Source organism: Achromobacter ruhlandii (assembly GCF_002082135.1).
Taxonomy (GTDB): domain Bacteria; phylum Pseudomonadota; class Gammaproteobacteria; order Burkholderiales; family Burkholderiaceae_B; genus Achromobacter; species Achromobacter ruhlandii.
This window is the reverse complement of record NZ_CP017433.1, coordinates 2,141,676-2,188,651: the sequence shown is the minus strand read 5'-3', so window position 1 is coordinate 2,188,651 and position 46,976 is coordinate 2,141,676. Positions and strand designations below refer to the sequence as shown.

General features: G+C 69.2%; 46 protein-coding genes (1 of these 46 only partly in view). 24 read left to right on the top strand and 22 right to left on the bottom strand.

Annotation, left to right across the window (positions count from 1 at the left end; genetic code table 11):
- Positions 1 to 99: 99 nt before the first annotated feature.
- Positions 100 to 1,464 (bottom strand): exodeoxyribonuclease VII large subunit, encoded by a 1,365-nt coding sequence (xseA, locus tag AruCF_RS09975; protein ID WP_049073099.1) that lies wholly within the window; start codon positions 1,462 to 1,464, stop codon positions 100 to 102.
- Between the two features lie 355 nt (positions 1,465 to 1,819).
- Between xseA and AruCF_RS09970 the strand changes: the two genes are divergently transcribed.
- Genes AruCF_RS09970 through lpxK form a run of 3 tightly spaced genes read left to right on the top strand, consistent with a single transcriptional unit; the run spans position 1,820 to position 3,896 of the window.
- Positions 1,820 to 2,437 carry a MotA/TolQ/ExbB proton channel family protein gene (locus AruCF_RS09970; RefSeq protein ID WP_049073098.1) on the top strand — a complete coding sequence of 206 codons (618 nt, stop codon included), beginning with the start codon at positions 1,820 to 1,822 and terminating at the stop codon, positions 2,435 to 2,437.
- The gene (locus tag AruCF_RS09965) at positions 2,434 to 2,847 is read left to right on the top strand and encodes an ExbD/TolR family protein (protein WP_049073097.1); all 414 of its coding nucleotides are present in this window, start codon (positions 2,434 to 2,436) and stop codon (positions 2,845 to 2,847) included. The genes AruCF_RS09970 and AruCF_RS09965 overlap by 4 nt, the downstream gene beginning before the upstream one ends.
- Entirely contained in the window at positions 2,844 to 3,896 is a 1,053-nt protein-coding gene (gene lpxK, locus AruCF_RS09960; RefSeq protein ID WP_049073096.1) for a tetraacyldisaccharide 4'-kinase, read from the top strand. Before AruCF_RS09965 ends, lpxK begins: the two co-directional genes overlap by 4 nt.
- Here the strand turns inward: lpxK and AruCF_RS09955 are convergent.
- Entirely contained in the window at positions 3,893 to 6,130 is a 2,238-nt protein-coding gene (locus AruCF_RS09955) for an IgaA/UmoB family intracellular growth attenuator (protein ID WP_083036689.1), read from the bottom strand. The two genes, lpxK and AruCF_RS09955, sit on opposite strands and share 4 nt — an antisense overlap.
- 193 nt (positions 6,131 to 6,323) lie before the next feature.
- Here AruCF_RS09955 and AruCF_RS09950 point away from each other — a divergent pair, with 193 nt between their 5' ends.
- The 7 genes from AruCF_RS09950 to rpsT all read left to right on the top strand — a co-directional run bounded on the left by AruCF_RS09950 (position 6,324) and on the right by rpsT (position 12,406).
- Positions 6,324 to 6,509 carry a Trm112 family protein gene (locus tag AruCF_RS09950; RefSeq protein ID WP_049073094.1) on the top strand — a complete coding sequence of 62 codons (186 nt, stop codon included), beginning with the start codon at positions 6,324 to 6,326 and terminating at the stop codon, positions 6,507 to 6,509.
- A gap of 11 nt (positions 6,510 to 6,520) precedes the next feature.
- On the top strand, positions 6,521 to 7,285 hold the full coding sequence (kdsB, locus tag AruCF_RS09945) for a 3-deoxy-manno-octulosonate cytidylyltransferase (RefSeq protein WP_049073093.1): 765 nt from the start codon (positions 6,521 to 6,523) through the stop codon (positions 7,283 to 7,285).
- 92 nt (positions 7,286 to 7,377) lie between these two features.
- A complete protein-coding gene (gene adk / locus AruCF_RS09940) occupies positions 7,378 to 8,034 on the top strand; it encodes an adenylate kinase (RefSeq protein WP_049073092.1) in 657 nt (218 codons plus the stop codon).
- A 131-nt stretch (positions 8,035 to 8,165) separates the two neighbouring features.
- Positions 8,166 to 8,924, top strand: a complete 759-nt coding sequence (locus AruCF_RS09935) for a 3-hydroxyacyl-CoA dehydrogenase (protein WP_006384004.1) — start codon at positions 8,166 to 8,168, stop codon at positions 8,922 to 8,924.
- A gap of 178 nt (positions 8,925 to 9,102) precedes the next feature.
- Positions 9,103 to 10,662 (top strand): murein biosynthesis integral membrane protein MurJ, encoded by a 1,560-nt coding sequence (gene murJ, locus AruCF_RS09930; RefSeq protein ID WP_049073091.1) that lies wholly within the window; start codon positions 9,103 to 9,105, stop codon positions 10,660 to 10,662.
- A gap of 198 nt (positions 10,663 to 10,860) precedes the next feature.
- Positions 10,861 to 11,832, top strand: coding sequence for a FecR domain-containing protein (locus tag AruCF_RS09925; protein ID WP_059271500.1), 972 nt, complete (start codon positions 10,861 to 10,863; stop codon positions 11,830 to 11,832).
- 310 nt (positions 11,833 to 12,142) lie between these two features.
- The gene (rpsT, locus tag AruCF_RS09920) at positions 12,143 to 12,406 is read left to right on the top strand and encodes a 30S ribosomal protein S20 (RefSeq protein ID WP_006396042.1); all 264 of its coding nucleotides are present in this window, start codon (positions 12,143 to 12,145) and stop codon (positions 12,404 to 12,406) included.
- A gap of 221 nt (positions 12,407 to 12,627) precedes the next feature.
- Here rpsT and AruCF_RS09915 read toward each other — a convergent pair whose 3' ends face one another.
- The gene (locus AruCF_RS09915; protein ID WP_049073089.1) at positions 12,628 to 13,542 is read right to left on the bottom strand and encodes a LysR family transcriptional regulator; all 915 of its coding nucleotides are present in this window, start codon (positions 13,540 to 13,542) and stop codon (positions 12,628 to 12,630) included.
- A gap of 115 nt (positions 13,543 to 13,657) precedes the next feature.
- On the opposite strand from AruCF_RS09915, the gene lysA reads away from it, so the two are divergent.
- Positions 13,658 to 14,887: a diaminopimelate decarboxylase gene (gene lysA / locus AruCF_RS09910; RefSeq protein ID WP_049073088.1), complete on the top strand. Its 1,230-nt coding sequence runs from the start codon at positions 13,658 to 13,660 to the stop codon at positions 14,885 to 14,887.
- Positions 14,888 to 14,935: 48 nt separating this feature from the next.
- On the opposite strand, the gene garL is transcribed toward lysA, so the two are convergent.
- The 5 genes from garL to AruCF_RS09885 all read right to left on the bottom strand — a co-directional run bounded on the left by garL (position 14,936) and on the right by AruCF_RS09885 (position 19,807).
- Positions 14,936 to 15,703 carry a 2-dehydro-3-deoxyglucarate aldolase gene (gene garL / locus AruCF_RS09905; RefSeq protein ID WP_049073087.1) on the bottom strand — a complete coding sequence of 256 codons (768 nt, stop codon included), beginning with the start codon at positions 15,701 to 15,703 and terminating at the stop codon, positions 14,936 to 14,938.
- Positions 15,704 to 15,772: 69 nt separating this feature from the next.
- Positions 15,773 to 16,768, bottom strand: coding sequence for a Bug family tripartite tricarboxylate transporter substrate binding protein (locus AruCF_RS09900; RefSeq protein WP_049073086.1), 996 nt, complete (start codon positions 16,766 to 16,768; stop codon positions 15,773 to 15,775).
- 114 nt (positions 16,769 to 16,882) lie between these two features.
- Complete coding sequence (locus AruCF_RS09895) at positions 16,883 to 17,989, bottom strand: Ldh family oxidoreductase (RefSeq protein ID WP_049073085.1); 1,107 nt, start codon at positions 17,987 to 17,989, stop codon at positions 16,883 to 16,885.
- Between the two features lie 54 nt (positions 17,990 to 18,043).
- Complete coding sequence (locus AruCF_RS09890; RefSeq protein ID WP_049073084.1) at positions 18,044 to 18,757, bottom strand: FadR/GntR family transcriptional regulator; 714 nt, start codon at positions 18,755 to 18,757, stop codon at positions 18,044 to 18,046.
- Positions 18,758 to 18,877: 120 nt separating this feature from the next.
- Positions 18,878 to 19,807, bottom strand: a complete 930-nt coding sequence (locus AruCF_RS09885; RefSeq protein ID WP_049073083.1) for a dihydrodipicolinate synthase family protein — start codon at positions 19,805 to 19,807, stop codon at positions 18,878 to 18,880.
- A gap of 231 nt (positions 19,808 to 20,038) precedes the next feature.
- On the opposite strand from AruCF_RS09885, the gene AruCF_RS09880 reads away from it, so the two are divergent.
- The 3 genes from AruCF_RS09880 (at position 20,039) to AruCF_RS09870 (ending at position 23,202) form a co-directional block, all read left to right on the top strand.
- Entirely contained in the window at positions 20,039 to 21,037 is a 999-nt protein-coding gene (locus AruCF_RS09880) for a tripartite tricarboxylate transporter substrate binding protein (protein WP_049073082.1), read from the top strand.
- A gap of 73 nt (positions 21,038 to 21,110) precedes the next feature.
- Positions 21,111 to 22,079, top strand: coding sequence for a Bug family tripartite tricarboxylate transporter substrate binding protein (locus AruCF_RS09875; protein ID WP_049073081.1), 969 nt, complete (start codon positions 21,111 to 21,113; stop codon positions 22,077 to 22,079).
- Positions 22,080 to 22,245: 166 nt separating this feature from the next.
- Positions 22,246 to 23,202 (top strand): 2-hydroxyacid dehydrogenase, encoded by a 957-nt coding sequence (locus AruCF_RS09870; RefSeq protein ID WP_049073080.1) that lies wholly within the window; start codon positions 22,246 to 22,248, stop codon positions 23,200 to 23,202.
- Positions 23,203 to 23,402: 200 nt separating this feature from the next.
- On the opposite strand, the gene AruCF_RS09865 is transcribed toward AruCF_RS09870, so the two are convergent.
- From AruCF_RS09865 to radA, 3 genes are all read right to left on the bottom strand, one after another.
- On the bottom strand, positions 23,403 to 23,642 hold the full coding sequence (locus AruCF_RS09865; protein ID WP_049073079.1) for a hypothetical protein: 240 nt from the start codon (positions 23,640 to 23,642) through the stop codon (positions 23,403 to 23,405).
- A gap of 202 nt (positions 23,643 to 23,844) precedes the next feature.
- Positions 23,845 to 24,618 (bottom strand): sulfite exporter TauE/SafE family protein, encoded by a 774-nt coding sequence (locus AruCF_RS09860; RefSeq protein WP_049073078.1) that lies wholly within the window; start codon positions 24,616 to 24,618, stop codon positions 23,845 to 23,847.
- Positions 24,619 to 24,630: 12 nt separating this feature from the next.
- Complete coding sequence (gene radA / locus AruCF_RS09855; RefSeq protein ID WP_049073077.1) at positions 24,631 to 25,995, bottom strand: DNA repair protein RadA; 1,365 nt, start codon at positions 25,993 to 25,995, stop codon at positions 24,631 to 24,633.
- 1,192 nt (positions 25,996 to 27,187) lie between these two features.
- On the opposite strand from radA, the gene hpaR reads away from it, so the two are divergent.
- Positions 27,188 to 27,634, top strand: a complete 447-nt coding sequence (gene hpaR, locus AruCF_RS09845; RefSeq protein ID WP_049073075.1) for a homoprotocatechuate degradation operon regulator HpaR — start codon at positions 27,188 to 27,190, stop codon at positions 27,632 to 27,634.
- 1 nt (position 27,635) lies between these two features.
- On the opposite strand, the gene hpaD is transcribed toward hpaR, so the two are convergent.
- Positions 27,636 to 28,487 (bottom strand): 3,4-dihydroxyphenylacetate 2,3-dioxygenase, encoded by an 852-nt coding sequence (hpaD, locus tag AruCF_RS09840; protein ID WP_049073074.1) that lies wholly within the window; start codon positions 28,485 to 28,487, stop codon positions 27,636 to 27,638.
- 39 nt (positions 28,488 to 28,526) lie between these two features.
- Positions 28,527 to 29,993 carry a 5-carboxymethyl-2-hydroxymuconate semialdehyde dehydrogenase gene (gene hpaE / locus AruCF_RS09835; protein ID WP_049073073.1) on the bottom strand — a complete coding sequence of 489 codons (1,467 nt, stop codon included), beginning with the start codon at positions 29,991 to 29,993 and terminating at the stop codon, positions 28,527 to 28,529.
- Between the two features lie 219 nt (positions 29,994 to 30,212).
- Between hpaE and AruCF_RS09830 the strand changes: the two genes are divergently transcribed.
- From AruCF_RS09830 to hpaI, 4 genes are read left to right on the top strand one after another with little or no spacing between them, the layout of a single operon-like run.
- Positions 30,213 to 31,241, top strand: coding sequence for a fumarylacetoacetate hydrolase family protein (locus tag AruCF_RS09830; protein ID WP_049073072.1), 1,029 nt, complete (start codon positions 30,213 to 30,215; stop codon positions 31,239 to 31,241).
- A gap of 22 nt (positions 31,242 to 31,263) precedes the next feature.
- On the top strand, positions 31,264 to 32,013 hold the full coding sequence (locus AruCF_RS09825; RefSeq protein ID WP_049073071.1) for a fumarylacetoacetate hydrolase family protein: 750 nt from the start codon (positions 31,264 to 31,266) through the stop codon (positions 32,011 to 32,013).
- Positions 32,014 to 32,036: 23 nt separating this feature from the next.
- Positions 32,037 to 32,840 carry a 2-oxo-hept-4-ene-1,7-dioate hydratase gene (hpaH, locus tag AruCF_RS09820; RefSeq protein ID WP_049073070.1) on the top strand — a complete coding sequence of 268 codons (804 nt, stop codon included), beginning with the start codon at positions 32,037 to 32,039 and terminating at the stop codon, positions 32,838 to 32,840.
- A gap of 14 nt (positions 32,841 to 32,854) precedes the next feature.
- Positions 32,855 to 33,655: a 4-hydroxy-2-oxoheptanedioate aldolase gene (gene hpaI, locus AruCF_RS09815; RefSeq protein WP_049073069.1), complete on the top strand. Its 801-nt coding sequence runs from the start codon at positions 32,855 to 32,857 to the stop codon at positions 33,653 to 33,655.
- A 199-nt stretch (positions 33,656 to 33,854) separates the two neighbouring features.
- Here hpaI and AruCF_RS09810 read toward each other — a convergent pair whose 3' ends face one another.
- Positions 33,855 to 34,574 carry an SDR family oxidoreductase gene (locus tag AruCF_RS09810; RefSeq protein WP_020928472.1) on the bottom strand — a complete coding sequence of 240 codons (720 nt, stop codon included), beginning with the start codon at positions 34,572 to 34,574 and terminating at the stop codon, positions 33,855 to 33,857.
- Between the two features lie 226 nt (positions 34,575 to 34,800).
- Positions 34,801 to 35,931: an alanine racemase gene (gene alr, locus AruCF_RS09805; RefSeq protein ID WP_049073068.1), complete on the bottom strand. Its 1,131-nt coding sequence runs from the start codon at positions 35,929 to 35,931 to the stop codon at positions 34,801 to 34,803.
- A 139-nt stretch (positions 35,932 to 36,070) separates the two neighbouring features.
- On the opposite strand from alr, the gene hpnC reads away from it, so the two are divergent.
- From hpnC to hpnE, 3 genes are read left to right on the top strand one after another with little or no spacing between them, the layout of a single operon-like run.
- Positions 36,071 to 36,901, top strand: a complete 831-nt coding sequence (gene hpnC, locus AruCF_RS09800; protein ID WP_049073067.1) for a squalene synthase HpnC — start codon at positions 36,071 to 36,073, stop codon at positions 36,899 to 36,901.
- A 19-nt stretch (positions 36,902 to 36,920) separates the two neighbouring features.
- A complete protein-coding gene (hpnD, locus tag AruCF_RS09795) occupies positions 36,921 to 37,784 on the top strand; it encodes a presqualene diphosphate synthase HpnD (protein WP_006384298.1) in 864 nt (287 codons plus the stop codon).
- On the top strand, positions 37,781 to 39,106 hold the full coding sequence (hpnE, locus tag AruCF_RS09790) for a hydroxysqualene dehydroxylase HpnE (protein ID WP_049073066.1): 1,326 nt from the start codon (positions 37,781 to 37,783) through the stop codon (positions 39,104 to 39,106). The genes hpnD and hpnE overlap by 4 nt, the downstream gene beginning before the upstream one ends.
- A gap of 67 nt (positions 39,107 to 39,173) precedes the next feature.
- Here hpnE and AruCF_RS09785 read toward each other — a convergent pair whose 3' ends face one another.
- The 4 genes from AruCF_RS09785 to AruCF_RS09770 all read right to left on the bottom strand — a co-directional run bounded on the left by AruCF_RS09785 (position 39,174) and on the right by AruCF_RS09770 (position 42,713).
- A complete protein-coding gene (locus tag AruCF_RS09785; RefSeq protein ID WP_049073065.1) occupies positions 39,174 to 39,566 on the bottom strand; it encodes a CrcB family protein in 393 nt (130 codons plus the stop codon).
- 4 nt (positions 39,567 to 39,570) lie between these two features.
- Entirely contained in the window at positions 39,571 to 40,125 is a 555-nt protein-coding gene (locus AruCF_RS09780) for an HdeD family acid-resistance protein (RefSeq protein ID WP_049073064.1), read from the bottom strand.
- A gap of 127 nt (positions 40,126 to 40,252) precedes the next feature.
- The gene (locus AruCF_RS09775) at positions 40,253 to 41,212 is read right to left on the bottom strand and encodes a tripartite tricarboxylate transporter substrate binding protein BugE (protein ID WP_049073063.1); all 960 of its coding nucleotides are present in this window, start codon (positions 41,210 to 41,212) and stop codon (positions 40,253 to 40,255) included.
- A 34-nt stretch (positions 41,213 to 41,246) separates the two neighbouring features.
- Positions 41,247 to 42,713, bottom strand: coding sequence for an N-acyl-D-glutamate deacylase (locus AruCF_RS09770; RefSeq protein ID WP_049073062.1), 1,467 nt, complete (start codon positions 42,711 to 42,713; stop codon positions 41,247 to 41,249).
- 148 nt (positions 42,714 to 42,861) lie between these two features.
- Here AruCF_RS09770 and AruCF_RS09765 point away from each other — a divergent pair, with 148 nt between their 5' ends.
- Positions 42,862 to 43,830, top strand: a complete 969-nt coding sequence (locus tag AruCF_RS09765; protein WP_049073061.1) for a LysR family transcriptional regulator — start codon at positions 42,862 to 42,864, stop codon at positions 43,828 to 43,830.
- Between the two features lie 68 nt (positions 43,831 to 43,898).
- On the opposite strand, the gene AruCF_RS09760 is transcribed toward AruCF_RS09765, so the two are convergent.
- The 3 genes from AruCF_RS09760 to AruCF_RS09750 are packed head-to-tail and all read right to left on the bottom strand — an operon-like array spanning position 43,899 to position 46,450.
- Positions 43,899 to 44,342: an SRPBCC family protein gene (locus AruCF_RS09760; RefSeq protein WP_049073060.1), complete on the bottom strand. Its 444-nt coding sequence runs from the start codon at positions 44,340 to 44,342 to the stop codon at positions 43,899 to 43,901.
- A 54-nt stretch (positions 44,343 to 44,396) separates the two neighbouring features.
- Positions 44,397 to 45,227 (bottom strand): phosphoenolpyruvate hydrolase family protein, encoded by an 831-nt coding sequence (locus AruCF_RS09755; RefSeq protein WP_026384442.1) that lies wholly within the window; start codon positions 45,225 to 45,227, stop codon positions 44,397 to 44,399.
- 11 nt (positions 45,228 to 45,238) lie between these two features.
- Positions 45,239 to 46,450, bottom strand: coding sequence for a Tm-1-like ATP-binding domain-containing protein (locus tag AruCF_RS09750; RefSeq protein ID WP_049073059.1), 1,212 nt, complete (start codon positions 46,448 to 46,450; stop codon positions 45,239 to 45,241).
- Between the two features lie 159 nt (positions 46,451 to 46,609).
- Between AruCF_RS09750 and AruCF_RS09745 the strand changes: the two genes are divergently transcribed.
- A protein-coding gene (locus AruCF_RS09745; RefSeq protein ID WP_254431203.1) for a TetR/AcrR family transcriptional regulator crosses the window boundary here: on the top strand, positions 46,610 to 46,976 show its 5' portion. It continues 299 nt past the right edge of the window; 367 of the gene's 666 nt are visible here — the first part of the coding sequence; the start codon lies at positions 46,610 to 46,612; its stop codon lies off the right edge, out of view.

Genomic DNA, 46,976 nt, shown 5'->3' with positions numbered 1-46,976 from the left:
GCGCGCATGCTTGCGTGTGTTCAACCGCATCCTTGCACCCTTGCCGGCCGACATCCGCACGGCCCGTGTTGACCTTTCACCGACCTCTGCCCGCGCGCGTCAGAGATCGCGCGTCTCGCGCACTTGCCTGACTTCGACGCGGGCGCCGCCCTGCGCGAAGCTCAGGTCCAGGCCCTGCCCCGCCGCCAGGCTGGCGGCATCGCGCACGATGCGGCCGTCGGCGTCCCGGGCGATAGCATAGCCGCGCGCCAGCGTGTTGCCTGGATCGAGCGCGCGCAGTTGCGCCCCGGCCGCGGCCAGTTGGTCGCGGCGCCGCGCCAGCAGGCGCGCATGCGCCTGGCCCAGTTGACGCGTCACGGCGGCCAGGCGTTCAGCGCCGCGGCGGGTATCGGGCACGCGATGCGCCAGGCGCTGCGCCAGCAAGTTGACGCGGGCGCCGCGGCGCGCCTGCGGACCGGCCCAGGCCGAGGCCAGGCGGTAACTCAGGCCGTTCAGGCGTTCCCGCTGGTGTTCCAGGCGCTGGGCCGGCGACACCAGTTGCGCGGTGGCGCGGTCCAGCCGCTGCGCCGCGCGTTCCAGGCGGCGCTGCTGCCCGCGCACCAGCGTCTCGGCCGCGTACATGACGCGGCCCAGCAGTTCCGAACGCGGCACGCAGGCCAGTTCGGCCGCCGCGGTCGGCGTGGGCGCGCGCACGTCGGCAACGAAATCGGCGATGGTGAAATCGGTCTCGTGACCGACGCCGCTGATGGTGGTGATGGCGCTGGCATCGATCGCGCGCGCCAGGTCCTCGTCGTTGAAGCTCCAGAGGTCCTCGATACTGCCGCCGCCGCGCACCAGCAGCAGCGTATCGACTTCGCCGCGGGCGTTCGCCAGGCGGATCTGCGCGGCCAGCCGGCCGGCCGCGTCGGCGCCCTGCACCGGCGCCGGGTAGATGATGACAGGCACCTGGGGGGCGCGCCGGGCCAGCGCCGACAGGACGTCGCGCAATGCGGCGGCGTGCAGCGAGGTGATCACGCCAATGGCGCGCGGCAGCGGCGCCGGCTCGCGCTTGCGCGCCGGGTCGAACAGGCCCTCGGCGTCGAGCTGTTCCTTCAGGCGCAGAAAGGCCTCGTACAGATTGCCCAGGCCGGCGCGGCGCATGGCATCGACCTGCAACTGGTAGTCGCCGCGCGGCTCGTACAGCGACACCCTGGCCCTGATTTCGACCTGGTCGCCAGCGCGCGGCACGAAACCCACCGCGCTGGCGCGGCCTCGGAACATGACGGCGCGCACCGCGGCGCGGCTGTCCTTGAGCGTGAAGTACCAATGCCCGGAAGCCGCCTGTGTGAAGTTGGAAATCTCGCCGCGCACCCACAGCGCCGGGATGCTGCGCTCCAACAACTGCCCCACTGCTTGGTTCAGCTGGGCAACCGTCAGGATATCCCGCGCAAATACGTTGTTTGTGACCGCAAGTTCAATTGTCATAAGGCTTTCCGATGCGTACCTGTCCACAGGGCATACGTAGCGGGCCGCAATGATACCGCGTCCGGGCATTTTTGCCGCGACTGGCCCGAAAGCCAGCAAATTCGACCTAAAGATATGATTTTTATGGAAATTCCAGCCACGCAGCGCTGCTCGAAATGGGAGCAAACAAGCGCAAGCCCTGTGCCGACAAGCGTTCCGGGGAAGTTTTGCACAGAATTATCCACAAATTCTGTGGATAGTTTCGGCGGTCGGCCGCCCTTGCCACTTCCCCGCCGCGCCGTTACAGTTCCGGCTTGATCAGATGCCGGCGCGTGGCCCCGACCGCCCCCGGCCCTCTCCCCTGGAGTCGACCGTTTTGCTTTCCATCTTGCGCGAGGCCGGCTGGCCCATCTGGCCCCTGCTGGCGACTTCCGTGCTGGGCCTGGCGCTGATCTTCGAGCGCTTCCTGTCGCTGCGCCGCAGCCAGGTCATGCCGCGCGGCCTGAACGAGCAGGTCGCCGAGATGCTGCGCAACCGCCAGGACAGCCCCGAGGCCCTGAACCGCCTGGAACGCAATTCCCCGCTGGGCCGGGTGCTGGCCGAGGTCATGCGCCATCGCCACCTGCCGCGCGAGGAACTGCGCAACGTGGTCGAGGACACCGGCCGCGCCGTGGCCCACGACCTCAGCCGCTACATTCCGGCCATCGGCACCATTGCCGTGGTGGCGCCGCTGATGGGCCTGTTCGGCACGGTCGTCGGCATGATCGAAATCTTCGGCTCATATACGCCGGGCGGCGGCGATCCGGCCCAGCTGGCGCGCGGCATTTCCATCGCGCTGTACAACACCGGCTTCGGCATCCTCATCGCCATTCCCGCCATGATCGCCCACCGCTACCTGCGCGGTCGGGTCGACGGCTACCTGAACGCCATGGAAATCTCGGCCGCGCGCCTGGCGCGCGCCGTCTCGCCCGCGCCGCGCGAGGATCGCCCATGAATTTCCGGGGCTCCCGGGGCGACCGCGACGAGCTGGACATCAACCTGATCCCGCTCATTGACGTCCTGCTGGTCATCCTCATCTTCCTGGCCGCCACCACGTCCTTTGCCCGCTTCACGCAACTGAAGGTCACGCTGCCGCAGGCCTCGTCCGAGCAGGAAACCCCGCCGGCGCTGGAAGTGGCCATCAGCCAGGACGGGCGCTACGCGCTCAACGGCACCCTCATCGACGTGTCCACGCCGCCCGAGATCGCCGAGGTGCTGCGCCAGGCGGCGGCCGGCAAGACGGAACCGCTGGTGGTCATCAACGCCGACGCCCAGGCCACCCACCAGTCCGTGATCAACGTGATGGAGGCGGCCCGTCTGGCGGGCATCGGCCGCGTCAACTTCGCCGCCCAGACCGCCCGGTGAGCGCGCCGTCCTCCAAGGCCTCGCTGCTTGCGCGCCAATGGCAGCACGGCGGCTGGCTTTCCACCCTGCTGCGGCCGCTGGCCGCCCTCACCGCCCGCGTGGTGGCGCGCAAGCGCGCCGATTACCGCGACGGCCGCAAGACGGCCTATCGGGCGCCTGTGCCCGTGGTGGTGATCGGCAACATCTACGTGGGCGGCACCGGCAAGACGCCCATGGTCATTGCCACCGTCGACGCGCTGCGCGCCCGCGGCTATACGCCCGGCGTGGTCAGCCGCGGCTACGGCGTGAAACTCGGACCGCAGGCACGCGTCGGCCAGGGCGAACTGGCCGCGGCGCAATTCGGCGATGAGCCGGCTTTGATCGCGCGCGCCACCGGCGCGCCCGTGGCGGTGCATCCGCGCCGCGCGCTGGCGGCCCAGGCGCTGCTGCGCGCCCATCCCCAGGTGGACGTGATCGTTTCCGACGACGGCCTGCAACACCTGGCACTGGCCCGGGACGTGGAAATCGTGGTGCAGGACCAGCGCGGCGTCGGCAACGGCCGCCTGCTGCCCGCGGGCCCCTTGCGCGAACCCGCCAACCGGCTGCGCGAGGTGGATGCGGTGATCACCAATATCGGCGGGCCCGACGGCCACGCAACGGCGCCCTCCGGCCCGGGGCCGCGCCAGGTCTCCATGTGGCTGGACCCCGATGACGCCCGCCAGATCGAGGGCGGCACGCGCCGCCCGCTGACCGCCTTCGCCGGCCAGCCGGACGTGGCCGCGGCCGCCGGCATCGGCAACCCGGAACGTTTCTTCACCACGCTGCGGACCCAGGGCATCACGCTGGCGGCCACGCTGCCCCTGCCTGACCACCACGACTACGCCACTTCGCCCTTCCAGGCGCTGGCCGCGCGGACCATCCTGGTCACGTCCAAGGACGCCATCAAGTGCGCCGCGTTGCATGACGCGCGCCTGTGGGAAGTGCCGGTGCGGGCCGGCTTTTCCGACCCGCGATTGTTCGACTGGCTGGCGCAGGCGCTGCGCCAGCGCGCCCCGCGACAGCCTTCCTAGAAGAAGGCCGAACGCGCCGCGGCCGGACGCCGCGCGTACTCCGCCAGACCGCGCTTGCGGGCAGCCGCCGCGCGCAGCCGCAGCACCGCCAGGGGCGCATGCACCGCCAACAGCAGCAACGCCAGCGCCAGCCAGATGACGCGCGCCAGCGATGGCCACGGATCGTCCAGCGAACGCCGCGCATCGACGTCGACGACCGTCGCGCCGGACGCCTCGCGCCCGACCGCGGTGACCACGCCGCCGGCCTGGAACGGCCGGGCCCCATCGGCCGCCAGCATCGCGGTCTGGTGGCCCCACGACTGCAGCAGATCAGGCATGTTGTCGCGCGGCGGCAGTTGGGGCAGATCGGCGTAGCGGCCCGGCCACACCTGCAGGACCACGCCGCCGCGCTGGCGCGCCATCAGATCATTGCCCGCGCGCGCCAAGGCCTCGCGCACCTGCGGCTCCATGCTGCTCCTGGCCAGGTCGCGCAGCAGATCGGCGGCGCGCGTGATGATGACGCCATCATCGGCATTGCGCTGCTGCTTCAAGGCCCCGCCCTGTGCCAGCCGCAACAGTGCCAGCCAACTGTCCGGCTCGTCGCGCGCCAGCATCAGGCTGTCGACTGTCTCGGCCTTGAGGCGGTCGCACTCGGCGATGGCCTGGCCGGTGGCGGCCTCGCAGGCCAGCTCGATCGTCAGCACCAGATCGGTCACGCGGTTCACGGTCACTGCCGACACATTGCGGGCGTTGTAGGCGGCCAGCGGATTGCCGGCCATGCTGCCGTAGATCTGGTTGCGGACCAGCATGTCCATCATCGGATTGGGCCGGGTCTTCAGGAAAGCGCCCGAATACAACGCCAGCGCGGCCGGCGCCAGCCGCAGCTCGTCGGCCTGGATCGCATCGCCCTGCCAACGGATCCGCTCGCAGTCGAAGCGCACCTCGTCCTGACGATACGCATCGGGCTGGAACTGGCAGCGGCCCATCCCCTTCAAGGCCACCACGTCGCCAGGCGCGGGCGGGTCCTGCGCCAACGCCGTGGCCGAGTCGTAGACGCGCGGCTGGAAGCCGCGCGCCCAGGCCGACGTCAGCGCGACATCGCCGCGCAGATCGTCGCCGCCGACCAGGCCGAACGCCGCGCCGGCGATCAGCCCCGCGAGCGCCAGTGTCACATGGCGGCCCCAGGCCACCGGCGGGAACAGGCGCTGCTCCTCATCCACGGAAAAGCGATTGCCCAGGCGCAACACGGCGTAGTCCTCCACCCGCAGGTCCACGTCGACGCGACCATCCTCCGGCAGTTCCAGGTTGGCGCGCCAATGATCGGGCAGCGTCACCGGCAGCTTGTCGCCCAGGAACAACTGGGTCGACACGGCCTGCGCATTGGCCGGGTTGGTCAGCACGATTGCGTTCAGTTCGCCACGCACCCGGTTTACTTTCTGCGCCGCGCCCAACGGCCGGCGGCGCCAGGTCAGCCAGACGGCCAGCAGCGCGGGCGCGGCGGCCGATACAAGCCACGCCAGGCCGCCGCCCGCCGCGGCCACGCCCAGGCAGACGAACGCCGCCAGCCACAGCATGGCGGGCCAGAAGGCGATGCCGGCCGGACGGCGCCAGGCGATCTCGGCGGGCGTTTCCTCGCGCTGGCTAAGGATCTCGACCCGCATGGCCTCGGCGAACTCGTGCTCGGCCTGGACGTCCGGCGTCTGGCCCGCGCCATCCGCGGTGACCGCGTCGGCATCGACCACGTTCTGCATCTCGCCCAGCTTGCCGCTGGACCATTGCTGGTTCTGCTTCTGCCGGCGCGCCTCGCGCTCGCGGCCGCCGACCAGGTCGAATTCGCCGTTCAGCGCCACCACGATGGCGAATTTCTCCGTCAGCACCACTTCGGCCTGATTGTCCTCGCGCAGATAATCGCGCGCGTCGTAAGGCAGCACCACGTCGACGCCGCCCAGCGTGTCGTGCAGCGTGGCGGCGCCGTGGCTCGATTCCAGCCCGTGCCGCACGAAGGCGCCGCGCAGCGGGAACACGCCGTCATTGAGCAGCGCGACGCTTTGCGTGGGCTTGGCGGGCCGCACCAGGAATGGCTGCACCAGCGCCTGCTCCTCGGCGCCAAGGCGGCGCAACGGCTGGCCTTCGCGCTTGAGCTGGCGCAGTGCGTCCTTGTTGCCGCTGCGGCGCGCCATGTAGGTGATGGCGCTGATGACCGTCCAGGCCAGGATGATGAGCATCAGCCCGATGCGGATGGTGTTGAAATCCATTGTCGTGTTTCCTCTTTCCTCACGTCGCGGCGGATCATAGCCATCATCCGTCCCGAAATTTCGGGCACGGGGCATCAAAACATGACAACAATTAACAAAACACGTAATTCGATCCTCCTGCAGCCGTCATTTCCGACGCACCAGGCGGCCCGGCGCGGGCTGCGCCCGCCCAAACTGTTTTAGAATCCCGGTCATGGAATCCCGCCTTCTCGACATCCTCGTCTGCCCCCTGTGCAAGGGCCGCCTCGAACACGACCGGACCCGGGCCGAACTGGTCTGCCGCGCCGACCGCCTGGCGTTCCCGTTGCGCGACGGCATTCCCGTCATGCTTGAATCCGAGGCGCGTTCGCTGGACGACGCCGCCGCCGCGTCCTCCTGACCCGCCCCGCCGTGAGCTTCATCGCCCTGATCCCGGCGCGCACCGCCTCGACCCGCCTGCCCGACAAACCGCTTGCCGACATCGCCGGCAAGCCGATGGTGGTGCGCACGGCCGAGCGCGCGGCGCAATCCGGCGCCTCGCAGGTCTACATCGCCACGGATGACGCGCGCGTCCAGCATGCCGCCCAGGCCCACGGCTTGCGCGCCCTGATGACGCGCGGCGACCATCCCACCGGCACCGACCGCCTGGCCGAGGCCGTGGAACAGCTGGGCCTGCCGGACGACGCGATCGTCGTCAACGTGCAGGGCGACGAGCCGCTGATCGAACCCGAACTCATCGACGCCGTGGCCGCCCGCCTGGCCGACAGCCCGGAGGCGGACATCGCCACCTGCGCCTGTCCGCTGGCCGACGCCCAGGCGCTGTTCAACCCCAATGTGGTCAAGCTGGTCTGCGCCGTCGACGGCCGCGCGCTGTATTTCTCGCGCGCGCCGATCCCGTGGGCGCGCGACGCGCTGGCCGGCGGCGAACGCGTGCTGGCCGAGGGCCTGCCCGCCTGGCACCACATCGGCCTGTACGCCTACCGCGTGTCATTCCTGCGCCGCTACCCGACCCTGCCGCAAGGCGCGCTGGAACGGTTCGAGTCGCTGGAGCAACTGCGCGCGATGGAGCACGGCCACGTCATCGTCGTCCATCGGGCGTCGCATCCTCCGGCCGCCGGCGTAGACACCCCGGCCGACCTGGAACGCGTTCGCTTGATCTACAGCAATCGTCTATAAGGGTTATTTCGCATGGCGCGGCCCCGCAGAGGCTGTTGCGTTGCGGCATAATCGCTCGGATCACAAAAATTAAACCCCATTCAGGAGCACTCATGCGTCTCATCTTGCTCGGACCTCCCGGCGCCGGCAAAGGCACTCAGGCCGCGTTTCTCACCCAGCATTTCGGCATTCCCCAGATCTCCACCGGCGACATGCTGCGCGCGGCGGTCAAGGCCGGCACGCCCCTGGGCATCGAAGCCAAGAAGGTCATGGATGCCGGCGGCCTGGTCTCGGATGAGATCATCATCGGCCTGGTCCAGGATCGCCTGAAGCAGCCCGACTGCGCCAACGGCTACCTGTTCGACGGGTTCCCGCGCACCATTCCGCAAGCCGATGCGCTCAAGAGCGCCGGCGTCAAGCTGGACTACGTAGTCGAGATCGAAGTCCCCGAAGAAGACATCATCGAACGCATGAGCGGCCGCCGCGTGCACCAGCCCAGCGGCCGCAGCTACCACGTGCGCTTCAACCCGCCCAAGGTCGAAGGCAAGGACGACGTCACCGGCGAAGACCTGATCCAGCGCGACGACGATCGCGAGGAAACGGTGCGCAACCGCCTGAACGTGTACCGCCAGCAGACCCGTCCGCTGGTCGACTACTACTCGTCCTGGGCCCAGCAGAACCCGGCCGACGCGCCGAAGTACCGCAAGATCTCCGGCGTCGGCGCGGTCGAGGAAATCAAGTCGCGCCTGTTCGACGCCGTCAAGAGCTGATCGGCGCTTCGCAGGCCCAGGCCTTCGGCGCCGGCCGGACGCGACGCGTTCCGCCCCCGGCCCGAAGGCCTTTTCGCATCCGGCGCCCGGCGCGCCGTTTTCATCCCTTGAATTGATCTGGTGGTAGAAACATGGAAATCGCGAACAAGGTATTCATCGTGACCGGCGGCGCATCCGGCCTGGGCGCCGGCACCGTGCGCATGCTGGTGGCCAACGGCGCCAAGGTCGTTATCGCCGACCTGCAGGACGGCCCTGGCGAGGAACTGGCCAAGGAACTGGGCCAGCGCTACGTGCACTGCGACGTGACGCAAGAGGCCGACGGCCAGCGCGCCGTTGCCGCCGCCAAGGAACTCGGCACCCTGTTCGGCCTGGTCAACTGCGCCGGCGTGGCGCCGGCCGCCAAGATCGTCGGCAAGAACGGCGCGCACCCGCTGGACCTGTTCCAGAAGGTCGTGTCGATCAACCTGATCGGCAGCTTCAACATGATGCGCCTGGCCGCCGAGGCCATGAGCGGCAACACGCCCGAGCCCACCGGCGAGCGCGGCGTGATGATCAACACGGCCTCGGTCGCCGCGTTCGACGGCCAGATCGGCCAGGCGGCCTACGCCGCCTCCAAGGCCGGCGTGGCCGGCATGACCCTGCCGATCGCCCGCGACCTGGCCAAGACCGGCATCCGCTGCATGACGATCGCTCCCGGCATCTTCGGCACGCCGATGATCTTCGGCATGCCGCAGGAAGTGCAGGACTCGCTGGCCGCCAGCATCCCCTTCCCCGCCCGCCTGGGCCGCCCGGAGGACTACGCCAAGCTGGTGCACGCCATCATCACCAACGACATGCTGAACGGCGAGACGATCCGCCTGGATGGCGCCATCCGGATGCCGCCGAAGTAAAAATGCCCCCACGCTTCGCCCCCTGCGGGGGCTCTCTGCCCCCCGAGGGGGCTTTTTCCCCTTGGGGCGGCCCGGCGGGGAAAAGCCATCCTTTGAAGTGCCCAGGCCTGCAACGGTCCTTCCCTTCGAGGAAGGCTATTTTCCATTGACGGCCGTCCGCCTCCATCCAGTCACCCCCATGAGCCTGTTCCGTTCCGCGGCCACCGTCAGCAGCTTCACCCTGCTGTCCCGTATTTCCGGGCTGGTGCGCGACATCCTGGTGGCGCGCGCCTTCGGCGCCGGCCCCATCACCGACGCCTTCTGGGTCGCCTTCCGCATTCCCAACCTGTTGCGCAGGCTGTTCGCCGAGGGCGCCTTCGCCCAGGCCTTCGTGCCGATCCTGGGCCATGCCCGCAACAACCGCTCCGAAGCCGAGGTCCGCACCCTGCTGGACCGGGTGGCGCTGCTGCTCACCGCGGCCCTGATGGCGATCACGCTGATCGGCATCATTGCCGCGCCCTGGGTGGTGTCGGCCATGGCCAGCGGCCTGCGCGGCGCCGCGCGCGACACCGAATTTGGCGCCGCGGTGTGGATGACGCGGGTGATGTTTCCCTACATCTTCTGCATGTCGCTGATTGCGTTCGCCTCGGGCGTGCTCAACACCTGGCGGCGCTTTGCCGTGCCGGCCTTCACGCCAGTGCTGCTGAACCTGTCCATGATCGCCGCCTGCCTCTGGCTGGCCCCGTGCATGGACGTGCCGGTCTATGCCCTGGCCATCGGCGTGATGATCGGCGGCGTGGCGCAACTGGCCGTGCAATGGGTGGCGCTGGCGCGGCTGGGCCTGACGCCGCGCTTCTCGCTGCGCTTTCGCGAAACCTGGGCCGACCCGACGGTGCAGCGCATCCTCAAGCAGATGGCGCCCGCCACGCTGGGCGTGTCGGTGGCGCAGATTTCGCTGCTGATCAACACCAACATCGCCACCTGGCTCACGCCCGGCAGCGTTACCTGGCTGTCGTTCGCCGATCGCCTGATGGAATTCCCGACCGCCCTGCTGGGGGTGGCGCTGGGCACGGTGCTGCTGCCGAGCCTGTCGGCCGCCCACGCCCGCGACGACCATGGCGGCTACAGCGCGCTGCTCGACTGGGGCCTGCGGCTGGTGCTGCTGCTGGGACTGCCAGCGGCGGTGGGCATGGCGCTGCTGTCGGACGGCCTGGTGGCAACGCTGTTCCACTATGGCGCGTTTTCGGCGCAGGATGTGCTGCAGACCCGGCTGGCCGTGATTTCCTATTCGGCCGGCCTGATCGGCCTGCTGGCGGTGAAGATCCTGGCGCCCGGCTTCTATGCCAAGCAGGACATCCGCACGCCGGTGAAGATCGCCATCGGCGTACTGATCCTGACCCAGTTGATGAACCTGGCGCTGGTGCCGCTGCTGGCCCACGCCGGCCTGGCGCTCGCCATCGGTCTGGGCGCCTGCCTGAACGCGCTGGCGCTGCTGATCGGCCTGCGCCGCCGTGGCGTCTACCAACCCGGCAGCGGCTGGGGCCGCTTCACGCTGCGGCTGATCCCGGCGCTGGCGGCGCTGGCCGCCTTGCTCGTCTACGCTGATGGCCGTATTGACTGGATCGGCCTGCAAGCCCATTCCGGCCACCGCGCGCTGTGGCTGGGCGGCGTGCTGGCGGCGAGCGGGGCGGTCTACTTCGGCATGTTGTTACTGTTTGGGTTCCGTCCCCGAGACTTCGGACGCCGGGCCGCTCGATGATTTTCGGCGTTTTCCCCGCCATCTCCGCAAAAAGCCGGCCAGCCGCCGGCTTTTTTTGCATTTGATTCGTCAAGAATTGACAAGCACCCGGTAATCTTTGGTAAAAAACCTTTATTATTTACAAATTGCCATCGAAAGGATTCCCGTCCGGCCTCCGCCGGGCGGCGTGATGAAGTGAAGTACGCCCAAGGACACCCCATGGCGGACCAAGTAATCAATTGGTTGCTGCTGCTGCGCTCCGGTAAAGCGACGGCGCAGGACTACAACGATTTCCTGGCGTGGCGCGCAGCAGATCCTCTCCATGAGAATGCCTGGCAACAATTGACGGGCACATTGACAGGATCGAACTTCGGCCGGTTGGGCGACGCCTACCCGGCCGGCTATGCCACGGCAGCCCCGCCACCGCTGATTTCCGCTCCGCCGGCCCCCACGGCCGTCGGCGTGCCGCCGCGTCGCCGCTTCCTGGCCGGCTCGCTCGCGCTCGCCAGCGCCGGGGCCTGCGCCGCCTACGTGGGCAATGCCTTCTATCCGCTGAGCAATGTCGCGGCCGATGCCGCCACGGCCACCGGCGAGCGCCGCCGCTACATCCTGTCCGACGGCAGTCAGCTGCTGCTGGACGCCCGCAGCCGCGTCAACCTGGATTTCTCCCCCGCCTACCGCCAGGTGCGCCTGCTGGACGGCGCCGTCACGGTCTCGGTGGCGCCCGACGCCCGCCGGCCGTTCCTGGTCCAGACCGCCGAGGGCACCGTGCGCGCGCTGGGCACCCGCTACATGGTGCGCCAGCAGGCCCAGCGCACCGTGGTGGTGGTGCATGAACACGAAGTCGTGGTGGAAACCATGGCCGGTGCCCACGGCATCGTCCGCGCCGGCACTGGCGCGCGTTTCGACGCCTCGCGCATCGATACCCCGCGCGCCGAACTGATGGCCGAGGCCGCCTGGGAAGCCGGCTGGGTCGATGCCCGAGGCCGCCCCCTGGCCGAAGTCATTGCCGCCCTGCGCCCCTACCGCAGCGGCACCCTGCGGGTCTCCATGGCCGCCGGCGGCCTGCCGGTGTCCGGACATTTCCCGCTGGACGATACCGACGCCGCGCTCGATGCGCTGCAGGACCAGATGCCGATCCAAGTGCGGCGCTATACCCCCTGGTTCGTGTCGATCAACGTCGCGACCTGACCACGGTCGCCGACGCGCGGCTGTAACGAAAAGCCGCTTCGTTGTATACTCAGTACCGTATTTTTATCCAGTAGGCGCGGCAGGGCCACCATCAGGCGTTGATCACGGGTCGATCCCACGGCTCCCATCGATGCCCATCAGGTCTCCAGCCCGGGTGCCCAACCCGGGACCTGCGGCCCGAGGGGTTTTCCTCGCAGCGCCCCCGCCCGGTTGACGGGCGCCTCATCGGCAGACACGGCATTTAAAGCTTGCAATCCCCCGGGGACTTGCTAAAATGTTCGACTTTGCCGAATTCAACTTACATAGCAACATGGCCAATACCGCCCAAGCCCGCAAGCGCGCTCGCCAATCCGTTGAGCGCAACAAGCACAATTCCAGCCTGCGCTCGATGCTGCGCACCGCCATCAAGCGCGTTCGCCAATCCATCGCCGCCGGCGACAAGGCTGCGGCTGGCGAAGTGTTCCAAAAGGCCTCCAGCGTGATCGATCGCGTGGCCGACAAGAACATCATCCACAAGAACAAGGCCGCTCGCCACAAGAGCCGCCTGGCTGCCGCCATCAAGGCGCTGGCCTAAGCCATTCTGCCGCTCCGCCAAGCGGAGCGTCATGAATACGGCAAATGAAGAAGGATGCCCACGGGCATCCTTTTTTGTTGCCCGCTTTTGTTGCCTGCTTTTGTTGCCCTTTTTTTTGCCGGGCGCTTTTGCGTGGTACGTTAGTCCGCGCTTTTGCCTGATACCTTAGCCCGGCGCTTTTGCCTGTCGTTGTTGCCCACCCGTGTTTTTTGAGCGGCCCGTCACTGCGGCCGAGCCGCCAGCCGGGCGCGCATCTGCGCGGCTTCGTCCCGCAGCATGGCGGTGAAGGGATCAACCAGCGGATTCTTGGGACGATGCTCCGGAAACACCAGGTTGACCCGGAACGGAAACGACCGCCGCAGCGGCCGCAGGTGCAGGCCACGGCCGACGAAATCGAGCGCGGTCAGCGGATTGACGATGGCCAGGCCGAGCCCCTGGCGCACGAACGCGCACACCGACACCGCCGTCGGCGTCTCGATGATGGCGCGCCGCAGGACGCCCTGGGCCGCGAAGGCCTCGTCGATCTGGATGCGATAGGGATCGCTGGACGACAGGCTGACGAACGGTTCGCCGGAGAAATCGGCCAGATCCAGGGCGGCCCGCGCCAATAGCGGATGGCCATCGGGCAACACCGCGACCTCATCGACCTCCACCAGCAGCTCCAGGCGCGTGCCGGCCGGCTCCAGCTCATGTTCGGTCAAGCCCAGGTCGTAACGCTGGGCCGTGAGCCATTCTTCCAGGAACGGCGACTCCTGCGCCTCCAGCGCCAGGCTGACGCCCGGATGGGCCTGGCTGAAGCGGCGGAACGCCCCCGGCAGCAGCGAATGCGAAAACGCCGGCAGCGCGATCACGGCCAACTGCCCATCCTGGAACGCGCGCAGGCGCGCGGCGGTCGAGGCGACACGCTCCAGCCCCGCATACGACTGCCGCACCTCGTCATACAGCGCCAGCGCCGGCATGGTGGGCCGCAGGCGGCCACGCACACGCTCGAACAACGCGAAGCCGATGGCCTGTTCCATGCGTGCCAGCTCGCGGCTCACGGTGGGTTGCGACGTGAACAGCAGATCGGCGGCCTTGGTGACGCTGCCGGCGATCATCAGGGCGCGGAACACTTCGACATGGCGATGGGTCAGCATGCTGAGTCCATATCAAGAATGAATCGATGTGGAAAATATAAGCATTTTACTGGATGACCCACGTCGGGCATCATGCCCGCCTCCCCCTTCTTTCCCGCTACAAGGTTCATCCGCGATGGCTTTCGATCCGCGCCAGCTCACCCAACTCGCCGCCGAGCACGGCACCCCGCTGTGGGTCTACGATGCCGCCGTCATCCGCGAGCGCATCGCCCAGCTGCGCCGCTTCGACGTCATCCGCTACGCGCAGAAGGCCTGCTCCAACCTGCACATCCTGCGCCTGATGCGCGCCGAGGGCGTGATGGTGGACGCGGTGTCGCTGGGCGAGATCGAACGCAGCCTGGCCGCCGGCTTCGAGCCCGCGGGCGAGCCGGCCGGCGTGGTGTTCACGGCCGACCTGATCGACCACGCCACCCTGGCCACCGTCATCAAGCACGGCATCACCGTGAACGCCGGCTCGCTCGACATGCTCGAACGCGTCGGCCAGCACGCGCCGGGGCACCGCGTGTGGCTGCGCATCAACCCGGGCTTCGGCCACGGCCACAGCAACAAGACCAACACCGGCGGCCCGCAAAGCAAGCACGGCATCTGGATCGACGACGTCGCGGCGGCCATCGGCATCGTGCGCCGCTACGGCCTGAAGCTGGTCGGCATCCACATGCACATCGGCTCGGGCGTGGACTATGGCCACCTGTCCAGCGTGTGCGACGCGATGGTCGACGTGGTCGCCTCGCTGGACCACGACATCGAGGCCATCTCGGCCGGCGGCGGTCTGTCGATTCCGTATCGCGAGGGCGAGCCGCGCATCGACTGCGACCACTACTTCGCCCAATGGGACGCAGCCCGCAAGCGCATCGAACAGCGCCTGGGCCACCAGGTGCGCCTGGAGATCGAACCGGGCCGCTTCCTGGTGGCCGAGGCCGGCGCGCTGGTGGCTGAAGTGCACGCGATCAACCGCCGCCCCGAGCGCGATTTCGCGCTGGTGGACGCCGGCTTCAACGACCTGATGCGCCCGGCCATGTACGGCAGCTACCACCGCATCTCGGTGCACGCGCCGGACGGCGCCACGCCGCCGACGGCCGAGACCCGCGTCGCCGTGGCCGGTCCGCTGTGCGAATCGGGCGACGTGTTCACGCAGGACGCCGGCGGCGTGGTCTCGGATCAGTCGCTGCCGCGGCCGCGCATCGGCGACTTCCTGGTATTCCACAATGCCGGCGCCTATGGCGCGTCGATGTCCTCGAACTACAACACCCGGCCGCTGGCGGCCGAAGTGCTGCTGGACCGCAACGAGGCGCGCCTGATCCGCCGCCGCCAGACGGTCGCCGACCTGCTGGCGCTGGAGCAGTAAGGCAAGGCGCGGCCGTGGCGAACGCGACGGCCGCGAGATCAGGCAGGATCAGGTGGGGAAGGCCTCGCGCAACGCGAAGGTGGCCTGCTTGAACACACCCAGGTCGGTGCCGACCGCGACGAAGTGCATGCCCATGTCCAGGTAGCGGCGCGCATCGGCCTGCACCGGCGCCAGGATGCCCACCGCCTTGCCCTGCGCGCTGACGCGCTGGTACAGGTGGCGAATCGCTTCCTGCACTTCCGGGTGGCCCGGGTTGCCCAGATGGCCCAGGGCCGCGGCCAGGTCCGACGGGCCGATGAAGACGCCATCCACGCCCTCGACCGCGGCGATCGCATCGACCGCCTCGATGCCCGGCCGGCTCTCGATCTGCAGCAGCACGCAGATGTTGTCGTTGATGGTCTTCAAGTAATCCGGCACGGTGCCGTAGCGGTTGCTGCGTTGCATGCCGGCCACGCCGCGGATACCCTGCGGCGGATAGCGTGTGGCGGCCACGGCGCGGCGCGCGTCGTCCTCGGATTCGATGAAGGGGATCAGCAGGTTGTAGAAGCCGATGTCGAGCAGGCGCTTGATCTCGACCGGATCATTCCAGGTCGGCCGGCCGATGGCGGCGCTGGCGCTGCCCTGCAGGGCCTGCAGCTGCTGCAGGAACATCGGCACGGTGTTGGGCGAGTGCTCGCCGTCCAGCAGCAGCCAGTCGAAGTCGGCCAGGCCCGCGACTTCCGCGGTGATGTGGCTGGACATGCACATCCAGAAACCGATCAGGCGCTCGCGCGCCAGGATGCGTTGGCGAAAGCGGTTGGGCAAGGGTGAAGTCATCGCTGCGTGTTTCCCATCGTATTGAACCCCCGGCGCCGCCCGGCGCGCGGGGGGAGTTGATACAGAACGCTAGTCCATGCGGGCGCCGGAGGCCTTGGCCGCCGCGCCCCATTTGGTGATTTCGGATTGGACGAAGGCCGAGAACGCCTTGGGGTCGTCGCCCACCACCACGAAGCCTACGCTTTCCAGCTTCTGCCGGATATCCGGTGAAGCCAGGGCTTTGACGGTCGCCTGGTTCAGCCGCTGAATGACGGCCGGCGGCGTCTTGGCCGGCGCCGACAGGCCGAACCATGATTCGGCGGCGAAGCCCGGATAGCCGGACTCCGCGACCGTGGGCGTATCCGGATAGGCGGGATTGCGCTTGGCGCTGGCCACCGCCAACGCGCGCAGCTTGCCGGACTTGACCTGCGGCAGCAGCGTGTCCTGGTTCAGGAACATCACCGAGACACGGCCGCCGATCATGTCGGTGATGGCGGCGGCGCCGCCCTTGTAGGGCACGTGCACCAGGTCGATCTTGGCGGCCTGCTTGAGCATCTCCATGGCCAGGTGGCCCGACGACCCATTGCCCGAGCTGGCGTGGGTGTACTTGCCCGGATTGGCGCGCACCAGCTTGATGAAGTCGGCGAAGTTGGTGGCCGGGAAATCCATGTTGGCCACCAGCACGTTGGGCCCGGTGGCCAGCAGCGAGATATGGGCGAAGTCGCTGTCGCGGTACGGCATGCTCTGGTAGAGCGAATAGCTGATGGCGTTCGAGCCCACCCCCGACAGCAGCAGCGTGTAGCCGTCGGGCTCGGCCTTGGCGACCACATCGGAACCGATGTTGCCGTTGGCGCCGCCCTTGTTCTCGACCACCACGCTCTGCCCCAGTTCCTTGGACAGCTCGGCGGCCAGCAGGCGTCCGACCGCGTCGGTGCTGCCGCCCGCGGGGAATGGCACGATCAGCTTGACCGGCCGTGTCGGCCAGTCCTGCGCCAGCAGCAGCCCCGGCGCGATCGCCGTGGCCGCGCCCAATGCCAGCGCGGCCAGTCCCAGCCGGCGGCGCGCCGGCGATGTCTTGTGTTGCATGGTTGTCTCCTTGTCGTGTTTTTCTAATGCTTGCCGCCCGATGGCCGGGTCGGTGAATCAACGCGCGGACAGGCCCGCGCGGCGGGGAAAACGTCATGCGACCGGGCGGAGGGCTCAGTCCAGCAAATACGGCACCGCGGCCCGCTGGCAGATCTCGCGCAGGCGCGTGGCGAGGGCGGGCGGGATCGGGATGCCCTGCTCGCGGCGGCGCGCGCGCTCGGCGGCCTCGGGTTCGCCGGCCACCAGCACCGGTTCGTCGGGCCGCGCCGGCGGGGTGTCGTGCAGCGTGTCGATCAGGTCGTCCATGTCCGACTCGAACGAGCCGCTGGCGCGGAAGGCGTCGGGATTGAGCGCCAGGAAGAAGTGGCCGACGTCGTCCGGTTCGCCGGGACGGCGCGTGACGTTGCGGCGCGCCGCCAGCGCGCTGCCGCTGAGCGTGCCGCCCAGGATCTGCGCCATCATCGCCAGGCCATAGCCCTTGTGGCTGCTCATGGCCGGCGTGCCGCCCAGCGGCGTCAGCCCGCCCTCGGGATGCTTGAAGATGAACTGCATGGCGGTGTCGGCGGCGGTGACGGGCTCGCCCCGCCCGTCCACCGCCCAGCCCGGCGGCAGCGGCTTGCCGAGGAAGTCGTAGACCTTGACCTTGTTGGCCGCCACGGTGGTGGTGGCCATGTCGAGCACGAACGGCTCGTTGTGCGCGGCCGGCGCGCCGAAGGCGATGGGGTTGGTGCCCAGCATCGGCATGGCGCCGCGCGTGGGCACCATGATGACGCCATTGGCGCTGCTGGTGACCAGCCCGACCACGCCGCGCTCGACCGCGATGCGCGCATAGACGCCAGCCGCGCCGAAGTGATGCGAATTGCACACTGACACCGCGCCCACGCCATGCTCCAGCGCCTTGTCGACGGCCAGGTTCATGGCCTGCGCCGATACCGGATAGCCCAGCCCGCCCATGCCGTCGAGCAGCGCGCTGGCGCCGCCGTCGCGCACCACGCGCGGGCGCGCGTCGAGCTTGAGCGTGCCGGCGCGCAGCTTTTCCTCGTATGACGGCAGCATCGAGATGCCGTGCGAATCGATGCCCAGCAGATCCGTCTCGGCCATCAGGCCGGCGGTGATGGCGGCCAGGTCGGGCGCCATGCCCCAGGCCTGCAACACGATCAGAATCTGTTCACGCACCTGCCCCGCCGATGCCGCTGTTCCTGCCGAACCATTGCCTTGCACGCGATGTCTCCTGCTGTTGTCAGTGTGAAGCTCCCGGACGGCGCGAGCGGCCGGTCAATCGCGTTCGCGGTCGACCAGCCGATGGCGGGCCTGGCCCAGGTGGAATTGCATGGCGACCCGGGCGCGCTCGCCGTCCTGGGCGCGGATCGCGTCGAGGATGGTGGCGTGCTCGTCGAGGACGCGCTGGGCGCGCTGGCGCGACCCGGTGCGGGTCAGGTTGAGCGTCAGGCGCATGAAGCCGTTGATGGACTCGTGGATGCTTTCCAGCACCCCGAGATAGAAGTCGTTGCCGGTGGCCTCGGTGATGCTGGCGTGGAACGCCAGGTCGGCCTCGGCCGACATCTGGCCGCGCGCCAGGCTGTCGGCGAAGGCGGCGTGCGCGGCCTCGATCTTGTGCAGTTGCTCGTCGGTGCGGCGCAGCGCCGCGAGCCGCGCGGCGTCGCCCTCGAGCGCCACGCGCAATTCCTGCGCGCGCAGGTAGGCGCCGACATTGCCGACATCGCTGAAGGCCGTCAGGCGCGGCGCCGGCTGGTGGCTGACGAAGGTGCCCAGGCCCTGGTGCGCGGTGATGAGGCCGTCGGCGCGCAGCCGCAGCAGCGCTTCGCGCACCACCGGCCGCGACACGCCGAAGCGCTCGGAAATCTCGTTCTCGGAAGGCAGCTTGTCGCCGACGTTGAGATTGCCGGCGACGATCTGCTCGAAGATCTGGCCGTACAGTTGGTCGGCCAGCCGCACGCGATGGCCGCGTTCCAGCACCAGCGCGCCCATGGCGTCCGGCTCGGCGGACGCGGACGGCGCGGAGGGAGGCGATGCTTTGGGTCGGGCCACGAAATCTCCTGGGGCGTATCGACAGCGCTCATCGTACCGCCGATGCGGCGGGCGCGGTCGTCAGGCCGCGACGGCTTCGCGGTCCCACTCGGCCAGCGCGCGCGCCACCGGCGCGACCCGCTCGCGCTCGGCGCTGGAAATACCGGTCAGCAGCGGCAGCATCGGACCCATGTCGGCCACGCCCGACAGGGTCACGGCGTCGTGCAGCACACGGATCGGGCTGATCGCGTCGCGGCAGTCCTCCAGGCCCAGGTAGTGGGCCCGCACCGACTCGGCCTCGTCGTGGCGGCCTTCCTTGAGCAGGCGCAGCAGGCGCATCGAGCCGCGCGGCGCCACGCAGACCGAGCCGGAGGTGAAGCTCTTCAGGCCGAAGTCGCGGTAGTGGACGATGGCCGGGCGCTCGCCGATGCCGCTGACCACGCGATTGGCGTCCACGCTTTGCAGCAGCGCCGACAGGTAGGCGTCGCGCGCCGGGTCCTCGCGCACCACGGCGTACTTGAACGCGACGATGCGGTCTTCCTCGACCAGGCGCGCCGCCGTGGCCGGCGCCAGGTAATCGGCGGACTTGATGTAGACCACCGCGGGCTTGCCCAGCGCGTCGGTGAAGCGGCGCACGCCGTCGGCCAGGCCGGCGTCGGTGTAGGGAAACGACATCGGCAGCAGCATGGCCGTGGGAAACGCGCGGCCGCGCAGGATCGCCGCCTGGTCCATCATCTTGCCGAAATCGGGGCCGACCGACGGCAGGATCCAGGTGTCCGGCCCGGCCAGCGCGGCCAGCATATCGACGATGCGCGCGTATTCGCCCACGCCGACGTTGTAGAAGTTGGCATTGCCGCCGTACATCACGTTGCGCACCCCGCCCGCCTCCAGGTGCCGCAGCAGGGCCTGGTTGGCGGCTTCGTTCAGCGACAGGTCGGCATGGCGCGCCAGCGGCGGGACCGCGATGACGGAACGCTGCAGGTCCTGCACGGTGACCGGGGAGGTTTTCATGGCGGGTCTCCTGGCGAATTCCGAGGGGGAATCCAGTTGTTAGATGAGTGGCTTGGAAAAAGTATACTTGGTTGACAAGTAGACCCTCAATACCTATATTCGTTTTACAAGTCATCGGCATTACGACGGCAAGGCGCGACAGACGCCGGCAGCATTCAGACCCGGGCCCCGGCCTGGCAGGAACACCCCACAAACGATGCGCGGCCACGCGCACACGAGGAGACGACTTCCATGCTTGCAGCCCCCTTGCGCGGCCGCCTGGCCCTTGCCGCCTGTCTGGCGGCGGCAGCCCTGTTGCCCGCCGCCGCGCGCGCCGCCGACTATCCGGCGCGCGACGTCAGGATCATCGTGCCCTTCCCCGCCGGCGGCACCGCCGACATCGCCGCGCGCGTGGTCGCGGCCGAACTGGGCAAGGCCTGGGGCAAGGCGGTGGTGGTGGACAACAAGGCGGGCGCGGGCGGCAACGTCGGCACCGCCGAAGCCGCCCGCGCCACGCCCGATGGCTACACGCTGCTGATGGGCACCGTCAGCACCCATGCCATCAACCAGTCCGTTTACGCCAAGCTGCCCTACGACCCGGTCAAGGACTTCACGCCGGTCACGCTGGTGATCCCGGTGCCCAACGTGCTGGAACTGAATCCGGCTTTTGCCGACAAGCACGGCATCCGCAGCGTGGCGGACCTGATCAAATACCTGAAGGCCAATCCCGGCAGCGTCAACATGGCCTCGACCGGCAACGGCACCTCGACCCATCTGTCGGGGGAACTATTCCAGACCATGACAGGCACCCGCATGACGCACGTGCCCTACAAGGGCAGCAGTCCGGCCCTGACGGATGTGATGGCGGGGTCGGCCGACCTGATCTTCGACAACCTGCCGTCGTCGATGGGCTTCATCAAGGGCGGCAAGCTGCGGCCGCTGGCGGTCACCACCGCCACGCGCTCGCCGGCGCTGCCGGACGTGCCGACGCTGGCCGAGGCCGGCGTGCAAGGCTACGAGGCGTCCAGCTGGTTCGGCCTGCTGGCCCCGGCGGGCACGCCACAACAGATCGTCGACAAGGTCCAGCGCGATGTCGCCGCGGCGCTGCGGCAGGCGCCGGTGCGCGAACAATTGCAGGCCCAGGGCGCGACGCCGTCGGGCAACACGCCGGCGCAGTTCACCCAGTTCATGGCGCGGGAAACCGTCAAATGGGCCGCGGTCGTGAAGCAATCGGGCGCCAAGGTCGACTGACCCGCGCCGATCCGGGCCCGGCCGCCACGCGTGGGCGCCGGGTTCTTCATCATCACGCGAACCAGGAGACACCATGAACAGATCGATCAGCGCGGTCGCGCTGTCCGCCGCCCTGCTTGCCGGGCCGGCGGTCCACGCCGCCGGCTATCCCACCAAGCCCGTCACGATGATCGTACCGTTCGTGCCGGGCGGCTCGTCCGACATCACGGCGCGCAGCGTCACGCCGGGGCTGACGAAAGCGCTGGGCCAGACCTTCGTGGTCGAGAACAAGCCGGGCGCCAACAGCGCCATCGGCGCGCAGGCGCTGGCCCGCGCCACGTCCGACGGCTACACCATGATGGTCGGCTCGATCGGCACCTTCGCCATCAACGAGGCGCTGTACAAGAACCTCTCGTACAACCCGAGCAAGGACTTCGAGTACCTGACCCAGGCGGTGCGCAATCCCAACGTGCTGGTGGCCTCGCCGTCGTTCCCGGCCAGCACGGTGGCCGAACTGGTCGACTACGCCAACAAGAATCCGGGCAAGGTGTCGTACGCCTCGTCCGGCACGGGCTCGTCCGACCACCTGTCGGCGGTGATGTTCCGCCAGCGCACCCAGACCTCGGGCGTGGACGTGCCGTACCGTGGCGGCGGCGCCGCCATCGCCGACCTGATCGGCGGCCAGGTCAACGTGTCGTTCCAGAACCTGGGCGCGGTGCAGACGCACATCAAGGCCGGCAAGCTCAAGGCGCTGGCCATCACCGGCGACGCGCGCGCGGTGGACCTGCCGGACGTGCCGACGCTGGCCGAGGCCGGCATCAAGGACATGGTGGTGTATTCGTGGCAGGGCTTCGCGGTGCCCAAGGGCACCCCGCCGGCCGTGGTGCAGCAGCTGACCAAGGCCCTGCAGACCGCCCTGCGCGATCCGCAAACCGAGAAGACGCTGCAGGGCCTGGGCTTCGAGGTCGTGGCGAACACGCCGCAGCAGTTCAGCGCGTTCCAGCAGGCCGAGGTCAAGCGCTGGAAGGACGTGATCCAGAAGGCCAATATCCAGCTGGAGTAAGGCTGCTTGAGATGGGCTGCTTGGGGCGGGCTGCCTTGGGCAGCCCGATTCTAGCCCGCCGCTCAAGGGCGCGGCGCGGGAGGGCTCCCGCGGCCCGCGCCCTCTCAGCCGGATTCAAGGCCGGATCAAGTAGCATGAAGGTTTCGCCACCCACCTGTACGACAACATGACCACCAAGCATCGCATCATCCAGGTCGGCTCGCTGGCCGGCTCGCCCTCCGCCAACCAGCGCCTCGCCGAGCGCTACGACGTCATCGAGCTCTGGAAGCAGCCGGATCGCAAGACGGCCCTGGCCGAACTCGGCAAGGGCGTCACCGCCGTCGTCACCTCGGCCAACTTCGGCGCCAACGCCGAACTCATCAACGCCCTGCCCGACCTGAAGGCCATCTGCAGCTGGGGCGTGGGCTACGAGACCATCGACGTGCAGGCGGCGCATGCGCGCGGCGTGCAGGTCAGCAACACGCCCGACGTGCTGACCGACTGCGTGGCGGACCTGGCCTGGGGCCTGATGATCGCAGGCGCCCGCCGCATGGGCCAGGGCGAACGCTTCGTGCGCGCCGGCCAGTGGGGCCAGGTGCACGGCAGCATTCCGCTGGGCCAGCGCGTCAGCGGCAAGAAGCTCGGCATCGTGGGCCTGGGCCGCATCGGCGAGGCCATCGCCCGCCGCGGCATCGGCTTCGATATGCAGGTGCGTTATCACAACCGCAGGAAGCGCGACGACGTCGACTACGGCTACGAGGCCTCGCTGACCGACCTGGCGGCCTGGGCCGACTTCCTGGTCGTGGCCACCGTGGGCGGCCCGGCCACGCGCCACCTGGTCAATCGCGAGGTGCTGGAAGCGCTCGGCCCGCGCGGCATCATCGTCAACATCGCGCGCGGCCCGGTAATCGACGAGGCCGCGCTGGTGGCCGCGCTGGAGGCCGGCAAGCTCGGCTGCGCCGCGCTCGACGTGTTCGAGCACGAGCCCAAGGTGCCCGAGGCCCTGATCAAGAGCGACCAGGCGGTGCTGCTGCCTCACATCGGCAGCGCCACGCTGGAAACACGCCAGGCCATGGAAGATCTGATGCTGGAGAACCTGGCGGCGTATTTCGATACCGGCCGCGTGATCACGCCGGTGGATTGACGCGGGCGGGAACGGCGGCGCGCTCAGCGCCGTCGGCGTTCACGCAAGTGGCACCAATACGGGCAACACGACAGGTCCGCCACACAAACGAAAAAGCCTCTCGGCGCCCATACCGAGAGGCTTTCGACTTCCAGGCCCGAAGACCCGTCCGTCGTGCAAAGGAACTGCCGGACCTCGCGATCCGATGCTGCGTGACTGCCTTACTTCGCGGGCGCCGTGGCGGTGCCCGATTTGTCCATCTTGGCGGCGCCCGATTTCTCGGTGCCCTGCTTGGCGGACGTTTTGTCGGTCTTGTGATGCTTGTGCTGCGCCTGGGTCTTGGTTTCGCCCGACTTGGTCGTGGCATCGGCGCCCGCCGCGAACGCCGAAGGCGCGGCGGCAAGACCGAGGCACAAGGCCGAAGTGGACAGGAACGCAGCGATACGGGAGTGAGTCGTCATTACATGTACTCCTAATGGTGAAGACCCGAGGGCTGCCCCTCCGGCCTTTCCGACACGGGGCGGCAACATCGCCGCATGACCCGTACTCCGTTGGAACCCGCACCCCGCCGAAGGTTCAGGCGCGGGCCGGAAATTTTCGCGCCCTTTCCGACGTTAACGCTTCGTCATGGGATCGTGACAATCGACCTTCGGCCGGCCGCGTTCAGCTTTCAAACACCAGCAGCGCCACGGTGGCGAACAGCATCGCCGCGAAGCAGGCTCTCAGCTTGCGTTCAGGCAGGCGATAGGCCAGCCGCACGCCCACCGGCACGAACAGCAGGCTGCCCGCCGCCAGCGGCAGGCCCACCAGCCAGTCGGCCCTGCCGGCCCATGAGTACGTCACCAGCGCCACCGCCGAACCGGGAATCACCATGCACAACGCCAGCGCCTGCGCGGTGGTCTGCGACAGCCGGAACACCGTGGTGATGATGGGCACCGCCAGCACCGCGCCGCCCACGCCGAAGAAGCCGCCCAGCGTGCCGCACAGCACGCCCAGCAAGGTGGCGCGTCGCGGCGTGAAGACCGGAGCGTGGCCGCTGCCCTTGGGCGCGCGCCGGGCCGCGCCGGCGCGCCAGGTCTGCCATGCGTAGAACAGCGCGATGAAGAACAGGAACACGGCGAAGCTCAGCCGCAGCACGCCCGACTCGATGCCCAGCGCCAGCCGCGCGCCGACCCAGGTGAACACCACCGCGCCGCCCGCGCCCGCCAGCGCCACGCGGCGGTCGATGCGGGTCTGCTGGTTGTACTTGCGCACCGCCATCATGATGGTCGGCAGCACCATGATCAGCGCGGTACCCTGCGCCAGCTGCTGGGACATGCCCATCAGCAGCACCAGCGCCGGAATCGCGATCAGGCCGCCGCCGATGCCCAGCACGCCGCCCATGAAGCCAATAAGGCCTCCCGCGCCCAGGCACAGGGCGATCAGCAAAAGACTCACTTGGGGCTCCCGTCAGCGCAGCTTGTCGAGCGCGGCGTCGAGCCGGTCCACCGCCCAGATCTCCAGCCCCTCGATGGGCTGGCGCGGCGCGTTGGCCTTGGGAATCAACGCGATCGAGAAGCCCAGCTTGGCGGCTTCGCGCAGGCGCTCCTGGCCGCGCGGCGCGGGCCGGATCTCGCCCGCCAGCCCGACTTCGCCAAAGGCGATCAGGCCGCGCGGCAGGGGCCGGTCGCGCAACGACGACATGATGGCCAGCAACACCGGCAGGTCGGCCGCCGGTTCGGTGATGCGCACCCCGCCCACAGCGTTGACGAACACGTCCTGGTCGAAGGTCGACACGCCGGCGTGGCGATGCAGCACGGCCAGCAGCATCGCCAGGCGGTTGCCCTCCAGGCCGACCGTCAGGCGGCGCGGGTTGGGCGCGTGGGAGCTGTCCACCAGCGCCTGGATCTCGACCAGCAGAGGGCGCGTGCCCTCCTGCGTGGCCATCACGCAGGAACCGGCCACCTGCTGCTCGTGCTGCGACAGGAACAGCGCCGACGGGTTGGCCACGCCGCGCAGGCCGCGGTCGGTCATGGCGAACACGCCGAGTTCGTTGACCGCGCCGAAGCGGTTCTTGAAGGCACGCACCAGGCGGAACGACGAATGCGTGTCGCCCTCGAAGTACAGCACCGTGTCGACGATGTGTTCGAGCACGCGCGGGCCGGCCAGCGCGCCGTCCTTGGTGACGTGGCCGATCATGACGATGGCGATGCCGGTCTGCTTGGCCAGGCGCGTCAGCTGGGCGGCGCATTCGCGCACCTGCGACACCGAGCCGGGCGCCGCGGTCAGCTCGCCGCTGTAGAGCGTCTGGATGGAGTCGATCACGGCGACGCTGGGCTTCTGCTCGGACACGGCGGCCTGGATCGCCTCCAGGCGGATTTCCGCCAGCAGGTTGACGTTGCCGGTCTGGAGTCCCAGCCGGCGCGCGCGCAGCGCCACCTGCTCGGCCGATTCCTCGCCGGTGACGTACAGGACGTTGGTGCTTTCGGACAGCGAGGCCAGCGCCTGCAGCAGCAGGGTCGACTTGCCGATGCCGGGGTCGCCGCCGATCAGCACCACGGCGCCGGCCACCAGGCCGCCGCCCAGCACGCGGTCGAATTCCTCCAGCCCGGTGGGGGTGCGCGGGGTTTCGCGGGCCTCGATCTCGGACAGGCTGCGCACCGGACTGCTGGAGGCCAGCGGCGCGTAGCGGTGCGCGGCCGCGGCGGCCGGCGTGGCCGATTCGACGGTTTCTTCGAGGGTGTTCCAGGCATTGCAGTGCGGACACTTGCCTTGCCACTTCGGGGTGGTGCCGCCGCACTCGGCGCACACGTATACGGTTCGGGTCTTGGCCATGGGCGCAAGTTTACCGGCACAGGCCGGGGCGCGGGGTCGTCGGCGGGCAGTCGCAATGCGCCTTTTCCCGCGCGTTTGGCGCCGTCTTGGTGCAGCACCCTTTCAATCTGCTTGCATAAACAGGGACGGTCTACAGTTACACCATGCAAACACAAGAAATTCGCTGGCAGATTTCTGCAAATCGCGCATAATCATCGGGTGATGCGCAATGTTGAACCGTCGGTTATGTGGCGGCATACCCGGCGCCGCCGCCCACCAGGGCGGCACGACGGGAATCGCGGCGCATCGCGAGACGCTTGGGCCGCGCACGCGGCCACCTAAACCGGAACAAGACCCGATCCTGCACGAGACCGCCGGACCACCGGCGCGGCACAGGCCCAGGTCAAACGCGGATGCGCCCTGCCACCAGGCGCATGCGCGAGGAGTACGCGCATGAGCATTGCCTATCGCCCCCCTTCGACGAAGACGACGAACTGGATTTGCGCGCCCTGTATCGCAAGCCCAGGGCCGGCGGCAGCCCCGAACTGGAAGCGGCCGTGCGTCGCACCTGGCACCCCGGCCGCAGCTGGCATCCGGGCTGGGCCGCCGCCGCCTGCGCGGCGCTGGTGGCCGGCCTGTTCGCCTGGACCGACATGCGCGAAAACGCCGAGATGGCCGACCAGGCGCCGCAATTGGCGGTGTCACAGGAAGCGCCCATCAACATCGAGCGTGGCCCGGCGCCGCGTCCGATCCTGACCGAAGCGCCCGCGCCGCAGGCGGCCCCCGCCCGGCGCAACGGACCGCATCGGCGCCGGCCGAGGCGCCCAGCGCCATCCCGGCCGCGCTTCCCGCCCAGCAGGCGGCCAGCGACGCCGCGCCGCAAGGCGCCAGCGCCGAGGCGCCCGCCGAGCAAGCCAGCGCGGAACCCGTCGCCTTCAGCGAGCAGGACATCGAGGCCCGCATCGCGCACATCCGCGCCCTGGTGCAGGACGATCAGCAAGAGGACGCCGTTGCCGCGCTGCGCGAGTTGCAGCAAGGCGCGCCCGACCTGACGCTGCCCGACGACCTGCAGGAACTGGCGCAGCAGAATCCCGCTTCCTGACCCCCTTTTTCCGTTCCGTTCCCGCCCAGGCCCGCGTTCGTCGCGGGCCTGGGCGTTCACAGGCCTGAACATTCAACGGAAATAGAACGGCTTCTTGCTAACATAGCCGCCATGAGTCCGAGCTTCCACCACCGCAATCTTCCCCATCTGCTGCTTTACGCGCGCGAAACCCTGATGGCGCACTTCCGGCCGATCCTGCACGCCGCCGGCGTCACCGAACAGCAATGGCGGGTGCTGCGCACCTTGAGCGAGGTGGGCGCGATGGAACCCAACCAGATCGCCCGCAGCTGCCAGATCCTCAGCCCCAGCCTGACGCGCATGCTGGCCGGCATGGAAGAACAGGGCCTGATCAAGCGGGTGCGGTCGAACGCCGACCAGCGGCGCCAGGAAATCTCCCTGACGCCCAAGAGCAACAAGCTGATCGACCGCATGCGGCCGCAGGTCGACGCCAAGTACCAGGAAATCGAAGCGCGCATCGGCAAGGAACTGCTCGACCGTCTGTACACCGACGTCGACACCATGGTCGAACTGATCAAGCGCGAACCCGCGACGCAATGAGTCAACCGGGCACGGGCAGGATCGCGTTGATCTGCCCCGTGCCGGAACTGGTGAAGTAGTCCGTCACCACCTCGGCCGGCCGGTCGTAGGCATCCCAGCCCAACAGTCCCAGCAGCATGGCGGTATCGTGCATGCCGCCCTCGCCCACGCACAGCTCGGCGTATTCCGGCAGCATGGCGCAGAACGTCTTCCAGTCGCCCTGGCGCCACAGGTCCACTACCCGCAGGTCGACCTGGCGGTAAAACTCGCGGCTGATCTGGTGCATGGCGGCCTCTGGGCTGCCGTTGTCGTTGAAGCGGTGCGACAGCGAGCCGCTGGCCAGCACCGCGACGCGGCTGTCGCTCTGCTCGATGGCCTGGCGCAAGGCCGCGCCGAAACGGCGGCTGTCGTCCAGCGAATGCCAGGCGCACCAGGCCGCCACCGACACCACCTTGAAGCGGTCATCGCCATTCATGTAGCGCATCGGCACCAGCGTGCCATATTCCAGTTCGAGGCTGGCGATTTCGTGCGCGCGGGTGGCGACCCCAGCTGCGCCCGCGCATTCGGCGATGCGTCGGCCGAGCGCCGGGTCGCCGCGGTAGGCGTAGTCCATGTCCTTGATGAAATGCGGCAGCTCGTTGCTGGTGTAGCGGCCGGCGAAGCGTTCGTTGCAATTGATGTGGTAGCCAGCGTTCACCAGCCAGTGCACGTCCAGCACCACCAGCGTATCCACGTCCAGGTCGCGGCAGCGCTGGCCGATGATCCGATGGCCCTGGATCGCGGCTTCGCGGCAGCCATGATGGCGGCCGGGCATTTCAGATAGGTACATCGACGGCACGTGCGTTACTTTGGCCGCCAGCGCGAGCTTGCCCATGATGCGTGTCTCCTGTTGTTTTCGGTATCCGGGCGCCGGTCAGACGCCCCACTTCGGAATGGGGTGGCTGCCCATCGAGACGCAGACGTTCTTGATCTCGGCGAACACTTCATAGCTGTATTCCCCGCCCTCGCGGCCGGTGCCGGATTCCTTGGTGCCGCCGAACGGCTGGCGCAGGTCGCGCACGTTCTGGCTGTTGATGAACACCATGCCGGCCTCGATGCCGCGCGCCAGCCGGTGGGCCCGGCCGATATCGCGGGTCCAGATGTAGGAGGCCAGGCCGTACTTGACGTCGTTGGCCAGCGCCAGGCCGTGGGCCTCGTCCTTGAACGGAATCAGGCAGGCGACGGGCCCGAAGATCTCTTCCTGGGCGCAGCGCATGCGGTTGTCGACGTCGGCCAGCACCGTGGGCCGCACGAAATTGCCGCCGGCCAGGTGCGCCGGCAGGCCCCGCGGCGCGTCGGCGCCGCCAGCCAGGATGCGCGCGCCCTCTTCCTTGGCCAGGCGGATGTAGCCGGTGACCTTTTCCCAGTGCTGGCGGGTGATCATCGCGCCCACATTGGTCTTGTCATCCGTCGGGTCGCCCACCACCAGGCGATTGGCGCGCTCGGCGAAGCGGCGCACGAAGTCATCGTAAATCGATTCCTGCACGAAGATACGCGAACCCGCGGTGCAGCGCTCGCCATTGAGGGAGAAGATGGTGAACAGCGCCGCGTCCAGCGCCCGCTCGACGTCGGCGTCGTCGAACACCAGCACTGGCGACTTGCCGCCCAGCTCCATCGAGAACTTCTTGATGCCGCCCGCGTTCGCCATGATCTTCTTGCCGGTGACGGTGCCGCCGGTGAACGAGATCGCGCGCACCCCGGGATGGCGCACCAGCGCGTCGCCGGCACTGGCGCCATACCCCTGCACCACGTTGAGCACCCCGGGCGGGATGCCGGCTTCCAGCGCCAGCAGGCCGAGCTGATCGGCGGTCAGCGGCGACAGCTCCGACATCTTCAGCACGGCGGTATTGCCCAGCGCCAGGCAGGGCGCGGTCTTCCAGGTCGCGGTCATGAAGGGCACGTTCCACGGCGACACCAGCGCGCACACGCCGACCGGCTGGTACAGCGTGTAGTTCAGCATCTGGTCGTCCACCGGGTAGGTGTGGCCGTTCATGCGGGTGCAGACTTCGGCGAAGAAGGTGAAGTTCTCGGAGGCGCGCGGGATCAGCTGCTTGCGCGTCTGCGAGATGGGCAGGCCGGTGTCGCGGGTTTCCAGCTCGGCCAGCTGCGGCACGTTGCGGTCGATCAGTTCGCCCAGGCGGCGCATCAGCCGGGCCCGTTCCTTGGCGGGCATGCCGGCCCACTTGGGAAAGGCCTCGGCCGCGGCGGCCACGGCGGCGTCGATCTCGGCCTGGCCGCCGGCGGCCACTTCGTCGATGGCCTCGCCCGTGGCCGGGTTGAAGGTAGTGAAGCGGTCGGCGCTGTCGACCTGCCTGCCGTTGATCCAGTGCTTGATGCTCACGTGCGTCTCCTCGCCTGTCGCGGACGGCCGGCCGTCCGCCAGAACGGCAGCGGGCCGGAATTTAATTAACAAGTTAACTTTATGCGCGAGCGATGGTGCTGTCAACGGCGGAAAACCCCTGTCTCGCGGCCGCGCCGGCGATTGCCGCCGCCCGGTTTTTTTCGCTATGATTATTAACATGCTAACAATATGCCGGAGGGGGCTGGTCCCGCGCCTGTCATGCCACATATCTGGATTGAGTACTCCGCCAGCCTGGACCTGGACACCCGCGCCCTGATGCGCGCGGTGCAGGGCGCCGCCGTCGGCGACGGCAGCCTGTACCCGCTGGCCGGCGCGCGCACCCGCGCCGTGCGGATCGATGACTACCTGATCGCCGACGGCCATCCCGACAACGCTTTCGTGCACGTGCTGCTGCGCATCGGCCACGGCCGCGGCGCCGCGCAGCAGGCGGCATTGGGCGAACGCACGTTCCAGGCCCTGCGCGACGCGCTGGCGCCGGAAATGGCGCGCCGGCCGCTGGGCCTGTCGCTGCAGGTGGAAGAAGCCGACGCGGTGCTCAACTACAAGCACAGCAACTATCGCGAATACCTGGCGGCCCGCGCCGCCGCGCTGCCGCGCACGGTGGCGGGCGCCGCGCTCAATACGCGCCAGGCGCTGGCCGCGCTGGGCGAGGCGGTGAATGCGCCGCCCTACCAGGCCGCGCCTCGCGCGCCGGTGCTGTACATCAAGCCGGCCAATACCTATGCCGCCGACGGCGACGCGATCACGCTGCCCGCCGACGTGCCCCAGGTGCGCATCGGCGCCACCCTGGGCATCGTGTTCGGCCGGCGCGCCAGCCGCGTCAGCGAAGCCGAGGCGCTGGCCCACGTGGCCGGCTATCGCGTGGTGGCCGATCTGTCGGCGCCGCACGACAGCTATTTCCGTCCAGCGCTCAAGCAGCAATGCCGCGACGGCTTCTGCCCGATCGGCCGCGCGCTGGCGCCGGTGTCGTCCGTGGCGGACCCGGACGCGCTCGCCATCGAGGTCTGGGTCGACGGCGAACTGGCGCAGCGCGCCAGCACCGCCGACCTGGTGCGGCCGGTGGCCCGCCTGATCGCCGACGTCACCGCGTTCATGAGCTTCGAACCAGGCGACATCCTGCTGGCCGGGGCCCGCGCCGACGCGCCGCTGGCGCATGCGGGCCAACGCTACGAGATCCGCATTGACCAGGTCGGCACGCTCGGCAACACGCTCATCGCCGGCGCCTGAGACGCCTCCAACGGAACCCGCCATGAAACACGCACGCATCGCCCATGAAGGCGCCATCCACGCCGCCACCGACGCCGGCCACGGCCAGATCCGCCTGGCCGACGGCCGCCTGCTGGCCGAGGACGCGGTGACCTGGCTGCCGCCGATCGAACCGCGCACCACTTTCACGCTGGCCATCAACTATGCCGACCACGCCAAGGAACTGGCGTTCAAGGCGCCGCCCGAACCGCTCGGCTTCCTGAAGGCAGCCAATACCTTTGTCGGCCATCGCGCGCAGACGCTGCGGCCGGCGGACGTGGGCTTCATGCACTACGAATGCGAGCTGGCCGTGGTGATCGGCAAGACCGCGCGCAACGTCACGCGCGAGCAGGCCTATGACTACGTGGCCGGCTACACCGTGGCCAACGACTACGCGCTGCGCGACTACCTGGAGAACTGGTATCGCCCCAACCTGCGCGTCAAGAGCCGCGACACCTGCACGCCGCTGGGGCCATGGCTGGTGGACCGCGACGACGTGGCCGACCCGATGAACCTGGACCTGCGCACCACCGTCAACGGCGTCGAGACCCAGCGCGGCAACACCCGCGACATGGTGTTCGACATCCCCGCCCTGATCGCGTACTTCAGCGGCTTCATGACGCTGTCGCCCGGCGACCTGATCCTGACCGGCACCCCGGACGGCATCGTCAACGTCCAGCCGGGCGACGAGGTCGTGACCGAGATCGACGGCATCGGCCGTCTGGTCAACACGCTGGTGCCCTGCCCCGCCTGATTCCCCCTACCTGGATACCCCGCATGCTCGATTCCACCACCGTGCGCGCGCTGGCCGCGCGCCTGCACGACGCCGAACGCACCCGCCAGCAGATCCGCCAGATCTCGCTGGAACACCCCGACATCACCATCGCCGACGCCTACGCCATCCAGCGCGCCTGGATGGACATCAAGCTGGCCGAGGGCCGCGTCAAGCGCGGCCACAAGATCGGCCTGACCTCGCGCGCCATGCAGTTGTCGTCGCAGATCGACGAACCCGATTTCGGCATGTTGCTCGATGACATGTTCTTCGAGGATGGCGGCGACATTCCCGCCGGCCGCTTCATCCTGCCGCGGCTGGAAGTGGAGCTGGCCTTCGTGCTTGGCAAGCGCCTGCAAGGGCCGAACGTGACCCTGTTCCAGGTATACGACGCGGTCGACTATGTGATCCCGGCGCTGGAGATCATCGATGCCCGCTCGCACGGCATCGACCCCGACAGCAAGCGCCCACGCAAGGTGTTCGACACCATCGCCGACAACGCGGCCAACGCCGGCGTGGTGATGGGCGGGCGGCCGGTGAAGATCGGCGAGCTGGACCTGCGCTGGATCGGCGCGATCCTGTCGCGCAACGCGGTGATCGAGGAAACCGGCGTGGCCGCCGGCGTCTTGAACCATCCGGCCAATGGCGTAGTATGGCTGGCGAACAAGCTGGCCGCGCACGAGGTGGCGCTGGAAGCGGGCGAGATCATCCTGTCGGGTTCCTTCACCCGGCCGGTGGCCGCGCGCCCCGGCGACACCTTCAACGTCGACTACGGCGTGCTCGGCTCCGTCAACTGCCACTTCATCTGACCTCAACGCGGCCCATGGATATCCTGACCAATCAGTTCAAACGCGCGCTGCGCGCCGGCACGCCCCAGATCGGCCTGTGGGCCGGGCTGGCCAGCGCCTACACCTCCGAGATCATCGCCGGCGCCGGCTTCGACTGGCTGCTGATCGACGGCGAGCACGCCCCCAACACGCTGCAGACCACGCTGGCGCAACTGCAATCGGTGGCCGCCTATCCGGTGGCGCCGGTGGTGCGGCCGGCCTGGAACGACCCCGTGCAGATCAAGCAGATCCTCGACACCGGCGCGCAGACGCTGCTGGTGCCGATGGTGCAGTCGGCCGAAGAGGCCGCGGCGGCGGTGGCCGCGGTGCGCTATCCGCCCGCCGGCATCCGTGGCGTGGGCAGCGCGCTGGCGCGCTCGTCGCGCTGGAACCGCATCCCCAACTACCTGGAGCGCGCCAACGACGAGATGTGCGTGCTGGTGCAGATCGAGACGCCGCGCGGCGTCGATGCGCTGGAGGACATCCTGGCGGTGGACGGCGTGGACGGCGCCTTCATCGGCCCGGCCGACCTGTCGGCCAGCATGGGCTACCTGGGCCAGCCCGAGCATCCCGAGGTCGCCCGCACCATCGACGCGGCCATCGGCCGCATCGTCAAGTCGGGCAAGGCGGCCGGCATCCTGCACAGCGGCGTGGCGCAGGCCAGGCACTATCTGTCGCTGGGCGCGACCTTCGTGGCGGTGGGCGTGGACGCGGTGCTGCTGGCGCGCGCGGCCGAAAAGCTCGCGGGCGAATTCAAGGATCTCAAGCCGGTCGGCAAGGCCGGCGGGCCGTACTGAGTGCCCCGGGGAGGCCGCGGCAAGAAAAACGGCGCCCCGCTGAACTGCCCCCCGGGAAGTTGGAAGGGCAACGAAAAACCCCCGAAGGCTGGATCGCGTCCAGCTTTCGGGGGTCAGTTCACGCGGGCGCCATTTTTTTATCGGAAGCCAGGCGCGGCGTAGCCACGCCGGGCCCCGCCGCCTGGCCCGAAGCGGGCGATCAGGAACGACCGCCCAGGCTGCCGCCGCCGTCCACGCCCAGCACCTGGCCGGTGATGAAGCCGGCGTCGTCCGACAGCAGGAAGGCGATGGCGGCGGCCACTTCGGCCGGCGTGCCCAGGCGCTTCATCGGCACCGAGGCCAGCGCGCGCTTTTCGCCTTCGCTGCCCGCCGGGCGGGTGGCGCGGAACATTTCGGTTTCGATGGGGCCCGGCGCCACCGCATTGGCGGTCACGCCGTATTCGGCCAGTTCCAGCGCCCAGGTGCGGGTGCAGCCCACCAGCGCGCTCTTGGCGGCCGAATAGGCGGTGCGTTCCAGGCCGCCGTGGATGGCCCGGCTGCAGACGTTGACGATGCGGCCGGCGCGGCGCGCCTTCATGGATTCGATGAAGGCTTGCGTCACCTGCACGGCGACGCGCACGTTCAGGTCCAGCACGTTGTACAGGGTGGCCAGGTCGATCTCGCCCAGCGGTTGCGGCGAGGCGATGCCGACGTTGTTGACCACGGCGTCGACCGGGAATTTCTCGCGGATCTCGCGCAGCACTTCCTCGGTGCGGCCGGCGTCGGCCAGGTCACAGGCGTACAGGTAGCCCGGAAAATCGACGTCGCCGGTGTTGCGGGCGATACCGACCACATGACAACCCATGTCGGACAGCCGCTGAGTAAGCGCCCAGCCGATGCCTTTGGTGGCGCCCGTAATGAGCACGCATTTGTCCTTCATGGATCGAAACCTCGTTGTTCGTTACTGGGTCGAAAACGGGCGCTTGGGCGCCCGGTTTTTCAAGTAGACACCATCCGGCGTTACCTGTCTTGTAAATTGCGTAGCAATTCTTGCATGCTGGACACCCGGCGTCCGGGCGGGGAACAATCTGGACGGGAAATCGGACGCCGACCGGCATCCGGCAAGCCGGGGCCGGAACGCCGCCCGGGGGATGTTCAAGCAATGATCACGTATCGCGGGTAACCGGCACGCGCGGCGCCAGGGCGCAGAGCAGCTCGTAGCCGATGGTGCCGGCCGCCAGGGCGACCTCGTCCACCGAGGGGCCCTCTTCGCCCCACAGCGAGACCGGCGCGCCGACGCCCGCCGCGGGAACCGGGTCCAGATCGACGATCAGCATGTCCATGGAAACCCGTCCCACCAGGCGGGTACGGATGCCGGCCACCACCACCGGGGTGCCGGTGGCGGCATGGCGCGGATAGCCGTCGGCATAGCCGCAGGCCACGATGCCGACGCGCATCGGTCGGTCGGCGCGGAACAGCGCGCCGTAGCCAACCGAATCGCCGGCCTTCAATTCCTGCACCGCGATGATCTCGGAGCGCAGCGACATGGCCGGCTTGAGCCCGAACGCGCTGGCGTCCGCGTCGGCGAACGGCGAGGCGCCGTACAGGCAGATGCCGGGGCGGACCCAGTGCGCCTGGGCCTCGGAACCGACGGCGACCTCGGCAAAGCGCAGCGTGGCCGCCGAGTTGCAGACGCTGATGGGACCGGCCGCCATCTTATGCGTCACCGAATTGAACACGGCCAGTTGCTCGGTGATGCCCTGGGGGCCGTCGGCGCAGGCGAAATGGGTCATCTTGCCGATCGAGCCGAGCACGCCCTGCTGTTGCAGCAGCAGCGCGCGCTCGTGGGCGGCCGGATAGGCGGCGGGTGAAAAACCCAGGCGGTTCATGCCGCTGTTGAGCTTGAGCATGATGTCGACCCGCCGCGACAGGCGAGCCCGCGCCAGCATGTCGAGCTGTTCACGCTGGTGCACCGTGGTGCTCAGGTGATAGCGGTCGACGATTTCCAGGTCGGACGGGTTGAAGAAGCCTTCAAGCAGCAGGATCGGCCCGCCCCAGCCGGCCTCGCGGCAGCGCACCGCTTCGTCCAGGTCGAGCATGGCCAGGCCTTGCGCCTTGGAGAAGCCGGCGACGGCCTGCTCGATGCCGTGGCCATAGGCGTTGGCCTTGATCACCGCCCAGATCGAGGGCGCCAGGCCGGACGCGGCGGCGGCGGTCTGGTCGAGGTGACGCCGCACGGCGGCCAGGTTGTGGGCCAGGGCGGAAACGGAAACGGTGGCGGAAATTGGGCGGGGCATGGTATGAGGTCCTGTGGCGCTTAAGTCTAACTGATCGGCGTGCCGGCGGCGCGGGGCCGCGGCTTCGCGCGTACTCTAAAATGACCGTGATCCGGCCCGCGCGGCCGGACCGCAGTCAGAACGAATGCAGGACCCGACCATGCCCATCGATCACTACGAGAATTTTCCCGTCGCCTCGCTGCTGCTGCCGCGCCGGCTGCGTGGCGCCGTGACCGATCTATACCGGTTCGCCCGTGCCGCCGACGACATCGCCGATGAAGGCGCCGCCAGCGATGACGAGCGGCTGGCGCAGCTGGCGGCGTTCCGCGCCGAACTGCACCGCATCGGCGCCGAACCGGGCGCCGTGCCCACCCCCGGCGCGCCCGCGCTGGCCGGCATTTTCGTGCCGCTGGCGGCCACCATCGCCCGCCACCAGTTGCCCATCACGCCGTTCTACGACCTGCTGTCGGCCTTCGAGCAGGACATCGCGGTCAAGCGCTACGAAGACTACGCCACGCTGGCCGATTACTGCACCCGCTCGGCCAATCCGGTCGGGCGGCTGATGCTGTGCCTGTTCGAGGCCGCCGATCCGCGCAACATGGAACAGTCGGACGCCATCTGCACCGGGCTGCAACTGGTGAACTTCTGGCAGGATGTGCGGGTCGACTGGCATAAGCACCGCGTCTACCTGCCGCAGGAAGACCTGCGCCGCTTCGGCGTCTCGGAAGAAGACCTGGCCGCCGCGCGGCTGACCCCGGGATGGCGCGCGCTGATGGCGTTCCAGGTGGAACGCACCCGCGCGCTGCTACACTTCGGCGCTCCGCTGGCGCGCCGCCTGCCGGGCCGAATCGGCCTGGAACTGCGCCTGGTGGTGCAAGGCGGGCTGCGCGTGCTGGAGCGGATCGAGGCGAGCGGCTACGATGTATTCATGAACCGACCCGAATTGGGCGCCAAGGACTGGGCCATCATGCTCTGGCGCTCCATCAAGTAAGCAAACGGCCCTGCCAACTATGACCCCTGACGAGTACTGCCAGGAGAAAGCCGCCAAAAGCGGTTCCAGCTTCTACTATTCCTTCCTGTTCCTGCCGCCCGAGCGGCGGCGCGCCATCACGGCGCTGTACGCCTATTGCCGCGAAGTCGACGACGTGGTGGACGAATGCACCGACCCGTCGCTGGCGCGCATCAAGCTGGCCTGGTGGCGCACGCAGGTCGACCAGATGTTCGACGGCAAGCCCGACCATCCCGTGACCCGCGCGCTGCAGCCGCACCTGCAGAGCTGTTCGATCACCCGCGAGCGCCTGCTGGCCGTGGTCGACGGCATGGAAATGGACCTGGACCAGACCCGCTACCTGGACTGGCCCGGCCTGCGCAAGTATTGCTGGCATGCCGCCGGCGTGGTCGGCGAACTGTCGGCCGGCGTCTTCGGCTACACCGATCCGGCCACGCTGGTGTACGCCGAGAAGCTCGGCCTGGCGTTCCAGATGACCAACATCATCCGCGACGTCGGCGACGACGCCCGCCGCGGCCGCATCTACATCCCGGTCAACGACATGCAGCAGTTCGAGGTCAAGGCCTCGGACATCCTGAATGGCGAGTATTCCGAGCGCTTCTCGGCCCTGATGAAGTTCCAGGCCGAGCGCGCGCGCGAGTTGTACCGCGAGGCGATGCGCAGCCTGCCCGAAGCCGACCGGCGCGCGCAGCGTCCCGGCCTGATGATGGCGGCGATCTATCACGCGCTGCTCGACGAGATCGAGCGCGACAACTGGCAGGTGCTGCATCAGCGCATCTCGCTGACGCCGCTGCGCAAGCTGTGGCTGGCGTGGAAGACCTGGGTAGGCGGCGGGCGCGGGCTGGTCCGCCGGTTGGCACGGTGAAGGCGGCGGTCATCGGCGCCGGCTGGGCGGGCCTGGCGGCCAGCGTCGCCCTGCGCGAAGCCGGCGCCAAGGTCACCGTGTTCGAAGCCGGCCACACGCCCGGCGGCCGCGCCCGGCGCGTGTTCCACGATGGCTTCGAATCGCCGCTGGACAACGGCCAGCACCTGCTGTCGGGCGCCTACACGCACACGCTGGCGCTGATGCGCCGGGTGGGCCGCAACCCCGATGCCCTGCTGATGCGCCGGTCGCTGCGGCTGGCCAGCCTGGACGGCCGTTTCCGGCTGTCGGCGCCGCGCCTGCCCGCGCCGCTGCACATGGCGGTGGCGATCCTGGGCGCGCGCGGCCTGTCGTGGGCCGACCGCTTTGCCACGCTGCGCCTGATGCGCGGCCTGCGCGCCATGTCCTGGACGCCGCCGCGCGACTGGACCGTGCAACAGCTGCTGCATTATCACGCGCAGTCCGACGCCCTGATCCGCCAGGTCTGGGAGCCGCTGTGCCTGGCCGCGCTGAACACCCCGGTGGCCAGCGCCAGCGCCGGGCTGTTCGCCCGCGTGCTGCGCGACAGCCTGGCCGGCCGCCGCGAAGACAGCGACCTGCTGCTGCCCTGCACCGACCTGTCGGCGCTGTGGCCGGACGCCGCCGCGCGCCAGGTCACCATGCGCTACGGCAGCACGGTGCGCCAGTTGCGTCCGGCGGAGGACGGCATCGACATCAACCAGGAACGCTTCGACGCCGCCGTGCTGGCGGTGCCGCCGGCGTTCGCCGCGCGCCTGCTGGACGCGCCGCTGCGGGCGGCCGGCGCCACCGGGCTGCTGGACGCGCTGCGCGCCTTCGACTATCTGCCGATCGCCACGCTCAACCTGCGGCTGGCCGGCCCCTGGCGCCTGCCCGAGCCCATGATGATGCTGCGCGAAGAGCCGGCCCGTGGCCACGTCGGCCAATGGCTGTTCGACCGCGCGCAACTGGCCGGCGATGCCCTGGCCGGCGAACTGGCGGTGGTGGCGAGCGCCGCCACCAGCCTGGCCGACCGCAACCGCCAGCAGGCCATCGAGGCCCTGATCGACCAGGTGGCCGAACAGGCAGCCGCCCATCCGCAGCGGCTGCCGCCGATGCCGGAAGTCGCGGCGGCGGAATTGTTCATCGAAAAGCGCGCCACCTTCGCGGCGGTGCCGGGCCTGACGCGGCCCTTGAACAGCACGCCGTGGCCGACGCTGGCGCTGGCCGGCGACTGGACCGATACCGGCTATCCCGGCGTGCTGGAAGGCGCGGTGCGCAGCGGCCTGGAAGCGGCGCGGGTGCTGAATCCGCGGGCCGGCGACTGAAGCGTCGCCAAGGCGCCACGCAACCGCATGGCGGCCCGGCGCCGCCGCAACGCGGGCGCCGGGCGGCTCAGCGCAACAGGCTGGCCGTTGCCAGGCCCAACCCCGTCAGCAACAGGGATCCGAGCAAACTGAAGCCGGCGTAGCCGAGCGCGCCGCCGTACGCGCCGCGCTCGAGCATCGCCACGGTTTCGGCCGAGAATGTCGAGAAGGTGGTCAGACCGCCCATGAAGCCGGTGATGGCCCCCAGCCGCACCCAGGCCGGCCATTCGGGATGGCCCGCCACCAGCGCCAGCACCAGCCCCACCAGGTAGCCCCCGGCCAGGTTGACCGCCAGCGTGCCCCAGGGCCACGACTCGGTGTTGAGCCACAGGCTGACGAGCCAGCGGGCCCAGGCGCCGAACATGGCGCCCAGGCCCACGGCCAGGAAGTTCAGGGGAATCAGGGTCTGGTAAGCGGTCATGGACTCAGGGCGCGCGGTGCTGCTTGAGGCGCAAGGAAAAGACCAGCAGCAGTATGCCAAAGAACACGGCATAGATACCGATGACCCACACCAGCGCCAGCGCGCCGGCCCCCGGCTGCATCACCAGCATCGCGCCGAACAGGACCGACACCAATCCGGACAGCCCCAGGAACCATTCGTTGCGGATTTCCTTGCGGAAACGGATCGCGGCAATGATCTGGAACACGCCGGCCACCAGCGCCCAGATGGCGATGATGTAGAGCAGGATCAGCGCCGTCAGCCCCGGCCACAGGAAAGTGACGATGCCGGCCGCCACGCCCAGCAGGCCGACGATGATCAATGCCCACAGCGGCTTGCCGTGGTCGCGGATGCGGATGCCGGCGATCAGCGCCAGCACGCCATCGGCCAGCGCGAACGCGCCCCACACCAGCACCAGCGCCGACAAGGTGATCGCCGGCATGAACACGGCCATCAGGCCGAACAGAATGGCGACGACGCCGCGCAACGCCACCCACCCCCAATGACGACCGATCTGATCCACGACTTGCGATTCAAGCATGACGACCTCCGGTAACACGTAACGGGTGACCTATCTTATTTGAATTTCCCCGCCCGTGGACCGCCTGGACGCCGTGACCCGGTTGGCCGGAAAGGCCGTACTCCCCGGAGACGGCCGGCTCCCCGCCTTACTGCAGCTTGATCTGCGCGCGCTCGATCACCGATTTCCAACGGTCGCGCTCGGCGCGGATCTGTTCCCCGAACTCGGCCGGCGTGTTGCCCAGCGGGAAAGCGCCCGTCTCTTCCATCTTGGCGGCGGTGGCGGGGTCGCGCACCGCCTTGGCGAAGGCCTGCGCCAGCTTGTCGCGCACGTCGGCCGGCATGCCGGCCGGTCCCACCACGCCGTACCAGGCCGTCACGTCGTAGTCCTTGTAGCCCTGCTCCGCGAAGGTCGGCACGTCCGGCAGGCGCGGATTGCGCGCGGTCCCGGTGATGGCCAGCGCGCGCAGGTGGTTGCTCTTGATGTACGGCAGCGACGACGGGAAGTTGTCGAAGATCACCGGCACCACGCCGCCCACCGTGTCGGTCAGGGCCGGCGCCGAACCGCGGTACGAAATGCTGTTCATCTTGCCGCCGGTGATCTGCAGGAACCAGATCATGCCCAGGTCGTTGACCCCGCCGGCGCCGGCGTTGGCGTAGCCGTCCTTGCCGGGATTGGCGCGCACGTGCGACACGAACTCGGCCAGCGTCTTCGCCGGGTATTGCGGGTTGACGCTGAGGATGTTGGGGCTGGTCACCAGGTTGCTGATGGGCGTGAAGTCCTGGACCGGGTCATAGGCCAGCCTGGGGAACAGGTGCGGCGCGGTGCCGTGAGTGCTGACGGTCGCCAGCCCCACGGTGTAGCCATCGGGCTTGGCGCGCGCGGTGGCGGCCATGCCGATGGTGCCGGAGGCGCCGGTGCGGTTCTCCACCACGACCTGCTGCCCCAGGATCTCGCCCGCCTTGGCCGCGGCCAGCCGGCCGACGATGTCGGTGGGGCCGCCGGCCGGGAACGGCACGATCAGGGTGATGGGGCGATCGGGGAATTCGGCGTGGGCGGCCGGCAACACGGCGGCCAGCGCCAGGGCGATGCAAGTCTTGCGGATCATCGGGATTGTCTCCTGTGGGGATCGGTTCTGCTTGTTATCGGGAACGAACGGGCGCGGCGGCGATGCTGGCGTCGCGGCGCAATATCCTGCCGGGACGATGCGTGCCGGGCGCCGCCGGGAACACCGGGCAGCCGTTGACCAGCACGTGCTCGATGCCGGCCGAGGCCAGCGTCGGCGCGTCCCAGGTGGCGCGGTCGCACACCGTGTCGGCGTCGAACACCACCACGTCGGCCCAGGCGCCCACGGCCAGCCGGCCGCGATCGGCCAGGCCGAACACGCGCGCCGGCAACGAGGTCATCTTGGCCACCGCGGCCTCCAGCGTCAGCAGCTCGGCCTCGCGCACGTAGCGTCCCAGCACGCGCGTGAAACTGCCCCACAGGCGCGGGTGCGGATGGGCGTCGTTGGGCAGGCCGTCGGAGCCCACCATGCAGCATTCGTGCTGGAAGATGCGGCGCACTTCGTTTTCGTCCATGGCGAAGTAGATCGCGCCCGCCGGGCACAGGCGGCGCGCCGCCGTGACCGGATCGCAGCCCCAGCGCGCGGCGATCTCGGCCAGCGACTGGCCGCCGCATTCGGGATGCGGCGTCGACCAGGTGATGCGGATGTCGTCGATCTGGTCGGCGCGCTCGGGAATCAGGATGGTGGAGCTGCCGGGGTACGGGTAGATGTCCAGCGCCACGTCGACGCCGGCGGCGCGGGCGTGGTCGATGTTGGCCAGCGTGGCGGCGCTCTTGCCCCAGTTGGCCGGCATCATGCATTTGTGGTGCGACAGCACCGTGGCGCAGCCGGTGCGGCGGCCGATGCCCAGCACCTCGTCGACGGCGGCCTCGACCGCGTCGCCCTCGTTGCGGATGTGGCTGGTGTGCAGCGCGCCGTGCGCGGCCGCCACCCGCGCCAGGCCGTCCAGTTCGGCCTCGCCGGCGACGCCGCCGGGCTGATAGGCCAGGCCCGTGCTGAACCCCACCGCGCCAGCCTCCAACGCCTCGGCCAGCATGCGCTCCATAGCCTGCTGTTGATCAACGCTGGGCTGCGCCGCCGGATCGGGCATCGCGGCCAGGCGCAGGTTGGCGTGGCCCACCAGGGCGGCCACGTTGATCATCGGCCGCTGCGCCTGCAGCGCGCCGAAATACGCGGCCATGTCCGCGAACAGCGGCGAATCGCCCAGCAGCGCCAGCGCCGCGGCGGTGTTGCCCGGCAGTGGCGCGGGGGCGCCGCTGATGCCACAGTTTCCGACCACCACCGAGGTGATGCCCTGGCTGGTCTTCCATTCCAGGCCCGGCTTTTCCACGAACATCAGGTCGTCGTGACCGTGGGTGTCGATGAATCCGGGCGCGACGATCCTGCCGCCGACATCGAGGCGCCGCGCGGCCGGAGCGGCCGACAGATCGCCAATGGCGGCGATGCGCTCGCCGCGGATGCCGACGTCGGCGCGGCGGCGTGCGGCGCCCGTCCCGTCGATCACCCAGCCGCCTTCGATAACCAGATCCAGTTCTTCCTGCATGCCACTTCCGTCTCGATAGGGCCGGCATCGAGGCCGGCCGCTTGCGGGCCGTCCACCGACGGCTCCGATGCTTGATGAAGCCCCTAGTATCGTCGGCCCGATCAATCTGGAAAAATTGTTTTTATTGATCCATCCATCGTGATTTGAAATGAATCGTCTGCCCAAGCACGTCACCCTCAAGCATCTGACCGCGTTCGTCGCGGTGGCCCAGGAATCCAGCTTCACGCATGCGGGCAAGCGACTGTTCCAGACCCAGTCGTCGGTGACCAGCCTGGTGCGCCAGTTGGAAGAGGCGCTGGCCACGCGCCTGTTCGCGCGCACCAGCCGGCGCGTGCTGCTGACGGCGGCGGGCGAGGAGTTCCTGCCGCGCGTGATGCGCCTGCTGGCCGATTTCGATGGCGCGATCGAGGACGTGGTGCGCTTCGGCGCGCTGGAACGCGGCCGGGTCGGCGTGGCGGCCGCGCCCTCGGCCATCACCGAGCTGATCGCGCCGGCGGCGGCGCGGTTCGCGGCGCAGTATCCCGCCATCCGCCTCTACCTGAGCGACGACAACTCCGGCCGCATCCAGCGCAAGGTGGCCGCGCGCGAAGTCGATTTCGGCCTGACCAGCCGCTGGGCCGATGCGCCCGGCCTGCAATTCGACGCGCTATTGGAAGACCGCTTCGGCGTGCTGTACCGGCGCGACGACGCCAGCCTGCGCCCGGGCCGCGACGGCGCCATGCGCTGGTCCGACCTGGCGGGCCGCAAGCTGGTGGGGGTGGTGGACGAGACCGGCATCATGGCGCTGCTGCGGGCCCGCGCGGACCTGCCGATCGAAGCCGCCGCGCCCTTCTACGAAGCCTCCAGCACCACTTCCCAGGCGGCGTTGGTGAAGGCCGGCATGGGCGTGGCGCTGCTGCCCGCGCTGGCGGCGCAGCGGGTGCTGGAACCGGGGTTGGCATACGCGCTGCTGGCGCGGCCGACGGTGGTGCGCACGCTGTGCATCATCCGCCACAAGGAACATGCGCTGAGCCCGGCGGCCGAAGCGCTGATCCGCGCCATCCGCGACTACCTGCGCGGCGCGGGGCTGCCGGCCGGCTGCAAGCTGTCGGCGGGCGCGACGCGCCGGCGCGCCTGACGCGGATCGGCGTCGCCACGGCAACGCCAGCGGAGCATGCCCCGCCCCGCCGCGACGCTACGCGCCGCTCAGGCGCGCAGTTTCTCGTCCAGGGCCGCCAGGCCGGCGGCGAACACGCCCTGTCCCACGGCGGTCGCCACCGCCTGCAGGTCGGCGTCCGCCTCGACGCGGAAATCGGCCCACCATTCCACCAGCGTCGTGCCGCTCTCGGTGATGGCGCGCAGGTTGATGCCGGCGACGTAGTCACGCATCGGCAGATCGGTCTCGATGATGGAATAGCGCAGCGCGGTGCCCGGGTCGTCCAGCATCAGCAACTGCTCGCGCACGAAGCCCGAAGGCTTGAGCGACAGGTAGCGCACCGAGCCGATGGCGTCGTGGCGGCCGCCGTCTTCCAGGCGGCTGTGCGCAATGCCGGGGTGCCACCCCGCCAGGCCGTTGAAATCACGAAACAGCGGCCAGACCTTGGCCAGCGGCGCCTGGACGATGGCGCTGGTGTAGACGTTATGCGGCATGCGGACTCCTGACGGGCGCGCGGCGCCCCGGCGGAAACGGAGGAAGGGGAAATTTCAGAACGTCAGTTGTTTGAACTCGCGGGTGGCGGCGGTCAGCGCCTGCTCGGTGGGCAGGCGCTCCATCGAGCTGGCGCCGTAGAAGCCGTGGCAATGCTGGCAATGGCGCAGGATGTGGGCGGCGTCCTCGGGCGTGGCGATGGGGCCGCCGTGGCACAGTACGATCACGTCCGGGCGCACGGCCAGGGCGGCCGCCGCGATGCGGTCGATGGCGGCGACGCAGTCATCCAGCGTCAGCGCGGTCTCGGCGCCGATCGAACCGCCGGTGGTCAGGCCCATGTGCGCCACGATGATATCGGCGCCGGCCTGCGTCATCGCCACGGCGTCGTCCTCGTTGAACACGTAGGGCGTGGTCAGCATGCCCTTTTCGTGCGCCAGGCGGATCATGTCCACTTCCAGCGCGTAGCCCATGCCGGTCTCTTCCAGGTTGGCGCGGAAGGTGCCGTCGATCAGGCCCACGGTGGGGAAATTCTGCACGCCGGCGAAGCCCTGGCGCTTGAGGTCGTCCAGGAACACGTCGAAGTCGCAGAACGGATCGGTGCCGTTGACGCCGGCCAGCACCGGCGTGCGCTTGACCACCGGCAACACTTCGCGGCCCATGTCGACCACGATCTCGTTGGCGTTGCCGTAGGCCAGCAGGCCGGCCAGCGAGCCCCGCCCGGCCATGCGATAGCGGCCCGAGTTGTAGATCACGATCAGGTCGATGCCGCCCGCTTCCTCGCACTTGGCGGACAGTCCGGTCCCGGCGCCGCCGCCCACGATGGGGGTGCGGTCGCGCACCATGGCGCGGAACTTGTCCAGCAGTTGGTTACGGTCAAAGCGCGGCATGGCGAAAATCCTCAATGTTTGGCGATGGCTAGAAACTGCTCGACCGCCGTGCGGGCGAACAGCGGATCGTTGATGTGGCACGGCACGCGCACCAGGCGCCGGTCGGCGGTCTGCACCAGGCGCGACTCCAGCGCCTCGAACAGCGCGGCGTCGGCCTGCGGATCCCAGAACGCCTGGCCCGGCGCGTCCAGCGCCGAGACGCCGCCTTCCGGGATCAGGAAGCGCACGGGGCCGTCGCAGCGGTTCAGCCGGTCGGCGATCCATTCGCCCTGGCGGCGGTTCTCTTCCGCCGTGGTGCGCATCAGCGTCACCTGCGGGTTGTGGGGGTAGAAGGTGCGGCCCTGGTAGCGCTCGGGCACCGAATCCATGGCGCCGAAATTCACCATGTCGAGCGCGCCGCAGGAACCCACGTAGGGCGCGCGCGTGCGGGCCACGGCGCCAAAGCGGTCTTCGGTGCAGGCCAGCACGCCGCCGAACAGGAAGTCGCAGACCTCGGTGGTGGTCAGGTCCAGCACGCCGGACAGCAGATGGCTGTCGAGCAGCTTTTCCATCGACTGGCCGCCGGTGCCGGTCGCGTGGAACACCAGGCAGTCATAGCGCGATTCGAGCAGCGGCGTGACCTGCTGCACGCAGGCGGTGGTGACACCGAACATGGTGATGCCGACGGCGGGCCGGCTGTCATCGCCCGCGGCGCTGGCGGCCTGGCGGAAGGCGCCGCCGATGGCGCCGGCGGCATTGGCCAGCACCCGGCGCGAGATGCGGTTCAGGCCGGCCACGTCGGTCACCGAGTACATCATCGCGATGTCCGACGGCCCGACATAGGGCGCGACGTTGCCCGACGCCATGGTCGAGACCATCAGCTTGGGCACGCCGATGGGCAGCGCGCGCATGGCCGGGGTGATCAGTGCGGTGCCGCCGGAGCCGCCCAGGCCCAGCAAGGCGCCGATGTCGGGGTTGGCGGCGGCATAGTGTTCGAATGCCAGCGCCATGGCAGCGATGGCGCTGCCGCGGTCGCCCGTGAACACGGCCTGCTCGCCCTGCGGGTGGCTGCGCGCCACTTCCCGCGCCTGCACTTGCGCCGCGCTGGCCGCGCCGGTGGTGGACACGTCCACCGAAACCACGTCCAGGCCTTCGCGCCTGAGCAGCTCGACCACGTACTCGGCCTCGTGGCCCTTGGTGTCGTAGGTGGCGGCCACGAAAACCCGCCGATTCGAATGCGTCATGACTCCTCCGCGGGCGGCTACACTCGGTGCGCGCCTCGATATATGTGCCGGGCGCGAGCCCTGTAAAATCAAGAAATGAGACGAAAGAATCATACTGAGACGCCTGTCTCACGTCAAACCACGAACGCCGCGCGCAAGGCGGCCGCCGCCCCGGCGCGCCTGATCGCGCCCACCAGCCGCCAGGCCGCCGCCAGCGGCGAACCGCCGCACGGGCCGCGCGCGCGCATGCGCAAGATCCTGCTGGACGCCGCGCAGCGCCTGATGGCGCAAGGCCTCACGCCGTCGGTGGCCGAGCTGGCCGAGCATGCCCAGGTGTCGCGCGCCACCGCCTACCGCTACTTTCCCAGCCAGAGCGCGTTGATCGCGGCCGTGGTCGACGAGAGCCTGGGGCCGATCCTGGCCTGGGACTCGACCGCGCCGGACGCCGCCACCCGCGTCGACGAACTGCTGCGCTTCGCCTACCCGCGCCTGCAGGCGCACGAAGCGTCGCTACGCGCCGCCATCCAGGTCTCGCTGCAGCAGCACG

What these genes read in the sequence shown, in the direction of transcription:
- hpnC (WP_049073067.1), top strand. Translation starts at nt 36,071, where the DNA reads ATGCCCATCGATCACTACGAGAATTTTCCCGTCGCCTCGCTGCTGCTG.
- hpnD (WP_006384298.1), top strand. Translation starts at nt 36,921, where the DNA reads ATGACCCCTGACGAGTACTGCCAGGAGAAAGCCGCCAAAAGCGGTTCC.
- AruCF_RS09770 (WP_049073062.1), bottom strand. Translation starts at nt 42,713, where the DNA reads ATGCAGGAAGAACTGGATCTGGTTATCGAAGGCGGCTGGGTGATCGAC.
- AruCF_RS09810 (WP_020928472.1), bottom strand. Translation starts at nt 34,574, where the DNA reads ATGAAGGACAAATGCGTGCTCATTACGGGCGCCACCAAAGGCATCGGC.
- AruCF_RS09765 (WP_049073061.1), top strand. Translation starts at nt 42,862, where the DNA reads ATGAATCGTCTGCCCAAGCACGTCACCCTCAAGCATCTGACCGCGTTC.
- lysA (WP_049073088.1), top strand. Translation starts at nt 13,658, where the DNA reads ATGGCTTTCGATCCGCGCCAGCTCACCCAACTCGCCGCCGAGCACGGC.
- murJ (WP_049073091.1), top strand. Translation starts at nt 9,103, where the DNA reads ATGAGCCTGTTCCGTTCCGCGGCCACCGTCAGCAGCTTCACCCTGCTG.
- adk (WP_049073092.1), top strand. Translation starts at nt 7,378, where the DNA reads ATGCGTCTCATCTTGCTCGGACCTCCCGGCGCCGGCAAAGGCACTCAG.
- AruCF_RS09965 (WP_049073097.1), top strand. Translation starts at nt 2,434, where the DNA reads ATGAATTTCCGGGGCTCCCGGGGCGACCGCGACGAGCTGGACATCAAC.
- AruCF_RS09870 (WP_049073080.1), top strand. Translation starts at nt 22,246, where the DNA reads ATGACCACCAAGCATCGCATCATCCAGGTCGGCTCGCTGGCCGGCTCG.
- garL (WP_049073087.1), bottom strand. Translation starts at nt 15,703, where the DNA reads ATGACTTCACCCTTGCCCAACCGCTTTCGCCAACGCATCCTGGCGCGC.
- AruCF_RS09825 (WP_049073071.1), top strand. Translation starts at nt 31,264, where the DNA reads ATGAAACACGCACGCATCGCCCATGAAGGCGCCATCCACGCCGCCACC.
- AruCF_RS09775 (WP_049073063.1), bottom strand. Translation starts at nt 41,212, where the DNA reads ATGATCCGCAAGACTTGCATCGCCCTGGCGCTGGCCGCCGTGTTGCCG.
- AruCF_RS09915 (WP_049073089.1), bottom strand. Translation starts at nt 13,542, where the DNA reads ATGCTGACCCATCGCCATGTCGAAGTGTTCCGCGCCCTGATGATCGCC.
- AruCF_RS09880 (WP_049073082.1), top strand. Translation starts at nt 20,039, where the DNA reads ATGCTTGCAGCCCCCTTGCGCGGCCGCCTGGCCCTTGCCGCCTGTCTG.
- AruCF_RS09760 (WP_049073060.1), bottom strand. Translation starts at nt 44,342, where the DNA reads ATGCCGCATAACGTCTACACCAGCGCCATCGTCCAGGCGCCGCTGGCC.
- AruCF_RS09755 (WP_026384442.1), bottom strand. Translation starts at nt 45,227, where the DNA reads ATGCCGCGCTTTGACCGTAACCAACTGCTGGACAAGTTCCGCGCCATG.
- hpaD (WP_049073074.1), bottom strand. Translation starts at nt 28,487, where the DNA reads ATGGGCAAGCTCGCGCTGGCGGCCAAAGTAACGCACGTGCCGTCGATG.
- AruCF_RS09900 (WP_049073086.1), bottom strand. Translation starts at nt 16,768, where the DNA reads ATGCAACACAAGACATCGCCGGCGCGCCGCCGGCTGGGACTGGCCGCG.
- AruCF_RS09925 (WP_059271500.1), top strand. Translation starts at nt 10,861, where the DNA reads ATGGCGGACCAAGTAATCAATTGGTTGCTGCTGCTGCGCTCCGGTAAA.
- hpaI (WP_049073069.1), top strand. Translation starts at nt 32,855, where the DNA reads ATGGATATCCTGACCAATCAGTTCAAACGCGCGCTGCGCGCCGGCACG.
- AruCF_RS09875 (WP_049073081.1), top strand. Translation starts at nt 21,111, where the DNA reads ATGAACAGATCGATCAGCGCGGTCGCGCTGTCCGCCGCCCTGCTTGCC.
- AruCF_RS09885 (WP_049073083.1), bottom strand. Translation starts at nt 19,807, where the DNA reads ATGAAAACCTCCCCGGTCACCGTGCAGGACCTGCAGCGTTCCGTCATC.
- AruCF_RS09750 (WP_049073059.1), bottom strand. Translation starts at nt 46,450, where the DNA reads ATGACGCATTCGAATCGGCGGGTTTTCGTGGCCGCCACCTACGACACC.
- AruCF_RS09780 (WP_049073064.1), bottom strand. Translation starts at nt 40,125, where the DNA reads ATGCTTGAATCGCAAGTCGTGGATCAGATCGGTCGTCATTGGGGGTGG.
- alr (WP_049073068.1), bottom strand. Translation starts at nt 35,931, where the DNA reads ATGCCCCGCCCAATTTCCGCCACCGTTTCCGTTTCCGCCCTGGCCCAC.
- AruCF_RS09935 (WP_006384004.1), top strand. Translation starts at nt 8,166, where the DNA reads ATGGAAATCGCGAACAAGGTATTCATCGTGACCGGCGGCGCATCCGGC.
- hpaH (WP_049073070.1), top strand. Translation starts at nt 32,037, where the DNA reads ATGCTCGATTCCACCACCGTGCGCGCGCTGGCCGCGCGCCTGCACGAC.
- hpaR (WP_049073075.1), top strand. Translation starts at nt 27,188, where the DNA reads ATGAGTCCGAGCTTCCACCACCGCAATCTTCCCCATCTGCTGCTTTAC.
- AruCF_RS09955 (WP_083036689.1), bottom strand. Translation starts at nt 6,130, where the DNA reads ATGGATTTCAACACCATCCGCATCGGGCTGATGCTCATCATCCTGGCC.
- AruCF_RS09830 (WP_049073072.1), top strand. Translation starts at nt 30,213, where the DNA reads ATGCCACATATCTGGATTGAGTACTCCGCCAGCCTGGACCTGGACACC.
- xseA (WP_049073099.1), bottom strand. Translation starts at nt 1,464, where the DNA reads ATGACAATTGAACTTGCGGTCACAAACAACGTATTTGCGCGGGATATC.
- AruCF_RS09785 (WP_049073065.1), bottom strand. Translation starts at nt 39,566, where the DNA reads ATGACCGCTTACCAGACCCTGATTCCCCTGAACTTCCTGGCCGTGGGC.
- AruCF_RS09950 (WP_049073094.1), top strand. Translation starts at nt 6,324, where the DNA reads ATGGAATCCCGCCTTCTCGACATCCTCGTCTGCCCCCTGTGCAAGGGC.
- radA (WP_049073077.1), bottom strand. Translation starts at nt 25,995, where the DNA reads ATGGCCAAGACCCGAACCGTATACGTGTGCGCCGAGTGCGGCGGCACC.
- AruCF_RS09865 (WP_049073079.1), bottom strand. Translation starts at nt 23,642, where the DNA reads ATGACGACTCACTCCCGTATCGCTGCGTTCCTGTCCACTTCGGCCTTG.
- AruCF_RS09890 (WP_049073084.1), bottom strand. Translation starts at nt 18,757, where the DNA reads ATGGGCGCGCTGGTGCTGGAACGCGGCCATCGCGTGCGGCTGGCCGAC.
- rpsT (WP_006396042.1), top strand. Translation starts at nt 12,143, where the DNA reads ATGGCCAATACCGCCCAAGCCCGCAAGCGCGCTCGCCAATCCGTTGAG.